40 protein-coding genes and 1 pseudogene (1 of these 41 only partly in view) are annotated in these 42623 nt (G+C 37.3%); 1 reads left to right on the forward strand and 40 read right to left on the reverse strand.

Going from position 1 to position 42623, the window contains the following annotated elements; translation table 11 throughout:
* From ABNX05_RS10520 to ABNX05_RS10610, 19 genes are all read right to left on the reverse strand, one after another.
* A protein-coding gene (locus ABNX05_RS10520) for a rhodanese-like domain-containing protein (protein WP_349659682.1) crosses the window boundary here: on the reverse strand, positions 1–83 show its start. 220 nt of this gene lie to the left of the window's left edge; only the first 83 of its 303 coding nucleotides appear in the window; it begins with the start codon at positions 81–83; the stop codon falls past the left edge of the window.
* Positions 84–173: 90 nt separating this feature from the next.
* The gene (gene hfq, locus ABNX05_RS10525) at positions 174–404 is read right to left on the reverse strand and encodes an RNA chaperone Hfq (RefSeq protein ID WP_349659683.1); all 231 of its coding nucleotides are present in this window, start codon (positions 402–404) and stop codon (positions 174–176) included.
* A 91-nt stretch (positions 405–495) separates the two neighbouring features.
* Complete coding sequence (gene miaA, locus ABNX05_RS10530) at positions 496–1398, reverse strand: tRNA (adenosine(37)-N6)-dimethylallyltransferase MiaA (protein ID WP_349659684.1); 903 nt, start codon at positions 1396–1398, stop codon at positions 496–498.
* On the reverse strand, positions 1385–2302 hold the full coding sequence (locus ABNX05_RS10535; protein WP_349659685.1) for an alpha/beta fold hydrolase: 918 nt from the start codon (positions 2300–2302) through the stop codon (positions 1385–1387). The genes miaA and ABNX05_RS10535 overlap by 14 nt, the downstream gene beginning before the upstream one ends.
* 3 nt (positions 2303–2305) lie before the next feature.
* A complete protein-coding gene (locus ABNX05_RS10540) occupies positions 2306–3952 on the reverse strand; it encodes a glycerol-3-phosphate dehydrogenase/oxidase (protein ID WP_349659686.1) in 1647 nt (548 codons plus the stop codon).
* Positions 3953–4063: 111 nt separating this feature from the next.
* A complete protein-coding gene (gene mutL / locus ABNX05_RS10545; protein ID WP_349659687.1) occupies positions 4064–5935 on the reverse strand; it encodes a DNA mismatch repair endonuclease MutL in 1872 nt (623 codons plus the stop codon).
* Positions 5936–5949: 14 nt separating this feature from the next.
* Positions 5950–8541, reverse strand: coding sequence for a DNA mismatch repair protein MutS (gene mutS / locus ABNX05_RS10550; RefSeq protein WP_349659688.1), 2592 nt, complete (start codon positions 8539–8541; stop codon positions 5950–5952).
* 119 nt (positions 8542–8660) lie between these two features.
* On the reverse strand, positions 8661–9275 hold the full coding sequence (gene cotE / locus ABNX05_RS10555; RefSeq protein ID WP_349659689.1) for an outer spore coat protein CotE: 615 nt from the start codon (positions 9273–9275) through the stop codon (positions 8661–8663).
* Positions 9276–9582: 307 nt separating this feature from the next.
* Entirely contained in the window at positions 9583–10020 is a 438-nt protein-coding gene (locus ABNX05_RS10560; protein ID WP_349659690.1) for a YlbF/YmcA family competence regulator, read from the reverse strand.
* Positions 10021–11565: a tRNA (N6-isopentenyl adenosine(37)-C2)-methylthiotransferase MiaB gene (gene miaB, locus ABNX05_RS10565; RefSeq protein ID WP_349659691.1), complete on the reverse strand. Its 1545-nt coding sequence runs from the start codon at positions 11563–11565 to the stop codon at positions 10021–10023.
* A gap of 219 nt (positions 11566–11784) precedes the next feature.
* The gene (locus tag ABNX05_RS10570; RefSeq protein WP_349659692.1) at positions 11785–13041 is read right to left on the reverse strand and encodes a carboxylate--amine ligase; all 1257 of its coding nucleotides are present in this window, start codon (positions 13039–13041) and stop codon (positions 11785–11787) included.
* Positions 13042–13227: 186 nt separating this feature from the next.
* Positions 13228–14235 (reverse strand): histidinol phosphate phosphatase domain-containing protein, encoded by a 1008-nt coding sequence (locus ABNX05_RS10575; RefSeq protein WP_349659693.1) that lies wholly within the window; start codon positions 14233–14235, stop codon positions 13228–13230.
* On the reverse strand, positions 14232–14507 hold the full coding sequence (locus ABNX05_RS10580; protein ID WP_349659694.1) for a DeoR/GlpR family DNA-binding transcription regulator: 276 nt from the start codon (positions 14505–14507) through the stop codon (positions 14232–14234). Before ABNX05_RS10580 ends, ABNX05_RS10575 begins: the two co-directional genes overlap by 4 nt.
* Before the next feature lie 184 nt (positions 14508–14691).
* Positions 14692–15063 carry an ELKS/Rab6-interacting/CAST family protein gene (locus ABNX05_RS10585; RefSeq protein WP_240518225.1) on the reverse strand — a complete coding sequence of 124 codons (372 nt, stop codon included), beginning with the start codon at positions 15061–15063 and terminating at the stop codon, positions 14692–14694.
* 227 nt (positions 15064–15290) lie between these two features.
* A complete protein-coding gene (locus tag ABNX05_RS10590; RefSeq protein WP_349659695.1) occupies positions 15291–16676 on the reverse strand; it encodes a sensor histidine kinase in 1386 nt (461 codons plus the stop codon).
* Positions 16664–17326, reverse strand: a complete 663-nt coding sequence (locus tag ABNX05_RS10595) for a response regulator transcription factor (RefSeq protein ID WP_349659696.1) — start codon at positions 17324–17326, stop codon at positions 16664–16666. Before ABNX05_RS10595 ends, ABNX05_RS10590 begins: the two co-directional genes overlap by 13 nt.
* Positions 17327–17354: 28 nt before the next feature.
* The gene (locus tag ABNX05_RS10600; RefSeq protein ID WP_349659697.1) at positions 17355–18110 is read right to left on the reverse strand and encodes a lantibiotic immunity ABC transporter MutG family permease subunit; all 756 of its coding nucleotides are present in this window, start codon (positions 18108–18110) and stop codon (positions 17355–17357) included.
* A 3-nt stretch (positions 18111–18113) separates the two neighbouring features.
* Positions 18114–18842 (reverse strand): lantibiotic immunity ABC transporter MutE/EpiE family permease subunit, encoded by a 729-nt coding sequence (locus ABNX05_RS10605; RefSeq protein WP_349659698.1) that lies wholly within the window; start codon positions 18840–18842, stop codon positions 18114–18116.
* A gap of 1 nt (position 18843) precedes the next feature.
* Positions 18844–19551, reverse strand: a complete 708-nt coding sequence (locus ABNX05_RS10610) for a lantibiotic protection ABC transporter ATP-binding protein (protein WP_349659699.1) — start codon at positions 19549–19551, stop codon at positions 18844–18846.
* 298 nt (positions 19552–19849) lie between these two features.
* Here ABNX05_RS10610 and ABNX05_RS10615 point away from each other — a divergent pair, with 298 nt between their 5' ends.
* A complete protein-coding gene (locus ABNX05_RS10615) occupies positions 19850–19990 on the forward strand; it encodes a hypothetical protein (protein ID WP_349659700.1) in 141 nt (46 codons plus the stop codon).
* An 89-nt stretch (positions 19991–20079) separates the two neighbouring features.
* On the opposite strand, the gene ABNX05_RS10620 is transcribed toward ABNX05_RS10615, so the two are convergent.
* From ABNX05_RS10620 to ABNX05_RS10720, 21 genes and pseudogenes are all read right to left on the reverse strand, one after another.
* Positions 20080–20946 carry a 2-oxoacid:ferredoxin oxidoreductase subunit beta gene (locus ABNX05_RS10620; protein WP_079560540.1) on the reverse strand — a complete coding sequence of 289 codons (867 nt, stop codon included), beginning with the start codon at positions 20944–20946 and terminating at the stop codon, positions 20080–20082.
* Positions 20946–22685, reverse strand: a complete 1740-nt coding sequence (locus ABNX05_RS10625; RefSeq protein ID WP_349659701.1) for a 2-oxoacid:acceptor oxidoreductase subunit alpha — start codon at positions 22683–22685, stop codon at positions 20946–20948. The genes ABNX05_RS10620 and ABNX05_RS10625 overlap by 1 nt, the downstream gene beginning before the upstream one ends.
* Positions 22686–22998: 313 nt before the next feature.
* Complete coding sequence (locus ABNX05_RS10630) at positions 22999–23265, reverse strand: stage V sporulation protein S (RefSeq protein WP_004224903.1); 267 nt, start codon at positions 23263–23265, stop codon at positions 22999–23001.
* A gap of 883 nt (positions 23266–24148) precedes the next feature.
* Positions 24149–24946, reverse strand: coding sequence for a TIGR00282 family metallophosphoesterase (locus ABNX05_RS10635; protein WP_349659722.1), 798 nt, complete (start codon positions 24944–24946; stop codon positions 24149–24151).
* A gap of 210 nt (positions 24947–25156) precedes the next feature.
* Positions 25157–25870 carry a CpsD/CapB family tyrosine-protein kinase gene (locus ABNX05_RS10640; RefSeq protein ID WP_349659702.1) on the reverse strand — a complete coding sequence of 238 codons (714 nt, stop codon included), beginning with the start codon at positions 25868–25870 and terminating at the stop codon, positions 25157–25159.
* A complete protein-coding gene (locus tag ABNX05_RS10645) occupies positions 25870–26595 on the reverse strand; it encodes a YveK family protein (protein ID WP_349659703.1) in 726 nt (241 codons plus the stop codon). The genes ABNX05_RS10640 and ABNX05_RS10645 overlap by 1 nt, the downstream gene beginning before the upstream one ends.
* A 153-nt stretch (positions 26596–26748) precedes the next feature.
* Complete coding sequence (locus ABNX05_RS10650) at positions 26749–27765, reverse strand: glycosyltransferase family 2 protein (RefSeq protein WP_349659704.1); 1017 nt, start codon at positions 27763–27765, stop codon at positions 26749–26751.
* Positions 27744–29288, reverse strand: a complete 1545-nt coding sequence (locus ABNX05_RS10655; protein WP_349659705.1) for an oligosaccharide flippase family protein — start codon at positions 29286–29288, stop codon at positions 27744–27746. Before ABNX05_RS10655 ends, ABNX05_RS10650 begins: the two co-directional genes overlap by 22 nt.
* 42 nt (positions 29289–29330) lie before the next feature.
* Complete coding sequence (locus ABNX05_RS10660; RefSeq protein WP_349659706.1) at positions 29331–30083, reverse strand: glycosyltransferase family 32 protein; 753 nt, start codon at positions 30081–30083, stop codon at positions 29331–29333.
* A gap of 54 nt (positions 30084–30137) precedes the next feature.
* Positions 30138–31046 (reverse strand): hypothetical protein, encoded by a 909-nt coding sequence (locus tag ABNX05_RS10665; RefSeq protein ID WP_349659707.1) that lies wholly within the window; start codon positions 31044–31046, stop codon positions 30138–30140.
* Positions 31047–31107: 61 nt separating this feature from the next.
* The gene (locus ABNX05_RS10670; RefSeq protein WP_349659708.1) at positions 31108–32040 is read right to left on the reverse strand and encodes an O-antigen ligase family protein; all 933 of its coding nucleotides are present in this window, start codon (positions 32038–32040) and stop codon (positions 31108–31110) included.
* Positions 32041–32311: 271 nt separating this feature from the next.
* A complete protein-coding gene (locus ABNX05_RS10675; RefSeq protein ID WP_349659709.1) occupies positions 32312–33082 on the reverse strand; it encodes a tyrosine-protein phosphatase in 771 nt (256 codons plus the stop codon).
* Positions 33083–33454: 372 nt separating this feature from the next.
* Positions 33455–35014: a ribonuclease Y gene (rny, locus tag ABNX05_RS10680; protein WP_349659710.1), complete on the reverse strand. Its 1560-nt coding sequence runs from the start codon at positions 35012–35014 to the stop codon at positions 33455–33457.
* Positions 35015–36001: 987 nt separating this feature from the next.
* On the reverse strand, positions 36002–37066 hold the full coding sequence (gene recA, locus ABNX05_RS10685) for a recombinase RecA (protein WP_349659711.1): 1065 nt from the start codon (positions 37064–37066) through the stop codon (positions 36002–36004).
* Between the two features lie 317 nt (positions 37067–37383).
* Positions 37384–38640 (reverse strand): competence/damage-inducible protein A, encoded by a 1257-nt coding sequence (locus tag ABNX05_RS10690; protein ID WP_349659712.1) that lies wholly within the window; start codon positions 38638–38640, stop codon positions 37384–37386.
* Between the two features lie 17 nt (positions 38641–38657).
* Positions 38658–39236, reverse strand: a complete 579-nt coding sequence (gene pgsA / locus ABNX05_RS10695; RefSeq protein WP_197141993.1) for a CDP-diacylglycerol--glycerol-3-phosphate 3-phosphatidyltransferase — start codon at positions 39234–39236, stop codon at positions 38658–38660.
* A gap of 50 nt (positions 39237–39286) precedes the next feature.
* On the reverse strand, positions 39287–40186 hold the full coding sequence (locus ABNX05_RS10700) for a helix-turn-helix domain-containing protein (protein WP_349659713.1): 900 nt from the start codon (positions 40184–40186) through the stop codon (positions 39287–39289).
* A 39-nt stretch (positions 40187–40225) separates the two neighbouring features.
* Complete coding sequence (locus ABNX05_RS10705; RefSeq protein WP_197141989.1) at positions 40226–41008, reverse strand: DUF3388 domain-containing protein; 783 nt, start codon at positions 41006–41008, stop codon at positions 40226–40228.
* Positions 41009–41234: 226 nt separating this feature from the next.
* A complete protein-coding gene (locus ABNX05_RS10710; protein ID WP_079560524.1) occupies positions 41235–41492 on the reverse strand; it encodes a DUF3243 domain-containing protein in 258 nt (85 codons plus the stop codon).
* Between the two features lie 45 nt (positions 41493–41537).
* Positions 41538–41864, reverse strand: coding sequence for an SDR family oxidoreductase (locus ABNX05_RS10715; RefSeq protein WP_349659714.1), 327 nt, complete (start codon positions 41862–41864; stop codon positions 41538–41540).
* Between the two features lie 193 nt (positions 41865–42057).
* A pseudogene (locus ABNX05_RS10720) lies at positions 42058–42453 on the reverse strand (RNA-guided endonuclease InsQ/TnpB family protein); the annotation flags it as partial.
* Between the last annotated feature and the right edge of the window lie 170 nt (positions 42454–42623).

Here is a 42623-nt window from a genome sequence, read left to right on the forward strand (position 1 = left end):
TCCTCTTCACGAACATCAATAATGTATAGGTCTTCGTTCGCATCTAATAGTTCTAATACTTCTGTTGTATCCATAGATTTCATCTGTGTAGTCCTCCAATATGTCAATTTCCTCTTACATTATAGCCTGAAGGCAAAAAAACAGCTAGTGTCAAGAACACTAACTGTTTTACTCTAGTTATCTGTCTCTAAAAAATCCACTTGCTTCGCTGGAACAAATGTAGAAATAGCGTGTTTGTAAATAAGGTGTTGTTTGTTATCAGCATCTAGTAACATTACTGTAAAATTATCATAGGATTTCACAGTTCCTTTTAACTGAAATCCATTTAACAAAAACACAGTTACAAAAACATTATTTTTACGTAAATGGTTTAAGAATGTATCTTGCAAGTTAATTGATTTCATCAAATATGCCTCCCTATACTCTCTTTCTACCTATTCATTCCTATAGTAGCATGTTCTACCAATTTATCAATTAGTAATTTTTAGAAATTAATTAAAGTCTTTCGTTATTTTTAACAAAATAGACATCCATTTTGTTTCGGAAGTATGTTAGCTGTCTTTTCGCATAGCGGCGAGAATTTTGCTTTAAGCTGTCAATCGCCTCTTCTAAAGAGCATTTACCATCTAAGTAATCGTATAATTCTTTGTAGCCGATTGCTTGGATTGATTGCACACCACGAATATCTTTCTGCCATAAGCCCTTTACTTCTTCTAAAAGCCCTTTTTCCATCATTATATCAACACGACGGTTAATACGATCATAGAGCACTTCACGTGACATATTTTGCCCGAGCCCTAAAATCACATGATTGTACAGCGGAACCTCCCCACGATTGTGTTCTTCGGATGCCTTTGAGACGCCACTAAGCTCAATCATCTCTAACGCACGTATGACACGGCGAGTATTATTTGGATGAATTGTCTCCGCTGTTTGTGGATCAAGTTTTTTCAGCCTAGCATGCATCACCTCTGGACCTAATTTCTCCAGCTCATCATAATAGGCTTTTCGTGCCACCTCATCTACCTGCTCCTCTGTAAATTGAAAATCAAAGAGTACTGCCTGCACATATAAACCTGAGCCCCCTACAATAATCGGTAGCTTGCCACGCATTTGAATTTCTGCAATTTTAGCTCGTACTAATTTTTGATAGTCAGCTACTGAAAAGGGTTCTGTTGGCTCTTTGAAACTTAGTAAATGATGGGGTACACCCTCCATCTCTTCTTCCGTAATTTTAGCTGTACCAATATCTAAATCTCGATAGATTTGCATGGAGTCACCGTTGATGATTTCTCCATTATATTTTTTCGCTAACTCAATGCTTAGTGCTGTTTTCCCAGATGCTGTAGGTCCTACGATTGCTACGACCTCTGCCTGTTGTATTTTATTTTGTATCATATTTTTCTAACCACCGTAATAAAACTTGATAGACTGCCTCTCGATTATCCTCATTTAGGATTTCATGGCGCTTATCCTCAAATAAGTAGACCGTCACGTCCTGTATGCCTGCTTCTGTAAATTGTTCTGCAACAGCGTACACACCTTGACCTTGTTCTCCTACTGGATCTTTGCTACCACTTATCAATAATATCGGTAAGTCCTTCTTTACCTTTGCTATTTCACTTTTTCGATTTAACGACCTGAAACCTGTTGTTAAATCGACAAAAAATTGATTTGTTGGGATAAAGCCGCAATACGGATCATCTATATATTTTTCCACTTCGTCCTCTACTGAACATATCCAATCATAAGCAGTCTTCGAATTCGGGAACTGTTTATTAAAGCTACCAAAGCTCAGCTTATTTAATAACTTGCTCTCTGTCTCTTTACCAAGCTGTTTGGCTAATACTTTCGCTACTAAATTCCCCATCGTATGCAATGCTGTAACATTCCCTGTTCCACATAGAATCACATGATCCACTTGATCGCTGTACAATTGTATATATCTTCTAGTAATGAACGATCCCATACTATGACCAAATATAATTAATGGTACATCAGCAAATTGTTCATGCAAAAATGTTACTACTTCATGCGCATCCTCTACGACACGATCAAACCCATTTTGTTCAGCAAAAAAACCTAATGTGCCATTATAAGCAGCTGTTTCTCCATGCCCTCGATGATCATGCATTGTCACTGCGTAGCCCGCTTCGTTTAGGCTATTGGCAAATGTCACATAACGTCCACTATGCTCCGCCATCCCATGCAATATATGAATATGACCAATACATGGATTTGATGGCTTTAATGTTCGTGTAAACAGAAAATGACCATCTGACATTTCAATATAACGCTCCATTGCTTACACTCCTTCCTCTGCAAAATTTGTTGCATCTAAAATAGCTTGCTCTAGTTGAGCTACATAAGTATTTCTTTGTGACTCTGTATAGTGAAAATGTTGTTGCATAACTTGAATGACCTGCTGTTTATAACGTTTTACTGCATCAATATCGAAGTATAATAAGCCTGTTCGACGAATAAAGAAATCACTTGGCGTATACACCATTTCTGCTTCTATGCCATAAAGTAACATGGCATGTAAAACTAAAGGCATCGTACTTCCATGCTCATGTAAATATTTCACCTGGTTATATAATGCGTCAACATTTGTCCCATATTTTTGTACAAGCTGTTTTGCTTCATCATAATTAAGGCCATACTGAACGCCCTCTTTAGCTTTATAAGAACTATAATCAGGGAAATTAATGGCATTAATGCCCTTTGCACCGGAAAGTGATAACTCACGTGTCACACATGGACTTGCGTGCTTATATTTATGGATTTTCACAATTTTATCAACGATTGTTTCTGCCATTTGACGGTAACCCGTTAATTTTCCACCAGCAATTGTTATTAGCCCACTTGGAGCCGTCCATATCTCATCTTTGCGTGAAATTTCGGATGGATTCTTGCCTTTTTCATAAATAAGTGGACGCACACCTGCCCACGACGATTCAACCGTATCTCTTGAAATATTTGCAGTTGGAAACACTGTTTTTGCAGCTACAATTAAATAATCAACGTCCTCCTGGGTAGCGACCGGATGTGTAGGGTCTCCCTCGTAAACTGTATCTGTTGTTCCTACATACGTTTTACCATCACGTGGAATTGCAAAGGCCATACGCCCATCCACTATATCAAAGTACACGGCTTGCTGTAATGGAAAATCCTTTTGATCAAGGACAATATGAACTCCTTTTGTGAGACGTAATTGTTTTTTGTCTGCTACTTTATCCTTTTGGCGAACCTCGTCCACCCAAGGTCCAGTTGCATTGACGATTTGCGCAGCATGCACTTCCATTGTTTTCCCTGTAACATGATCCGTCACTTGTGCTCCAACAAGCTTTTTCTTCTCATATAAAAACCCTGTCATTTCCGCATAATTTAAACAAAGTGCCCCGTATTCCACAGCTTTTTTCAACACTTCAATTGTTAGACGGGCATCATCTGTACGATATTCAACGTAATAGCCACCACCAATAAGCTCATCTTGATTGAGTAAAGGCTCTAGCTCTGCCGTTTCTTGAGCGTTTAACATTGTTCTGCGTTCATGCTTTTTAACACCTGCTAATCGATCATATACCTTCAGTGCCATTGATGTTGTAAAAGGTCCAAGTGAGCCTTTCTTATATAATGGTAGTAACATCTTTTCAGGCGTTGTCACGTGAACAGCATTGTCATAAACAATTTCACGCTCACGCCCAACCTCGGCTACTACACCTACTTCAAGTTGCTTTAAATAACGAAGTCCACCATGAATAAGCTTTGTTGAACGGCTTGATGTGCCAGCAGAAAAATCCTGCTTCTCAATCAAAGCGACTGATAACCCCCTCGAGGCTGCATCAAGTGCTATGCCAGCACCAGTAATGCCTCCACCAATGACTAAAACGTCAAAGCTATATTGCTCTAAAAAATGCATAATTTTAGGACGATGCTCAAATGAAAACATACCTTTCTCCCCCATTTGCTATAAATTGAAAATACGTGTAACTTCTACTAAATATGCCATCCTATATAACTAACAATAATGTTAAGCATAGAAATTCTAATTCCACTTCAATTACATTACCCGTTTAAACATTTTTTCCACTTCATAAGATGTAAAATGAATAAGTACTGGACGTCCGTGCGGACATGTAAATGGATTGTCGGCATTGCGTAAATCTCGCAATAACACTTCCATTTGCTCTTTCGTTAAATAATAATTGGCCTTTATCGACTTTTTACAGCTCATCATAATCGCTGCCGCTTCACGTAGTTTTTTGACGTCCGCTTTTTTAGTTGTCAACACTTGTTCAATTAAGTCCTCAATAATTTCCTGTTCTTCCCCTTTAGGGAACCAGCTCGGATGCTCTCTCACGACAAATGATGCCTGCCCAAATTCCTCTAAAAATACGCCTACAGCTTCTAACTCCTGTCGATTTTCTCTTAAAATAAGAGCCTCGTCAGCAGCATAATGGAAAGTCAATGGCAGCAATAAAGCCTGACGCTCATTTGGGTTCACCTGACCGACCTTTTCACGGAAAAATTCATATTTAATACGTTCCTGAGCTGCGTGCTGATCAATTAAATAAAAGCCATCCTCCATTTGCGCAACAATATATGTGCCGTGAATTTGCCCTACCACTTCAAGTGCAGGGAATGGTTCCTTCGTAGGCTCATCCTCCAAAACTTCCATTGGCTCTTCTAGCGTCACTTCTTCTTCAGGACGATTCACTTCCATCACTGGTGTCGGTTGCCAGCTATCTTCAATAGCAGTAGGGACGGATTCAGATTGTGGCACTATCGGATCTAATGTGTTGGATTCCTGAACAGTTTGTACATCATAAAGCTTTTCTACAATAGCATTCATTTTCTCCACATTAAGCTTCGGTGCAGGTTTCCAAATATTTAACTGCTCCGTCTCAGACTTTGCCACTTTCTCCTTCTTCTCCATTTGCGGTACTCGAATAACATGGCGGATTTCCTCTCGTATCGTTTCCTCAATTAGCTTAAGAAGCTCAGGCTCCTTACTTAAACGTATTTGATGCTTGGCAGGATGAACATTGACATCTGTTAAATAAGGATCTCCCTCTATAAAGAGCGCTACAATCGGAAAACGTTCAATGGGCAAATACGTATGATAAGCATCTACAATCGCTTTTTGTATTAAATAATGCTTCACCCAGCGACCATTCACAAATAACGACATATAGTTTTTCGAGGCACGAGTCACCTCAGGTAGTGATACAAAGCCAGAAATTTTATAATCCTGTGATTCTCCACTGAATGCCACCATTTTCTTAGCATTATGCACACCGTAAATGGCCGCTAATACTTGCTGAACATCCCCTCGTCCATTTGTTTGTAACAATTGCTGGCCGTTATGCAGCAATCTAAACGCAATTTGTGGATTTCCGAGCGCAAGGCGGTTCATTAGATCAATTGTATGTCCAAGCTCGGTTTGTATTGTTTTCATATATTTTAATCGAGCGGGTGTATTGAAAAATAGCTGGGCTATTGTAAGATCTGTTCCCTTACGCAAAGGGCCAGGTTTATGTGTGGCGATATGCCCACCCTCAAGCTCTAAATACGTTCCTGATTCACCATTTGATGTAATCAGTGTCATTTTTGACACTGATGCAATGGAAGCTAATGCCTCACCCCGGAAGCCAAGTGTACGAATTCGAAATAAATCATGCTCCTGATGAATTTTACTTGTCGCATGACGAGAGAATGATATTAATGCATCCTCTTCGTCCATACCACTACCATTATCAATGACCTGAATTGAAGTGAGGCCCGCTTCTAGTAAAAAAACATCAATGGACGTACTTCCTGCATCAATGGCATTTTCAACAAGCTCTTTAACTACAGAGGCCGGTCTTTCTACTACTTCCCCTGCCGCGATTTTATTGGACAGCCACTCGTCCATAATTTGTATTTTTCCCATAGCGCATCACTCCTTTACTTTTTTGCATTTACTAGTTGTTGCTGTAATTCATATAAAATATTCATCGCTTGCATTGGTGAAGTGCCTAGAATATTTACTTTTTCTAGGTTTTTAAGCACCTCAGATTCTGCAGGAGAAATTGGTTCTTCCTCTGTAAATAGGGACATTTGCATTGTCTTTTCATCAACTTCCTGTACTACTGCTGCTTCGTTTTCGGCTTCGTGTCCTGCCTCGCGTCCCGCCTCGAAGTTTTCAAGCAGTACTTGTGCTCTTGTTAAAATTTCCTCTGGTAATTGGGCAAGCTGTGCTACATGAATCCCGTAAGATTTATCAGCAGCCCCCTTTTTCACCTTATGCAAAAAGACAACCGTGCCATTTTTTTCAGTAGCAGATACATGTACATTTTGCAGTCGAGGAAGCTCCTTTTCAAGTGCCGTTAATTCATGATAGTGAGTTGAGAACAGTGTGTTTGCTCCAATTTTATCATGGATGTATTCCATCATAGATTGAGCAAGACTCATCCCATCATAAGTAGATGTCCCGCGACCAATTTCATCAAATAGCATTAAACTATTTTTTGTAGCATGCGTAATAGCATGCTGAGATTCTAACATCTCCACCATAAAGGTTGATTGTCCCGCTGCTAAATCATCTGCGGCACCAATGCGTGTAAAAATCTGATCTGTAATTGGTAATCTAGCTTTTTCAGCAGGCACATAACAGCCCATTTGTGCCATCACAACAATTAGTGCAACTTGACGCATATACGTACTTTTACCGGACATATTCGGACCTGTAATCAGCATCATATTGTTATTATCCTCAAGAACACAATCGTTTGGTACATACATTTGCTTATTGAGCATTTTCTCAACAACTGGATGGCGCCCTTCAATAATTTCTAGCGCACGCCCTTCATGAAACTCAGGCTTCGTAAAACGATACTTCTCTGAAACACTCGCAAAACTTACTAGTACATCCAGCTCACTAATGCTTGCCGCTAATGCTTGTACACGTGGAATAAACGCCTTTAATTCATCACGTATTTCCACAAACAAATTATATTCTAACGTTAAACTTTCTTCCTCCGCATTTAAAATTAATGCTTCTTTTTCCTTAAGCTCTTGCGTAATATAACGTTCAGCATTTGCCAAAGTTTGCTTACGTTCATAGCGAGTTAAATCAGCTAAATGGATATTAGATTTCGTAATTTCAATATAATAACCGAAAATTCGATTGTAGCCGATTTTCAAGTTTTTAATGCCTGTTTTCGCCCGTTCCTCTTGCTCTAGCTGTGCAATCCAATCTTTCCCATTCCGCGAGGCATAGCGTAGCTCGTCTAAACGCTCATTATAGCCATCGCGAATGACGTCACCCTCTTTAATCGTAATTGGTGGGTTGTCCGTAATTGCACGGGCTAAAAGTGCCTCTACATCCTCACACGTATCAAGTGCTACACCTAGCTTTTGCAATGTTTCCTTATTAGCACCACGTAATTGCTGCTGAATTACAGGTACTTGACGCAATGAATCACGTAGCTGTGCTAAATCACGTCCACCTACATTACCAAAAGCTACACGTCCAGCTAAACGCTCTAAATCGTATACTTGTTTTAAAGAGGCTTGAAGCTCTGTTCTTACAAAATACTCCTCTAACAAATCCGTGACATTCGCTAGTCTCGCTTCAATGGCAGAACGTGAAGCAAGAGGTTGGTGTAACCATTGCTTTAATTTTCGCCCGCCCATTGCAGTCACGGTGTCATCTAACAACCATAAAAGCGTGCCCTTTTGATCGCCGCCGCGAATAGATTGAATTAGCTCTAAATTACGCTTAGAGCTAGAGTCAATTCGTAAATAATTTTTCATTTCATTATACGTAAATGTTTGAATATGTGATAATGAACGCATTTGTGTTTTATCGATATAATGAAGTAAACGAAGGCAAGCAATTTGTAAATCATTCGGCACCGCTTCTACATAATGTGCAGCTTTAGCCAACGTCATTTCATCTGTTTCAATAGAAAGGACGATACCGACATTGACTGCATGCTCTGCTAATAGCAGTTGCAAATTTTCTGTGACAATTAATTCGCGAATTCCGTATGCCTGCATTTGCATTAAAAGCGCTTTACCGTCGCCCTCAATAGAGGAGGCTACTGCTTCACCTGTAGATAAGTCTAAATAAGCGTAGCCAAATGTCGTATCATCAAATTGCTCCGCTGCGCCAATAAAATGATTAGATTTACCATCGAGCGACTTACCTTCCATAATCGTACCCGGTGTAATAAGTTGTACGACTTCACGCTTCACTACACCTTTTGCTTGCTTCGGATCTTCTGTTTGCTCACAAACTGCAACCTTATAGCCCTTTTGCACAAGTGTTTCAATATAATTTTTTGCCGAATGATGTGGAACACCACACATTGGAATTCGCTCTTTTGCACCAGCATCTCGGCTCGTTAATGTAATTTCTAACAGTTGTGAGGCATTAATAGCATCCTCAAAAAACATCTCGTAAAAGTCGCCTAATCTAAAAAATAAAAAGGCATCCTTGTAATCTTCCTTTACCTGCAAATACTGTTGCATCATTGGTGTATATGTTGTCATTTTAATAATTCCCTCGCTCTAACCATATAGATATTTTTATTATAACAAAAGATACATGCGAAACGCTTAATTCACCTTTTTTAAGATTCTAGCGCTTCGCATGTATTAAATCTTCAATATTATCTTGGTCGTTCATCAGGAAACGATGAGGACTCTAAAACAAACCTACCTTCTTCACTAGAGCTAGACGATGAGCTGGAACTGGAGCTAGATGAAGACGAAGATGAGCTCTCTTCAAAGTTCCATTCTTCTTCGAAATCTAGTGGATGTACACTAATACAAATCGTCGTTTCTCCCATTACCTCTACAACGACTTCACGTTCTACTAAGATTTCAAATTTCGTACCGCATGGAGAAATGATTGCCTCTATGCAGTTTGGCTCTTGAATGACACGTACACGTACATCATCACCAACACTTACTTCGCCTTCTCTAAATGAAAGCTTCACTTTGTCTTTATAGTGCACCGTTTCAGAAAACACTGCTGTTTTCGAATGATTACTATAGGCATACCATACATTGACATCAAACTTCCCTGATACTTCTACAAATTTACCGACTTTTTTCGCGGAGCAAGTATGATTAATAACCCAGCAACCGAGAATGCTTGTCGGCTTATTTGATGGACATAATGTTACACGTTCTTCTGTTCTCTTCTTCCCCTTGGCAACTACTGCTCTCGTCACGATTTGTCGTAAACGTTTCAGCGCAATTCCTCCTTCGACTCTTTTCACTCCATCATATGCAGGTAGCGCCTATTGGGTGAACATATATTTTTATAGAATCGAATTAAGAATTAAATTCATTTTACATAGTATGTTGTCAGAAACACGCTAATATCTATGAATATTGAAGCTTTGCCCTGTGCGAAAGCGTAGCGACAGCAACAACAAAGCGCCCAGTCGGAACGGAAATCAACCCCTCGTTTTGCTGAAGAGACATACTATTGAACAAGCATCTTCATTTCATTGACACAATAACTTTTTAACAATAGTAAAGCTCGAATGAAAGCATTCATTCGAGCTATTTCTTCTATTATTTTTATGAGCAGCTGCCTGGTGTTGTATTTGCTACGTATGAGCCAGTTTCACCACGAAGTAAATCCCCACCCGTTGATCGAACAATCTCATTTGTAACATTGTTCGCAATTGTGTTTGACACTAGTTGTAATAAATCATTTACATCCCCCTGAGATTCTTTAAATTGTTGAACTACTGGGATGGCGTTGATTTCTTCTTCGATTTTTTCGATTTTATCTTCAATTAATTTAAGCGCTTTTTCTTTTCCTAAGTGTTGGAAATTAACAGCTTGCTTTTGTAGGCTTTTTAAACTTGCAATACGCTCACGTACTTGTTGGTTTTCATTAATTTGTGCTTCTGCCTTTTTGAAAAATTCAACTTCTGGCGTATTGGCAATCATATGCGCAATTTCATGTGACTTCTTGATTAAATCTTCTTTTGTATATAATACTTGTGTCATTTACGCTTCCACCTTTTCATTTTTTACTACTTCTACAAATTCACCACTTAGTGAATATGAAGTAGCTTCAACTATTTTTACTTTCACTAATTGACCAATTAGATCTGCTGGGGCTTTAAAGTTTACAAGACGGTTTTTACGCGTGTATCCAGCTAACACATCATCACGTTTTTTACTCGTTCCTTCGACTAATACTTCTACTATTTCACCCTTCAAGCTCTCTAATGCTTTGCGAGAGTATTCCCCTACAACCGCATTTAATCGGTGAAGACGTTCTTTTTTCACTTCTTCAGGTACATTATCCACCATTTTGGCAGCAGGTGTACCCTCACGAGGAGAATAAATATAAGTAAAGGCCATTTCAAAACCTACTTCACGGTACAAGGATAATGTCTCCTCAAATTGTTCTTCAGTTTCGTTAGGATAACCTACGATAATATCAGTCGTTAGTGTTACTTCCGGAATAGCCGCTTTAATTTTCGCTACTAATCCAAGGAAATGCTCACGTGTATATTTACGCGCCATAATTTTTAGCACATCATTTGAACCAGATTGTACTGGTAAGTGAATATGCTCAACTAAGTTACCACGTTTTGCAAGTACTTCGATTAAATGATCATCGAAGTCACGTGGATGACTCGTTGTAAATCGAATACGCGGGATATCGATTTTTCGTAATTCATCCATCAAATCACCAAGTCGATATTCAATATCCTCAAAATCCTTACCGTAAGCGTTGACATTTTGTCCTAAAAGCATAATTTCTTTATAACCTGCAGCCGCTAGTTCACGAACTTCAGCAATGATTTCTTCTGGACGGCGACTACGTTCCTTACCACGCGTATAAGGTACAATACAATACGTACAGAATTTATCACAGCCGTACATAATATTTACCCAAGCTTTAATGGAGCCAAGACGTTTTTTCGGCAGATTTTCAATTACATCGCCTTCTTTAGACCAAACCTCAATGACCATTTCCTTAGACATATATGCTTCTTTTAAAATGTTCGGTAAACGGTGAATATTATGTGTACCAAACACCATATCGACATGCGGATAACTTCTTAAAATTTTATTGACGACGGATTCTTCCTGTGACATACAGCCACAAACCCCGATCAACATTTCTGGATTTTTACGTTTATATTTTAACAGAAAGCCAAGTTCTCCAAATACTTTATTTTCTGCATTTTCACGGATGGCACACGTATTCAATAATACGACGTCAGCTTCGTCAATTATATCTGTAGGCGTATATCCTAGCTGCATAAAAATCCCAGCCATAACTTCCGTATCATGCTCATTCATTTGGCAGCCATACGTACGAATATAGAAAGTACGCCCTGTCCCCATACCTGCAAACTCTTCTGCAATGTTAAAGTCTTTATGGTACTTAACATCTTCTTTCCCACGTTTTTTAGCATCTTTTAATGAAGGTGCCGTAAAGACCGTTTCAAAATATTTACTATAATCCTTTTCAGGCTTGTCTTCTTTTTTTGGTTGATTGACTTGTTGATTAGCTAAGCGTTGTTCTTCATTCATTGCAATCAGGTAACTCCTTTCAAACGAATTCCATACATTTGAAATCCCGTTTTACTATTATACTGAATAATTGCAACATCCTACAAGGCTTGTGTACTAAATGTCGCGGTTTAGACTTAATTACACGTAGTTTGCTGAGTTTTCCCAACACCGCTTTGCTTCTTTTAGAACTCCACAATAATAGGAATCCACATTAAATGTTCGGTCCTTATCTTGAGCTTATTTGTAGTACTTTTTATATTTTAGATTTAAATAAAAATTATATAGTTTAAGCTTTACCCAACGCTTTACATTCATATCCTCTTTAAAATATAGAGCATTCGAATACTTGTCCTGTTTTATTAATTGCTTAGCTTCTATTTTCAGTTTTACATTTTTCAAGCCTTTAAATAACAATCTTTTTGGAACGAGTGACCACAAATGCCTCGTCTGTACATACGTTAGCTCTTGATGCACATTGAATACATAATCATTAGCAACACACTGCATTAAGTTATGACCACTTGCTGTCACGTAATAGCTTGAGGCACCGGATCGTAAGTTCATTTCAAATATTTTAAATTCCCCGTCACGAACATCTAGTTTCATATCAAAATTCGCAAAACCACTATAGCCAATGCCCTCCAAAAAATAGCGCAAGTTGTCCATAAGCTGTTTATCGAAATCTGTCATAATCGCCAAGGAGATTCCAATATTTTGTGGTGATGGATCTTCAAGGAGCTTGTTCCCTAAACACATCAGTTTAACCTTCTTGTCCTTCCCTACGTAAACGTCTAATACCCGAATATAAGAATCATCACCTGGAATAAACTCTTGAAGAATTAAAGAATCTTTATAGGAAGAGCGATAAATGCTTTTAATAATATGCCGCTTCTCTTCTTCATTTTTTACAAGAAATACTTTTTTCTTCTCAGGGAAGGAACAACGCGTATATTCAACGAAATTCGAAGGCTTGATGATTATCGGATAATCGAAGGGTATTTCACTTGTTACACGATGTGCCTTTGTCAATACAATCGTTTTGGGATATTTTAAATTGTATAAATCACATTGCTTATAAAATTCTTCCTTTGTTTGAACCCGCTTCATTACATCCTCATCTAAATAAGGCAAAATAAAATAATGTTGTAGTGTCTGTTTATTAATAATGATCAGCTCCGCATAAGTACAATCACATACAAGAAGGATTAATTTTTTATGTTTGAACTGCATCGCCACTTCTATTAAAGCTTGTACAAAATAATCTGGTTCATCTAAACGGTCCACATATTGAAAATCCAGAATATCACTATTTTGAGTCGCTATTCCTAGCGCCCCACCTAGTAAGAGCGTTCGAATATCTTTTGTTTTCATAGCTGGCTCTAATACAAGACTTTTCATACGATACGCCTCATAAAAGGAACGGGCTACCCCATATGCATATTGACCTGATTGTATAATAACTGGTAAAAAGGGTTGATCAACTGTTTTTGACAATTTTACTCGCCTCTCATGATAAAAATGAATTTATTCACTTTTATATGCGGCTTGTCCTGTACTTAATACTACAAGTCTGTAATTTTCTTAAAGTATTCGAAAAACACTGAAACAAAAATGAAGCTCCTATTAAATAAGAAAACTCATTTTTGTTTCAGTGCCTCTATGCTTATGAACTACTGAATGCTATATGTCAATTAATTTTTTCACACGCTGTTCAAAGCCGACAATAGATTGAACACCTAAGCTCTTAAGCAAATCTGCATTGGCAAATGTAAATTTACCTAAATCGTCCGGGAAATGCGCATCTGAGGAAACTGTAAAGGCTACTCCCTGTTCCATTAATATTTGAAGGAAGCGAGGGCCAGGGCATATCTCGTTTACTGGATAACGATAATACAGGCCCGCATTCAATTCAGTGGCAGTATTTGTTGTAACGAGCGCTTTGGCTATACTTTCATACCAAGAATCGAGAAAAATAGCGTCCTCCACTTTATAATTAAATACTTTAAAGTTATCCAAGTGTGCTACAAAATCAAACATACTTGAGTGAATCATTTTTTCGACTGTAGCAAAGAAACGCTCATAGTTCTGCTGTAATGTAGTAGCATCCATGTCCTCAAATATGTATTGCGTTTGAGGGTTATCAAATCCCCAACCATCTACAAAATGGACGGATCCGATAACGTAATCCCACGGATATCCTTCCAGTAATGTTGCTAATTCCTCCTCGCCGCCGACAAAATAATCCGCCTCGATGCCTAGCTTTAAGGAAATACCGTGCAGACTCCACTTTTCCTTTGCACGATTAATAGCTGACACAAAATCATCCATGCTTTCTGTCATCACACTATCAAGCCAGTAACGCTGAGCTCTACCAACTTCATTGTCATCTAACTGCATATAACGCTCAAAATATGCTCGCGTCTCCTTGAAACGATAGAGATGATCGACAATGCCAACCTCTCGCAAACCGAGCTGCTTTGCCTGTTGTAAATATAAATCTAACCATTCCTCGCTATAGCAGCCACTTTGTAATCGCTCTGATAACTGCTTCATTTGCAACTCTATAAATGCTTTAGAACCTTTTGCCGCTCCTCCTTCTTCATTAAAAAATCTAATTGCCTGAGAAGTACGTTCCAGCCAACGAAATGAATATGGGCCTTCCTCTAAATGTACATGATAATCAATCATTCGCTTTTCCCTCCATTGCATACTGTCCACTTTTCCTCATACGCTTGCCATTCCAACGGACAAGCTATATCACAAAGAATTTCTGAGCACTCTTCTATGTGACATATTTGATAAAAGGACTTCCCATTTATTTTTGTTGCATCCAATAGTAAAAAGTTCATCTTACTGTGATTAAGCATTTTTTTAGAAATTAACGATTCATCCAAATCATAATCGTATACGATACCTTCACTTATACCACCACACGATATAAAACCTATATTAAGAAACAAACATTAAGCAAGTATGGAGGACAGTAAAATATTTAGTAAAAATTATGAAGGGATTATGAAAATCTATGAACAATAATTAATTTATGGGGAAAGTAAAAGTTTTTAGAGGAAATAAGAAGGAATCTAGTTTTGTATGCGCACGTTAATGTAGCTTTGCAAGACGTGCACACACTCTAGATTATTTTTATAAACCAAGAAAATCTGCATATGTATGTGGCTCGTTTTCCTTTAAAATTGTTAAAAATGTAAATGCAAGCTGCACGACTGACCACCATCTCATATTGTAGGACATTTCAAAGCGGGAAGGTTCTAATGTAAATACGTCTTGAAAAATATCAAGTGGATCAATTTTTTCATCTTTTAATATTGAGAGAAAACCTAAAAACAACGTATGATCTTTGACTTCAATCATTTTCCCTTCAACAAGTGCATCAATATTTTCTGGTTGATGGAAATTACATTGTGTCGCAACATACTTTTCTAAATCCTGCGCGCGCTGCCTTTCTTCGCGCTCTCTTTTCTTTGCAATAAAATCAATGACGTTATCCACGTGCATCATCGCCTCTTCTTTTTTCTTTTATTGTAGCATTTTTTAGAATATTATTGCCCGAACACGCCCCCCATTTTTTCCTTTTTTCCAAAAACAAAAAGAATGATATTAGCACATTTGCCAAAATCATTCTTTTCACATGTTATTTTATCAATAGTGTTAACTAACTATTTTATTAAACTCATCCCTTAACGTGAGGTTTACTTTCCGAAAGCAAAGTGACAGTAAAGCAATTACTTCAAGGTGAAATTGATTGGGATTGTAATGGTCACTTTTCCTCCACCTGCTGCTAAATCATTATCAATTTGCAGTGTTCCACTATGACTCTGAACAATTGATTGGGCAATATATAGCCCCATCCCATGGTGATTTCCTGCATTTCTACTTGGGTCTCCGCGATAAAACTGTTTGGTAGCTTCTTTTAAATCCTTCGGAGAAAATCCACAGCCGCTGTCGGTAACGTTAAATTGAATCACATCAGCAGCACCTTGCACAGTTAATGTTACCTTGCCTTTTTCAGGTGTGTGCTCTACCGCATTAGCAATAACATTTATCAAAGCTCGATAGAACTGCTCTTCTTCGATCCATATAAGTACGGGCAGCATTTCCTTTTGGACAACTACTTGAAGTTTTTTTTCCAACGAAAGAGCTCTCATTTGATGCTCTACTTCTGTCATAAATACATCCGTTTTAACATTCGTTTTTTCACGGGCAATATTATTTTTCATTTTCGATAAATCAATCAGCTCTTTCGTGAATTTTTCTATTTCCATTGTATTTTTCAGAATATAGTCATTATATTCTCTTTGTATTTCATCTTGTTCAGTATCCTGTAAAAGTTCTGCATTCCCCCGAATAATTGTAAGAGGTGTTTTCAGATCATGGGCTAGAGCAGAAATTTGTTCTCGACGGGTATGTTCTGATTCCCATTGCTGTTTTAAAGAGCTATTTAAAGCTTCCCTCATATGCTCAAGAGAAATGGATATTTCATCTATTTCACGAATTCCTGAAGTATTTATTTTAAAATCCAAATTTTGATTTTGTATTTTTTCAATCGCTTCCTGCAAGCCAAACATTTTTTTCTTTAGATTTCTTCCAAAATGGATTGCAAGGACAGTTGCTAGAGTTACAACCCCTACAATAAATAGCAGAATATCTAAAAGCTGTGGGTTAGGCAAATATTTTCTCAAAATTTCTGAACGATACTGAGGTACTAAATAATATCGTAATATACAAACCTCATTTTCTCGCTCTATAAACGAGTAAAATTGGTTGATACTTTGAGCTTTCTCTTTTTTCATTGCAACCCAAGCTTTAAAAGCTTCCTTTTCTGAAAGATTCCCTGAAAGAAATTGTCCATCTTTAGAAAAAACAGCGTAGTCCACGAGGTCTGGAATAATTTCATCTGTAACCGAACTACTAGACGCAATACGATCCCTAGATAATGAAATTTGAGTTTCTGCATAATTTGCTGGTAATACGATGTTAGTAGAAAGAGCAAACAACGTTAAACCGATTAACAGTACTACTAACAGAATGGTGCCTAAACTTAGGAAAAGGAGATATCGAAGAAAAAAAGTATGTAGCCTTGTCCCTTTAGCGGGCTTTACTGTCTCCATTTATATCCGATCCCCCAAACAGTATCAATGACGTCAATATTAAAGGCATGTAGCTTTGAACGGATATTTTTAATATGCTCAGTAATGGCAGTACTGTCACTCTTCCCATCAAACCCAAAAATAGCTTCATAAATCTTTTCCTTCGAAAACACCTGTCCTCGATTCCGAGCTAGAAATTCGCATATTTCATATTCGCTTTTTGTCAGCATTACCTTCTCCTCATTTACAAACAGTTCTTTACCAGATAAATTGAAGTGAATGTTATCTACTAAAAGGATACTACGTTTTTCTCTTTTTTCGCGTCTCAAATGCGCATTCACTCTTGCACGTAGCTCCCCAATTCCAAACGGCTTGATAATATAATCATCAGCTCCAAGACCTAGACCATACATTAGATCTTCCTCCAATGATTTAGCCGTTAAAAAAAGGATGGGACAATCTACAGCATGACGTATTTGACCACATAGAGTAAATCCATCTATTTCAGGCATCATCACATCCAGTAAAATTAAATCGAAGGCTCCAAGATCCATTTTACTAACTTCTGTCGCATCAGAAATTGCCGTTACTAAATGCTCGTCTTTTAGTAATGCATTTTTTATCAATATTAAAATATCTTTTTCATCATCTACTGCTAATATTTTTGCCATATTTCTACCCTCATCATTTCTTCATACCCTAATTATCAGATTTTCTTCCTTCCCATTTCCAAAACCAAAAACAAGAAAGGACTAATGCGAACAATGTTCCGCATACTGAAGCAATAATACCTTCCTGTAGTCCTACTTCCACTATTGATAAGTCAACCCCTGACGCTTTCATTGTCCATAATGAAACAAAGTGACCACCCCAACCATAAGGTATAAATGACCAAATGCCATCACCTAATCCAGTGAGTAATAAGGCTACTATTAGTGATCCCACAATACCTAATCCGATTGAGGCACCTTTACCAAAATGAAGACTAACAAAAAAATGTAAAATATATAAAAATGCAAAGCTTACAAATAGAATACATCCAGCTATAAAATAAAATCGATAACCAAAAGTATCTTCATGCAAAAGTTCAATAAAGCCAACACTAAAAATACCAAAAGACAGTAATATTGCTCCAAAACTAAATAACAATAACAGTAGCAACTTGCTTAAATAGGACACTATTTTTGTTTTAGTAGCTGTTAGCGTCCCCTGAAAATGTCCTGCATTTGCTTCTTGCTCCGCTGCCATTGCACAAACTAATCCAATAATAATTGGAAACCCGCATGCTACTGCTTGAAGATAAGCCGTTACCCTATCATTAAAACCCCACGGTGAATAAGTATAGTATGCTAAAAAAATCCCTGAGATAATAATAGGTACAATTAGATGTGTGAACAAAAATGGCGTTCTTTTTGTTTTAAGAAACTCTGCTCTCAGTAATCTTAACATTACCATGAACTATTTCGCCTCCCTTTTCTGAAACCAACGTGCAGTAAAGAAGCTAATTAATGCAAACCATGTTAAAGCAATTAATATACCTGGAACTATAACCGACATGCTTAATAACGGGCTACCTTCAGGCACTGGCAGACCATTTGGTAAAATCTCTAATGTTGGACATATTAGTCTTGCTGTAATGGCGTAAGGAACACTATACCAAAAATCCCCATTTGAAAACGCAATCATACCAGCAATATTGCCGACTAAATTTATAAAAATAGCCGTATAAGTCCCTAATCTTGCTGCAAGGAATAAACAAAGTGGAATTTGCCATAAAAACGTTACGAAAATTAACAAACTACCTGTAAGACTATTTATGAAAGAAAAGCTCTTGCCAAAAAGTATTCCACCAACAGTAATTCCTGAAAAGAAAATAAGTGAAATTAATAACAACCAGGCACTAGATGCAAGTATTTTGCCAAACCAAATCTTCTTCAGATCAATCGGCATTGCGAGAATACTATGGTATTTTAATTTAGCATCTTTTTCCACCACTACTGCACAACATATCGTCAGAGCACCTGGTAAGAGCATTGTATACCACCAATTATAAGCACCCTTTTGAAAAAAACTGCCTCCCATTAAAAATGCAGTTAGTACTATCGCCACAATGGGTGCTAGCCAAACTAATTTAACAATAAAAGTCTTTTTCCACTTTAATCTTTCGGCCTTCATAATTGATATCATGTTACATGCCTGCCTTTCTATTAGCAGTCACTACTTGCATAAATAATGATTCTAATTCCTGACCTTGTGGGGCAACTCCCTGATAACCTAATTTTCCTCCTGCAATGATCCCAATTTCATCAACGACCTGTTCTACCTCTGACAGGATATGGCTAGATAAAATGACCGTAATCCCTTGCTCTGGAAAAGATCGAATTAGTTTACGAAGCTCTTGAATGCCGATCGGATCGAGACCATTTGTCGGCTCATCAAGAATTAAAAGCTTCGGGTAGTTTAATAGAGCAATAGCGATTCCAAGGCGCTGTTTCATTCCTAAGGAAAACTGTCCTGCTCGTTTTTTTCCCGTATTAGTCAAATCAACAATTTTTAATACTTCATCTATACGTGACTGTGGCAACCCGAGGGCGATCGTTCGAACCTTGAGGTTTTCTCTTGCCGTTAAGTTTTCATAAAGAGGTGGTGTTTCAATTAATACACCCATGTCTTTTAAATCATTACGATTCCATTCACGTCCATTAAAAAGTATTTTTCCTGCATTCGGACGCAGCATCCCCGAAATCATTTTTAACGTTGTTGATTTCCCAGCACCATTAGGACCGAGTAAACCATAAACAGTATTACGTCGTATCGTTAACGACAGATCCTCTACAATTTTTTGCCCCTTAAAGCCTTTACTAAGATTTTCTGTTTGTAAAATAATATCTTCCATCTATAATCATCTTCCTTTCGATGATTATAGTGTAAAAAATGATTATAAGGATTTTATAAGGATAGCGAACTTTTTTTGTAGATCTCACTATGAAAATTTATTTTGTCGGCAAAACGAGGGGTTGATTTCCGTTCCGGCTGGGCGCTTTGTTGTTGTTGTTGTTGTTGTTGCTGTCGCTACGCTTTCACACAGATAAAACATTTGCTGTCGCTACGCTTTCGCACAGAGCAAAGCTTCCTGGGGGCGTCCGATGAGCCGCTTCACTCGCGGTGCTCGCTCCAGGGTCTCAGGCCAACAGATGTCTTTTGCGCGAAAGCGTGAGTGCAACGTAGCGGCAGCAGCAGGTTTTGTTTGTGCGAAAGCAAAGCGACAGCAACAGCAGGTTTTGGTTTTGTTTGTGCGAAAGCAAAGCGACAGCAACAATGTTTTAACACATTAATTTTATTGACATAATTGTCTTTCAAAAATAAAAAGCATTTGGAATGAGGACATCCCAAATGCTTTTTATCATGTTGTATAATATTTGATTTACATAAATTCTTTCACTAATTTATTAAAATCATTTTCGCTCATATTAATATCAATATCTGTTAATGGTAGCTCTGAGTAGCCTGGTACTTTTTCTTGATATGAAGCTGTTTCCGTATCTTGATAAATAATACCTGTTACTAAACCTTCATGCTCCATCACTGTACGCATTGCCATAGCACGGTCAGCATTGTCATAGCCTTCGATATCAGCAAGCTTCGTTAAGTTTTCTTTAAACCAATCATACGTATTCACTTTGTTATACGTAACACAAGGTGAGAATACGTTGATGAATGAGAAGCCTTTATGATTAATGCCCGCTTCAATTAAAGCTGTTAACTCTTTAATATCTGTTGAGAAGCCTTGTGCCACAAATGTAGCTCCACTAGTTAAAGCGACTTCTAATGGTTTTAGTGAAGGTTCAATCGCACCACCTGGCGTAGATTTTGTAATAAATCCTGCAGCAGAACGTGGAGATGTTTGCCCCTTTGTTAAACCATAAATTTGGTTATCCATAACAACGTATGTGATGTCAATATTGCGACGGATGGAATGGATTGTATGACCCATACCAATCGCAAAGCCATCTCCGTCACCGCCAGAAGCAATAACGTTTAAATCACGGTTAGCCATTTTCAAACCTTGTGCAATTGGTAATGCACGGCCATGAATACCATGGAAACCGTAAGAATTAATGTAACCTGAAATACGACCAGAACAGCCGATCCCAGAGATAACTGCTAATTCGTTTGGTTCGATACCAACGTTAGCCGCGGCGCGCTGAATCGCTGCTTGTACAGAGAAGTCACCACAGCCTGGGCACCAGTTTGGTTTCACTGTATTACGAAAATCCTTAAATGTTGCCATTAGCGAGTCAACTCCTTCACACGATTTTCTAATTCACCTGGCAAGAATGGTGTACCATTGTATTTTGTGATCGTCTCGATTTTATCGTGACCACCAATATTCATCTTCATAATATTTGCTAATTGACCTGTGTAGTTATTTTCTACAACGATTACTTTTTTCGCTTTTGCTACAAGTGGTGCCACTTCAGCAGATGGGAATGGATGAATTAAACGAATATGTGCATGATTCACCTTCATACCTTGAGCATTTAATCGTTCTTGTACTTCTTCAATAGCTCCACGTGTTGAGTTAAAGCCGACTAATAAAATATCCGCTTCTTCGTGTGGCGTATTTGAAAATACTGGATTATCAAATTTCAATGCCTCTAGCTTACGGAAACGTTTATCCATTTGTACTTGACGGTTACCAGTTGCTTCAGATGGCTTACCTGTTTCATCATGCTCAACCCCTGTTACATGGTGAATACCATTTAATGTACCAGGTAGCACACGTGGTGAAATACCGTCTTCTGTATTCTCATAACGTTTGAAGTATGCTTTATCAGCTGCTTCTTCAATGTCGTCAGTAACAATTTTACCGCGGCGAATTTCTATTTTATTGTAATCGAATGGCTCTACAGATTGTTTCCCTAGAGATAGTTGCAAGTCAGTCATTAAAATAACTGGTAATTGTAATTCTTCCGCAATGTTAAACGCTTGGATTGTGTCAAAAAATGCTTCTTCCATTGTAGAAGGTGCAATCACAACTTTAGGAATTTCACCATGCGTACCATATAACATCGCCATTAAATCTGATTGCTCTTGTTTTGTTGGTAACCCTGTTGATGGACCACCACGTTGTGTGTCAACAACTACTAGTGGCTGCTCTGTCATACCTGAAAGACCAATTGCTTCCATCATTAATGAAAGACCAGGACCAGCTGAAGCTGTAAAGGCACGAACACCACCAAAGTTTGCCCCAATTGCCATTGTCGCTGCAGCAATTTCGTCTTCTGTTTGAATAACCGTACCACCGAAATTCGGTAATTTTTTAATAAGGTATTCCATAATCTCAGAAGCTGGTGTAATTGGGTAAGCTGCCATTAAGCGTGTCCCAGCTGCAAGTGCACCAAGTGCTATTGCATCGTTCCCAATCATGAACATACGGCGTTTACCATCTGCTGGTGCTAAAGCCCATTCACCTACACGATCGCCTAAAAGCTCATTCATTAATTCATGGCCGCGTGTAATTGCCTCCATGTTTTTCTGAACAACTTCTTCACCTTTTCTGCCAAAAATATCATCTACAACATTTTGGAACACTTCGTCTTCTAGATTTAGCAGAGAAGCTGTTGCCCCGATTGCCACCATATTTTTCATCAACGAAGTACCCAACTCTGCCGCTACCTCTGTAAAAGGTACCGCAAATAATGGCGCTTTTGAATCTTCTGGCTTCACTGGATCAAATTTTGCATCCGCTAAAATAATTCCTTTTTCTGTTAACTCTTTATAATTGACGTCGATTGTTTCTTGGTCGAACGCTACTAAAATATCTAAATCATCCGCAATTGAACGTACTTCTGTTGGACGAACTGTAATTTTATTATTCGTATGGCCACCTTTAATTCGAGAAGAGAAATGACGATAACCGTATAGGAAGTAACCTAAACGATTCATTGCCATTGAGAAAATTTCCCCTGTACTTTCAATCCCTTCACCTTGTTGCCCACCGACTTTCCATGAAAGCTGATGTAACATGTCAACAACTCCTTAGATCCAATGTATATACTATTATTTTTCCTTCATAAGTTTAACACGAAGAAACGGTCTGCACTATTGTTATTACGCGATTTCAGCGAAATTCAGACCTTTGACTGAAAATGGCGTTCATAAAGTTGTAATTTTCAAATCAATTTAGTTTAAAAAAATAATGTGCTGATTTCAAGTGACATTTAACATGTTAGTATGTAGAGCATGAGGAATTCTCTTCCTGATATCCTTATTGTCTATATAAACGCAAAAATGCCTTGCATCTTATTATGTGCAAGGCATTTTACTTCAATTACTTTTTTTATCGAATACGTTTTTCCACAAGAAGCTTTAAGGCTGTACGTTCCTCACCAGCAATTAAAATATCGGCAAACGCCGGTGCGCAAATTAAATCTGTGCCACTTGGCGCTACAAATCCGCGTGCAATGGCCACTGCTTTTACGGCTTGGTTAAGTGCACCTGCCCCAACTGCCTGCATTTCTGCTTGCCCTTTTTCTCTGATTACCGCGACTAATGCACCTGCAACTGAATTTGGATTAGAGCGTGATGATACTTTTAATGAATCCACAATTATTCCTCCCCGTTTCGCGAATAGTGTTTACGCTCAACAACTCATGTCCCCCTTTTGGACCTCAAGTTATTGTCGATAGGTCATTTTATGCTCGACGAGTACGAAATAGACTATTTTCATTTCTTATATATCAAAACAATCTAAAAAGACTGATAATTAATGAAAAAAAATTACTTTGTCATTGAAATAAAGGCGCCATAATAATTAACTTAGGGCTCCTTAGTAAAACATAAAATGATTTCCGTTCCAGGCTACTCGCTTTGTCGCTGACGCTTCGCTTTCGCACGGAAAACATTCGCTCCGTGCAGGGTCTCGCCTGTCTCGCTATCCCACGGGTGTCGAGTAGCCTTCCACTGCAATCAACAATAGTATAGAACTTTTATAAAATTTAAGTATTTTAAAAGTGAACCTTAATGGTTACTCTCTTCAGAATAGAAACTTAAAACAGTTAAGGTGATTGTATATCTGTCGTTGCTGTCGCTTCGCTTTCGCACAAATAACACATCTTGTTGAAGCTTGATTTTATCCCTATAAATTAGATTAACATGCCAGAAAATACATGCTAAATGAAGAGGTTGATTGTAGCGGAGACTGGGCGACTCCTTGTGGATTAGCGATAGTGGAACGAAGGCTAAGAGCATCACATCCTGTGATAACGCCTTCGTGACCAACATCCTGTTGGCCCGAGACCCTGGAGCGAGCATCGCGAGTGAAGCGGCTCATCGGACGCCCCCAGGAAAGCGCCTAGTCGGAGCGGAAATCAACCCCTCGTTTTTCCGAAGAGTCATATTTTATTATGATGCTTTAATTTCATTGAATTAACAAATTTTCAAAACAAAAAACTATTGTGCATTTTTTACATACACAATAGTTTCTCTTCTTATGCTTGGAACGGATAATCTTCGTTTATATACACTCGCTCACAATGACGAGCTTTTCCTGTTTTATCATCAATGTCTACAAAGAAACCACTTAACACATCGCGTCCTTTTTTAGGCACTTCAAAACGAGATGGCATGTTTGTTTGGAATCTATAAATGACACTTTCCTTCGTCATCCCTAAAATTTCATCGTATGGACCTGTCATACCAACGTCCGTAATATAGGCTGTTCCATTTGGATAAATTCGTGCATCAGCTGTTTGAACATGTGTATGTGTACCAACTACTGCCGAAGCCTTTCCATCTAAATGCCATCCAAGTGCAATTTTTTCACTTGTCGCTTCTGCATGAAAATCCACGAATACAAGCGGTGACGTTTTATGCGCTTCTTCGATTAATTTCTCTGCCATCGCAAATGGATCCTCATGAGGAGGTAAAAACACTCGACCGTGTAAATTAATAACAGATAGTGTTACACCGTTTTTTGAAATTTGCACCATACCTTTACCTGGTGCATCACTTGAAAAGTTTGCAGGGCGTATTAAATAATCTGCATCATCTATAAAATCAAAAATATCTTTATTATCCCAAGTGTGATTGCCCATCGTAATAACATCTACACCCATTTGCAATAGGTCATTATAAATATTACGCGTAATTCCACGTCCTGCCGCTGCGTTTTCACCATTGGCAATAACAACGTCTGTGTTATATTTTTTCTTTAAGCGTGGTAAATACTTTTCCACTGCATCTCGGCCGATTGAACCTACAATATCCCCAATAAATAAAACTTTCATTTTCATAACCACACTTTCATTAATTAGCACCTTATATTTTACCACCAATTCAAAGACAAACGCAAAATTATGTCCGTCTAGCGTATTTAACAGATGAATGCTTTTTATAATAGGCTTGAAGATGTAGGCGCTGATACTCTTTCTGATTGTCTATAAAAAACTGACAAGCTATTAGGTACTTGTCAGACGGACGTTGCTGTTTTCTGTTTTCTATTTTCTTGTATGATAATACTGGCTCTTATATTGTTCTTTGGGCAGAGCATAGTTATTCATAACAACGCCTAATATTTTCGCTTGTGCTACTAGTAAGGAATTTTTTGCTTTGACAACACTAGATTTCTCTACTACTCCTGTATTAACAATAAGTAGTGCACCATCTGTTTTATTCGCCAAAATTTGTGCATCGGTCACAGAATTAACAGGCGGCGTATCAAAGATAATTACATCATAATAAGCTATCATTTTTTCTATTAACGTATCCATCATTTCTGAAGCAAGAAGCTCTACAGGATTAGGTGGGATTGGTCCACTAGTGAGGACAAATAATCCTTCTATAAACGTTTCTTGTATCGCTTCGCTCAACGTGTCATTTTGTATCAATACACTTGATAGACCTGAAATATTAAGCAATTCAAATGTATAGTGGATAGCAGGTCTTCGCATATCAGCATCCACTAATAAAACTTTTTTACCTTCTTGAGCAAAAACGATTGCAATATTTGCTGCATTCGTTGTCTTTCCTTCACCAGGGATAGATGATGTCACTAAAATTGTTTTACACGATAAATTAGGGAGTGCAAATTTTAAATTTGTTCTAATTGTTCGAAACTGCTCAGAAATGATAGAAGTTGTGTGTACGTTAGTCAATAGTTTCCGTTGCATCATCGCTAATGCTTTCTTTTTTTTATTTTTCATTTTAAACATTATGTGACTCGTCTCCCTCTTCTAGTAGAGATAGATCCTCTGCCTTCTTTTATTGAACTTACAAAACCTAATATCGGTAAATTTAATAGCTCTTCAATTTCTTGCTCTGTCTTTATTGTTGAATCGAAAAATTCTACACTAAATGCAATACCTGTTCCTAAAAGTAGTCCAAGAAAACCAGAAATCGCAATATTTAGAATTTTTTTCGGTTTCACTGGTTGTGGATCATCAGCTAATTTAGCTACTGAAAGGACATTGATATTATCTACGTTCATCAGTTTTTGAATATCTTCTTTAAAGACATCTATTATCGTATTGGCAATCTCCACCGCACGTGCTGGTTTTTCATCAAGAATCTTTATAGAAACTACTTGTGATTGGCTTTCATTATTGACTGTAATTTTTTCTGCTAATTGTTCGGGAGATAATTCTAATTTCAACTCTTCAATTACTTTTGATAGAATAGCTGGGCTTTTTATAATGACATTATACGTATTTATTAATTGTAAATCTGTCTCAATTGAATACGCACCCGTATACATTTGTTGTTGATCAGTATTTTTTTGATTGATTAATATTTGAGTTTCAGCCTGATATACGGGTGTGATGACATAGTAGCTAACATAAGCAGCCAATGCCATCGCGATTACGATTATCGAAAGAATAAGAAGTATACGTTTTCGTAAGATTTTTACTATCGCCTTTACTTGAATAGAATTCTCCATCGAATATATCTCCTTCCCCTAAACTATCTAAATTTGTGTAATGGAGTGTGATATTCATAGTTTATTGTTATAGTAGCTAGTAAAATGAAATACTCAATTATATATTTATTATATAAATTTATGTCCTATGTTATTCCTAATACAACAAGTAATTCATTTTTTCCTCATCGATAAAAAAATGATAAATGCTAGCGTAGATACAGCATTTTTTTTCAACAGCTGATAATAGAGCTTCTTTTTCAATGAAAATTTTATTGGATTTAACTCGAGAACATGAGGGTAGTCATCAACAAAACTGACTATTTCTTCTTTAATCTCTTTTAATAAATGGAGCCCCTTATATGGGGAACCCTGCAAATGAAGTGTTAAATTTACTAAACCTGAAAATACATATCCATTAAAGCTAGTTTCAATGGATGTAAAAATATTTTCAGCTACTAATGTCTCACGAATACGTTCATAGATTACATCATATTTTTCTCGCTCATTCTTACGGTAGCTTCTCGTTAATGATTGCTGTGGCAACACATTGTAATGATAAAGCTGCTGAGGCACATAACAAATTGTCGTACTCTTTGTGATCGCTTTTGTAATGAATAAAACATCTTCAGAAAAATTCATATCCTCTTCAAATCGAATTCCAAATTGATCAAGAAAGGCTTTAGAATACAATTTGCAGCAAGCAAAACCGAAATGTTTTTCATGAAATTCAGTAAATAATAAATGCAAACATTTCTGAGGGTCAAAAAGTGCATTTGCTGTCGACGGATAGTTCAGACGATTGCCATCATTTTTCCCATCTACAAAAACGTCACATTTAACTATTTCAGTTTCTGTTTCTTGAATAGCGTTATATAATCGTTCCAACATAGATGGCTCTATCCAATCATCCGCATCGACAAACGTAACGTATTGACCTCTAGCCTTGTTAATCCCTATATTTCTTGCATGACTAACCCCACCATTTGATTTATTATGAATGATTATTCGCTGATCTTGTAAGGCAAATTGATGTAAAATAGAAAGAGAATCGTCAGTACTGCCGTCATTAATCGCAATAATTTCGATTGGCTTTAACGTTTGTTGGCAAATACTTGCTAGACATTTCTTTAAATACGATGCTGCGTTATATACCGGTATAATAACAGTTACGAGGATTTCTGACCCCAAAATTTCACCCCTCCAGCTAGGCTGAGCATTTTCATTTTTCCAATTAAATATTTTCGATCAGAAGTAGAAATTCCAAATATGAACAAAGATATACCAAAAATCATACTGTATAAGGCAATATACAGTCCTAGAATGTACCAAGTATTCGAAAGTGGGAAAACAATTAGTATAACTTGCATTAAAAGGGACGCAATAACAATAGATACGAAAAGCTTACTAATGCGTAACCAAAATCTTTTAATATTCAGTTGTATTTTTTTTGCATAGTAAACATTCATAATACATACATTCCCAATAAATAACGATACCGCAGTTATGATTGCTGTTCCAATAACCCCGAAAAAATAGATGGCAGGAATAGATAGAATAAAATTTGTGCTAGCAAGTGTAATTAACAATACCGTTCGAAACTTAAACATGTTTTTTGCCTTTAACACACTCAAACCTATATTTTGAATTAAATCGACTGAGAAAGGCAACATGATGATCAGTACGATCGGATAGACGATTAAATATTCATCACCTATCCATAATGAGATAAAAGTTTTACCAAATAAAAAAAAGCCACTTAGTACATATCCAAGAATCATTAGCTGAATGGCGCCAACATTGACAAATAACCGATTAATCTCCATTAGACCATCTGCTTGTGTCACCAACATTGAAATCTTTGGCAAATACAAATCACTTATGGCAAGTGCTAGTGCCATAAAAATCATAATAAATTGTATAGCAATTGCATAAATGGCTACATCTTCTGTTCCTTTCATAATCCCTAGTAATACTTGGTCAGTTTGCCAATAAATTTTATCCACTATGACTGTCACAAACAAAAAAAATGAATAGACGAATATTTCTTTTATAAGGCCTGGATTATAACCAGAAAAGATAAATCGTACTTTTAAAGTTTTCAAACAAATAATAGAATTTATTATTAATACACATACATTTAAGCTAGCTACAATATAAACCATCCCCACTGCATCAGCATCTTGTAACAAGAAAAACAGCATCAGTAACGGTTGTACTATTACTTTTATAAATGAAGTTAACTTAATTAGTATGAATTTTTCATAGGCTTGAAGTATTGAAGAGAAAACACTTAATGGAAATTGTAAGGCAAAGCTTACGGTCATCACCATTACCATTACTTTCGCCTTTTCGATTTGCAATGAAGATAAGCTTTGTCCAAAAATTGTCTCGACTTGGAAATATACAAAACAACCGATGGCAAGTGTAAACACACCTATAATCGAAAAAAGTCGCAGAAAAAAGCCATTTAATCTAGCTTCCATCTCCTTATCCCCGACTACTCGATTATTAGAAATATAACGAATAATTGCATTCCCTAAACCAAAATCTAATATTGTTAAATATCCAACAAAAACTGTAATTAATGTGTATAATCCGTATTCTTCTTGACCAAGAATTCGAATCATAATAGGGGTAAACACAATTGCTACTATAAACGTACAAACAATAGATAAGTAAGAGAGAATAGCACCCATCCGAATTTCCTTCATTACTCCACCTTGCCTCCACTTGTCCTTTTATGGATTACATTTTTACTCGAAAATCTTGATACCATTTAATTTTTTTCGTGTTTTATTTAACTGATCAAAAGCATTCGGTCCAAATAATTTGTTGATAGCATATTTATAACGCATTACTTTTTTATGTCGTTTTTTTTGTTGCTCTGACAACCATGAACCATTAAAGTGATGGATCGTAAAAGTATTAACAGTTTGGTTAATCGTTCCTGATTCGAAGTCCTTTGCACAGAAATATTCAAATGGATATATGTGTAGGTCGTCATCCAATCGCCTATGTTGGTTGGACTCTGTAAATCCATACCTTTGTCTCGTTAGATCTGTAATGATAACAGTATTTGTTTGTTGACCTTGTTCCGTATAGAAGCTTTTATCTTCATAATAATCTAGCAGTAACTTAATCCATGGATGCCCCTTTACAGCCCCCATTGTACCGGTTACACATGTATCACTATTTTCTCCGCCAGTAAATGCTTGATGAGATAAAAAAGGGTTTAACGATTGCACAACTTCTACATCTGAATCCAAGTAAATGCCACCTTGTGTATATAGGGCATATAACCTTACATAATCAGCTACATAAGCATATTTTTTAGATTCGTAGGCTTCTTGTACAAATTGATTGGATTGAATATCAAATGATTTTTCATTCCATTCAATTAGTTCATAGTCAGGCATTAATTTTTGCCAGGAGGCAATACACGCTTCAACTACCTGCGGATAAAGATTTTCGCCAAACCAACAGAAGTGAATTTTTTTAGGAATCATTATACAATTTCCTTTCTGTTATCCAAATAAATTAACGGCATATCACATATCAAACTATTTCATTACTAACTTAATAAACTCCATCAGTTTTACCCTATCTAACAATAGGCTCCACTCTAAATAACTAACATCTGGTGTCACAAATTCAAAGCTATTTAAGTTTGCCATCGTAAAATTTGATAAATTTCGGTGTAATTTAAAAAAGTGTCCCTGTGTTTTCCGTTCAAAATTGTTGACCCAAGGATAATCGGTCGTAACAATTTTCAAATCTAATGCGCAGTACTCAAGGAGTTTAGTTGAAGCTTGTAAATTGAAAGGGTACACATCAGGCATGTAATTCAGGCCGTATTCAGCCTTTGACGCTAGAAGAGGAACTTCATGGTAAGGAAGTGATCCTGAAAAGATAATATTATTATAGTCTTTGAAAGATTTATATAATTCATTTGTTGGATTTCCTATTAATAAAATCGTTCTATCCTTTAAAGTTGTCGTAAAGGGATTTAGCGCATCAGCGGTACCTCTTTCAGTTCCCATTGCGCCGACATATACAAAGTCGTACTCTTTTTTTGATGTTTTGATGAAAAAGTCTTTTGATATTCCCATATCTCGATGAATTTTGGGAACATTGTCCTTCATCTTAAAATCCTTTTCCACAAGTTCATTCAAAAATACGCGACCATGTGGTTTAACATTACAAGTCTTTTTTACAAAATTTTTCAACATCGGAAAATGACCAGTTGATAACGAATTATATTCATGAATAATCTTTGTCTCTCTTGAATGTTTTTTTATATCTAAACCAGGAAATTTCCATATTAAATCTATATTAGTTTTTGGAATTTCATCTATCTCCGCTGTTAAAATGGTGCTGGCTTCTATATTATCCTGCTGATTTAAATATGCTACATAGGCTGAGATTTCTGGTAAAAATGATTTTCCGTTGTTGACAAATCCAATCTTCAAATAGATGATTCCCCCTTCTTACAACTGCTAATTTTCATTTATAATGGTCTGTCTATTAATTTCACGCTTTATTCATATTTGACCTATTGAGTGCGAGTTTATGATGGGTAAATGAATTTCCGGAAAGAACAAATAAAACAATCATTATCGGTGTTGTATAAATAATAATTTCCGTCATTGAAAGTAAAATATAGGTTATAAGTATTAAAAACGGTAATAGTTGTAGCATGTTCGTATACTTAACTTGTTTTTTAGCAAAAGAAAATGCGTTCCATACTAATGCTGCTACGAATAGTAGAAAAAATGTAACGGCCAACCAACCATACTCAGCTAATAAGGCGATAAAGGTATTATGTGCGTCCAATTGTCCAACATGATAATTTTCTCCATGGCCAAATAATGTGGAATCTTTTATGATGTTTTGCCAAATAGCCATTCGTCCATCAGATAGATCAGCCGATTTCTGCTGAAATTTCCCTACAATTTTTTGAACCGCTTCATTTAGTATCGGAATTTTACTTAGACTAAAAATGAATGCCACACTTAGTACAAATAGAACCGTTACGAGTGCGCCCACTTTTCTAATATTTGAAGCGTTTTGAATAGCTAACAAGACCATACTCATTATGACAGCGGTTAGTACGGTGATGGCAGCCGTTCTACTTTGAGTTAGTAAAATAATATAAAAAACAAAAAAGAATAGGCTTACTAGAACTACGATAGGAACCTTGTTCTTTACACCTTGAAAATATTGAATAGTCCCAGCTAGTAATACGACTGCTAATAATGTCATGGCCAATCCCATCATGTTCGGGTTGCTATAAATCCCCGCAAATGCGTTGAAAACAACTCGATTCATGAAAAAAGATAAGAGAAGAATAATGAGATGTGAGAGACAAATACTAATAGCTAGCACATGTAAAGTAGCTGTTTGAAAAGAGTTATATATAATCGATAACCCTATATACATCGTAAGCATACATACAATATTCATAAGTGATTCCATATCAGAATTGGCTAAAGCACTTATTAGCCCACAAATAATAAATAAATAGAAAAATAAATCGCTCACATACATCCTGCGAATATTTGCGCTGCGATTATAAATAAAAAGGATGATCGGAAAGATGGAAAAAAAGACAGTAAAGTAAATTAGTATAGATATTTCATAAGATAATGCACTGGTGAGTAGTAATACACTCATACATATTGTTAGGATAAAAAACCGCACTTTCATCACCCTCACTATAGCTTCATTTCGTATGTTATTTTGTGAAAAGATGCCACCATTTTCTTTCACTTTTTACGATTGGCTCCGCAATTAATAGCTGCTTATTTTCTAAAATACGTTCATTGTTTTCAAGAAAAAGGTCGACCATATCCAGCTGTTTCATTTTCTCCAAGTAATCTAACCCAGCTTCAAAAAGCAATGGTCTTGTAGATATATTATGGACATCTGAACCATACGTATGAACAAGTCTTGCTTCTATTAAATCCATTGCAAATTGTTGAATTTTTTTGCCAAAATGCCCAGCAATGCTACCTGCCGTAATTTGTGCTAATGCCCCATCACGAATGAATTGTTCAAGGAGCGCTACGTTTTGTCGAATAGCTCCATTTCGCTCAGGATGCGCAATAATCGGTGTAATACCCGATGCAACTAATAACCTAATAATTTCCTTGCAATAGAAAGGGATTGTTTCTGAAGGTAATTCCAGTAAAAGGTAGTTTGAGTTTGCTAACGTATGAAGCTGTTTAGTTGTGATTGACTTTAAAATATTTTCATTAATGCGCACTTCATGTCCAGGAAATAGTTTGATTGGCCATGCTCTTTTTTCTATTTCTAGCTGTAAAGTATGTACTTGATGTAATACAATTTCATATGGCACATCGTACATGGGGTGCTTGGCATGAGGGGTCGTAATAATGGCTGTTATACCTTGCATCACAGCATGTTCTAGTAATTGCAATGACTCTGAAAGTTGTTGTGGTCCATCGTCAACTCCGTATAATAAATGACTGTGAGTATCAACCATGCTCTATCATCTCCCCATTCCAATTCATCACCTAACTGTTTTTCACCAATTTAAATTATTATTAGTAGAATTTTTTTTGCTGATAAATAAAGGCACTTATTGTATATATGCCTATTTTCACGGTAAATATGACAGTAGCTTACACACAACCAAGTTAAGAAAAAAGCGCAAAAGCGCTGGAGAGGCCGAAGCAAAAGTAAACGCTCCACCACTTTTGCCCGAGGAAACGAAGCGACCTCGAGGATGTAGCGCTTTAGCCTAGATCCTCGAGGTCGCTTTAGGTATTGTACAGGCAAAAAATCTATAGTTTCCTTAACTATAAAAAAACGTCTTTTACTCTATTTTGAGTAAAAGACGTTTTTTGTATGACAATTATTTTGCGTATTCTACGGCACGTGTTTCACGAATAACCGTTACTTTAATATGGCCTGGGTAATCAAGTTCTTCTTCAATTCGCTTACGGATATCTCTCGCTAAGCGATGTGAAGCCAAGTCATCTATTTTTTCAGGTTGTACGATAATACGGATTTCACGACCAGCTTGAATTGCAAAGGATTTTTCTACACCATCATAGCTTTCGGAAATTTCCTCTAACTTTTCAAGTCTACGGATATAGTTTTCAAGCGTCTCACTTCGAGCACCTGGACGAGCTGCTGATAACGCATCAGCTGCAGCTACTAACACGGCAATAACAGATGTTGCTTCAGTATCACCATGGTGAGAAGCAATACTATTTATAACGACCGGATGTTCTTTGTATTTTGTAGCTAATTCCACACCGATTTCGACGTGGCTACCTTCAACTTCATGGTCAATTGCCTTACCAATATCATGTAATAAGCCTGCACGGCGAGCTAAAGCTACATCTTCACCAAGTTCAGCAGCAAGTAAGCCTGCTAAATATGCGACTTCAATTGAATGTTTTAGGACGTTTTGTCCATAGCTTGTACGGTATTTCATGCGGCCTAAAATCTTCATTAAATCTGGATGTAAGTTATGAATGCCAATTTCAAATGTTGTTTGCTCACCTGTTTCGCGGATTTGTTCATCCACTTCACGACGAGCTTTTTCCACCATTTCCTCAATTCGAGCAGGGTGAATGCGGCCATCCTGTACAAGTTTTTCAAGTGCAAGTCGAGCCGTTTCACGACGAATTGGATCAAAGCCTGATAAAATAACTGCCTCTGGAGTATCATCAATAATTAAATCTATACCTGTTAACGTTTCCAAAGTTCGGATATTACGACCTTCACGACCAATAATACGACCTTTCATTTCATCATTTGGCAAGTTCACGACAGATACTGTTGTTTCTGCAACGTGATCTGCTGCAAAACGCTGTAGTGCCAGTGATAAAATTTCACGCGCTTTTTTATCTGACTCTTCCTTCGCACGTGTCTCAGCTTCCTTCGTCATCACAGCAATATCAGTTGCTAGCTCTTTTTCTACTTCTCCTAAGATAATAGCTTTTGCTTCATCTCTAGTTAAAGCCGAAACTCTTTCTAGCTCTGTTTTTTGCGAGGCAACGAGCTCGTCCACTTTGCTTTCCATCTGTTCAATATGCTGTTGTCTTTCGCTTAGAGCTTGTTCTTTACGCTCTAAACTTGCTTCTCTCTTATTTAGAGCATCATCTTTGCGATCAAGATTCTCTTCTCTTTGCAATAAACGGTTCTCTTGTTTCTGAAGCTCAGAACGACGTTCACGAATGTCATTTTCTGCTTCAGTACGAAATTTGTGAGTTTCATCTTTGGCTTCAAGTAGTGCTTCTTTCTTCAATGCCTCCGCTTCTCGTTTTCCTTCTTCAACGATTGTTTCAGCGACATGTTTAGCACCAGTGATTTTTGAGTCATTCACTTTTTTCATGTAGATATAGCTAACAGCGGCACCAACGATGAGTCCAAGCAAAGCGGAGATGATAGTAATTGCATCCATATGAACACCTCCTCTTGCTATTTGGGTAATACAGTTTCAGTCGGCGCATACATTCATTTCACCTTGGCATAATTATGTCCCGGATTTTGAATTGTGTTCAAGTATGCACGAGGACCGAAACGATGTCGGTCATTCGGTAAAGTCACTGGACGTGGTGTTTTACCTATGCAAATTAGTTAGCCGTTTTCGCAGGATGCGAAGCTTTAAGGCGAACGTTCTTATGCATCATTGTCTGTTCAAAATCTTGCCATTTGCCAGAGGCTTCAACTTCATTTACGAGATCTTTAAAAGCCTTTCCAAAATGAAGTCAAAATGTAATGTACTGCCTATTTAAAGTCATAATTCAGAAATTATACATATTTAATTGTATAGCTAGCCTCAAGCTCTGTCAAGGATAGTCGGGCATCTGTTCGCCTTTCAAAAGAAAAAAAGTCAGTCATATCCATTAGGAGAATTAATTACCTATTACTTTTACACTAACGTTAAATTTACCTTTTCATATTCATACGTAGAAGCAGTACTTAGGAAGTATTATTTTCTTTTGGTGGAAGCTATTTATTCCCGATGCTATATCAAATTTACGGTGAGGAAAATATGATCCCCACTTCCCTTTATGACGTTCAATCTATCACTTCTTTGATTCTATCCTTCGGTACCTCTTCCTATTGCCGACTCATTGCTCAATTGCCTTCATCACTAAATATATGGATATCCTAACAAATATTATACAACCACATTCCCCAGTATGTGTAAAGAACAAATGCGCAAATGCGCTCGTTTACATCCGACAAGCGCTGGAGAGGCCGAAGCAAAAGTAAACGCTCCATCACTTTTGCCCGAGGAATCGAAGCGACCTCGAGGATGTAGCGTTTTAGCCTAGACGCCGACTATGCTTTAGTTTATCCACAGGCAAAAAATCTATAGTTTCCTTAAAAAATAAAAAAATGCATTGCTCTCACTATAAAGAGTGGGAACAATGCATTTATATTATTCATCTTCAAGAAGAAGCTTTAATTCATCATCCATATCTTCCTCTTCATCATGCGCAGCAATTGTATAAGATGAAGATGCAATACCGTAAGAAGCACGGATTTTATTTGCGATGTCGTCAAGCACTGCTGGATTTTCTTTTAAATACTGTTTAGCATTTTCACGACCTTGACCTAGGCGCTCATCACCGTAAGCGTACCAAGAACCGCTTTTTTGAACAATGTCTAGTTCAACACCTAAATCGACTGTTTCGCCCTCTTTTGAAATTCCTTCACCGTACATAATGTCAACTTCAGCTGTACGGAATGGTGGTGCTACTTTGTTTTTCACAATTTTAATTTTTGTACGGTTACCCATAATGTCATTGCCTTGTTTAATAGCTTCTGCACGACGTACTTCTAAGCGAACGGAGCTATAGAATTTAAGTGCACGTCCACCAGGTGTTGTTTCTGGGTTTCCGAACATAACACCAATTTTTTCACGTATTTGGTTAATGAAAATAGCAATTGTTTTTGATTTATTGATAGCACCTGAAAGTTTACGTAAGGCCTGAGACATTAAACGCGCTTGTAAACCAACATGCGAATCACCCATATCTCCTTCGATTTCCGCTTTCGGAACTAATGCTGCTACTGAGTCAATAACGATGATATCGATAGCACCACTACGTACTAATGCTTCTGCGATTTCAAGCGCCTGTTCTCCTGTATCTGGTTGAGATAATAAAAGCTCATCAATATTGACACCCAATTTTTGTGCATATATTGGATCTAATGCATGCTCAGCATCGATAAACGCTGCTTGTCCACCATTTGCCTGAACCTCTGCAATGGCATGAAGTGCAACCGTTGTTTTACCTGATGATTCAGGGCCGTATACTTCAATAATACGTCCACGTGGATAACCACCTACACCTAATGCAGCATCAAGTGCTAGCGAACCACTTGAAGATGTAGCAATTTCTAAATCCGTCTTTTCGCCAAGTTTCATGATAGAACCTTTACCAAAGTTCTTTTCAATTTGTTTTAACGCCTGTTCTAAGGCTGCTTTACGATCACTCATTCATTTTCCTCCTTCGAAAACTGTTCACTGTTTTTCTCTATCTCTACTATACTTGTTTTTAAGAGAAGACGCAAGAAAAAAGCGAACGTTTATTCGTTTTTATTCAAAATAAAAATTTGGGTAACTTTCCATTACCCAAATTTCTATTTTCAACTATATTATGGACCATCACTAAAACGTGTGGTTGATTTTCGTTCTGGCTGGGCGCTCTCCTAGGGGCGTCCAGTCTCCCAACTTATTTACATAGTAGACGTCGTTTTACCAAAAGTCATCTGCAACTTTTGGTGATGAACCTATATTATGCCGGGGCAAATTAATTAACGTTTTTTAAAGCCTCTTTCTTCTAAAAGCTGCATTAAATAATGACAAGTAAATTTCGCAGCCCGCAGTCGATTTGTATTACGCATGCCCGATAAATGAAGTAAGTACGTGATCGGTTTCTCATCACCAATTGCGATACCAATCCAAACCGTCCCTACTGGTTGATGATCATGGGCTGTAGGACCTGCTGCACCTGTTAATCCAATACCAATATTAGTATCAAATTTTTCACGTACAGCGCTAGCCATAGCTGCTGCACATTCACTGCTTACAATCCCATGTGTAGTTAATAATTTTTTAGAAATACCGAGCTGCTTTATTTTAGCCTCTTCTGTATACGTAACAACGCCACCAACTAGGGCATCCCCAACACCTGGTATTTCTGCAAGCTCAGACTGAAATAATCCCGCTGTTAAACTTTCTGCCGCAGAAATTGTTAACTGATTATCTAGTAACATTTCTACTGTTTTAGAGGCTAGAGAATCATCATCTATACCGTATTGATAGTCACCTACAAGCGCTTGGATCTCTGCTACCTTTGCAGCAATAAGCTGCTGTGCTTCTTGCTCCGTTTCTGCCTTGGCAGTCACACGCAGTGTAACTTCGCCGTCAGAAGCAAGTGGCGCAACAGTTGGGTTTGTTTGCGAATCTAAAATGGCTTGGACACGTACTTCAAGCTCTGCCTCTCCAATGCCATAAAAACGCATAACATGCGATAGTATAACCCCTCCAGTATTTAACATCGCACTAAGCTTTGGCTTTGCTTCAAACTGGAACATCGGCTCAAGCTCTTTAGGTGGCCCCGGAAGCAAAATATAAGTACGCTCATCTTTAGTTAGTATCATACCAGGTGCCATACCATGATGGTTTGCAAGCACCTCACTACCTGCTAATATTAAAGCCTGCTTACGATTATTGTCCGTCATTGGACGTCCTCGCTTTGCAAAAAATTGCTCAATATATGTCAGCGCGATATCGTCAAATTCAAGAGTAACGCCAAGATGACGAGCAATCGTTTCCTTTGTTAAATCATCCTTAGTAGGTCCAAGCCCACCAGAAAAAATGATTAAATCAGCACGAGACTCTGCAATGGAAATAGCTTCTTCTAAACGTTGTGCATTATCTCCAACTACAGTGTGATAATACACATTTATCCCTAATTCGGACAACTGACTAGAAATAAACTTTGCATTTGTGTTCGAAATCTGACCAAGCAATAACTCTGAGCCAACTGCAAGAATTTCAGCATTCATGATCCTCAAGACCTCTCTTATTTAGAATCGAGTAAGGCACGTCGATTTAGATAGAAATAATCCCATCCAGACCATAGTGTAAAGAACAATGCAATATATAACATAATTGTATCAAACGGAATACCAATAAGTGTAAATATTGTATTGTGTAAAAGTGCTGCTCCGATGGCGACAATTTGGGCCCACGTTTTAATTTTACCAAGCTGGTTTGCCGCAACAACTTCTCCTTCACCTGCCAATATTAAACGAAGACCAGTTACTGCAAACTCACGGCTAATAATTATAATTATTATCCATGCAGGCGCCATATTAAGCTCTACCATTAAAATAAAAGCTGCTGAAACTAGTAATTTGTCAGCAAGCGGGTCTAAAAATTTACCAAATGTTGTCACAAGATTATACTTACGTGCGTAATAACCATCCACCCAATCAGTCGCTGAAGCAAAAATAAAAATAAGTGCACCTACAAAATGATGAACAGGCATATCCGCACCGAATAGTGACATTGTTCCCCAGCCAAAATCAAACATCATAACAATGACAAAGAACGGAATAAGTAAGATTCGAGAGATGGTAATTTTATTTGGAATGTTCATTTTTCTAACACCTTTCATGATGAAAGAAAGTAGTCATCACTAGATGACTACTATTCTTTATTGAAATTGATGACGATGTTTTGCGTTACAGCTTGCTGTGCATACGTTAAAGGCTCGTCATTAATGTATACCTTGGCTTGCGTTGAATTACCTAAACGGATACGAGCATAATTTTGAGATGTTGCGTCAAATTCTACTACTTCTCCTGCATTATATACACGAGTATCTGTTAGTATTTCTTGTTGCTGTTGGTCTCGAATACCGATAAATGTAGGACCTGATACTTCGATACGTATTTTAAATGTATCTGCACCTGTTAACGTATATGAAGTTGTAGCACCATCCGCTTCAACAGTCCCTGCTGAAATCGATTGCTTAACCTCTTCAGTTTCGTCAGGTGTATCCTTTGCTGAATCTGTTGACTCTTGTTTGTCATTTGATTGAGCTTTTTTATTTTCTTTTTCTTTATCTTTTTCTGTATCTATAGGTTTTGCTTTTGTATCGTATTGCATTTCTGGAGGCGTCTCATCTCCAGCATTCGGTACTGCACTATTTTTAGACTGCATGAGTACCCAAATTACTACAATAATGACAATGATAAATAAACCAACGATTATTTTCGGCATTGCCTCCATCACTTTAGTAGAAGGGCCTTTTGAAATTTTTCTTCTACTTGGACTATTCGTCATCGATTGACTTACTTGATTGTTTGGAGTACCTGGTAGCTCACTTTTATACGTTTCTAAAATTTCCTCTGCGTTCAAATCAACGGCGTCAGCATATTGTTTGATAAAAGCTCGTACATAAAATGAACCAGGCATGATCGAATAATTGCCCTCTTCAATACCTATTAAATAACGCTTTTGTATTTTCGTTATTTCTTGTAAATCGTCTAAACTGTAGCCTTTAGACAGTCTCGCCTCTTTCAGTCGAGTCCCTAATTCTGCCACTCAAAACACCTACTTTAACATCAATTTAAAAATTAAATCCTAAAATCCTCCAAATGAATTGGATTCGGACATCATATGGTTTTTTTCCATTATCTCATACGTAATTTCTTCATCTGGGTGATGACGTAATTCAATGATATAATCAAAATCCTCTATCCTATAATCTGAATGCTGAACAAACATGTCTGGATGCTCGACGACCTTTATGGAAGGCATATTCATCATTTCACGCACTAGTTGTAAATGCCGCTCATCAGATGAACGACGTGTTACAATGCCATCTAATATAAAAATATTATTGTCACTGAATTCATCACCAGCGAGTTTATTGCGAACAGTCTGCTTAATCATTGTAGATGATAAAAAAATCCATTTTTTATTGGCACATACACTAGCCGCTACAATCGATTCAGTTTTTCCAACTCGAGGCATTCCACGTATTCCTATGAGCTTATGCCCTTCTTTTTTAAATAGCTCAGCCATAAAGTCAACTAAAATACCAAGTTCATCTCGGACGAAGCGGAAGGTATTTTTTTCATCTGCATCTCGAGGAATATAATGACCGTGCCTTATGGCTAAACGATCACGGAGTTTTGGTTGTCGAAATTTGGTTACGTTAATATGTTCCATTGTCGAAACAATTGTACGAAAACGCTCAATTGTCTCATCGTTGTCTGTATGCACTAACATACCACGTCGATCCTCATCGACACCATTTATTGAAATAATATTGACACGAAGCATCCCTAAAAGTGAAGCAATATCTCCTAATAATCCAGGGCGATTCACCTGAATTTCATATTCAAAGTACCAATCGCTCAAACACACTCGTTCCCTTCCTATTAGTTAACGTAAAAAATCCCTTATAAGTTCCATCATAGCTGATTTTTTATGTAATGGAAAGTTAGAATACATGGAATTATAGCGTTATTTTTAAAAACTTACTATTTTTTTTTTGAACATCCTAAATAGGCTTACATACGTTCCCTTTTCTATACAGAAATTGCTTTATTAAATAGAAAAAAGAGGAGATCACTCTCCTCTTTTTTTACTGTACAGGTTTATTTTGCACAAGTTTAACGACACAATTCGCCAGTGCGTGTTTTTCTTCTTCAGAGGCAACGCCCCATAAATCCGACAGCACTCGTTCTTGTTCATTTTTAGGATCGACATTTGTCGCCAAATATTCTCCAATTTGTACAGCAGCTTGTTGAATCATTTGCGATGGCACACCGCTAGATTCTGCTCGCATAACATTTTGACCTAAAAACGATGTCCATTTATGCCAGTTCTCTAAGATAGTCATACTGTTCCTCCTCCTTTACACATGTAGTATGTGCAAAAAAGAACATTATATGTACCAACCACCGTTTAATCGAATTACTTGTCCCGTTACATAATCTGCATTTCCAGAAAGGTAGAAGCGCACCATTTTAGCAACATCCGTTGTTTGTCCAGCTATCCCTAGCGGAATGTCCTCTAAAATATAGTCAAGCTCCTCTTCACTTAAATGACTGTTCATCGAGGTATTTATAAAGCCAGGTGCAATGGCATTAACTCGAATACGTGACAGTGCCGCTTCTTTCGCATATGACTTTACAAAAGCATGTTGGGCGCCCTTCACAGTTGCGTATAGAGCTTCACCAGCCGATCCAGCCTCTCCCGATACGAAAAACATATACATTTCTTCAAAAAATGTAAACATCTCTACTGTGACACAACTTATTTCTTTCGAATTTCGTTTTGTGTCTTCCTTATTCTCCGAGTCTGGTTTCGCAAAAAGCTACTGCCATTTTGTATGACTCTCCAAAGGCTTAAATTCTGCAGTATCGTAGCGTACACACCTAAGGGTTAGTTTTTAGTTAAGCTCCTTAGATTGAATAATTTGCTAAGTTAATGCTTGCGTTCAAATCTCTATACAACTTTAATCCGCAAGAGCAGATAAATAATCTGTCTTTCAGTTTCAAATCGAATTTGATTTGTCCACAACTAGAACAAGTTTTGGATGATGGATACCATCTGTCGGCTTCAATAAATTCAATTCTGTATTTTTGACATTTGTATTGAATTTGCCGTTTGAATTCATATAGCTTTTGCCCGGCTACCGCCTTCGCCAGATGTTTATTTTTCATCAACCCTTTTACATGTAAATGTTCCATTACAATACGAGATGGCTTGGTTTTCACAATCTCATTAGAACATTGATATAAATGATTTGTTCGGATGTCATTAAGTCACTTATATAAATTGCGGATTTCAGAGTTTAGCAAATTTCCCAATGGACATTCATTCCATGCGTATCACCTCTCTTTCACTCGGATAAAATCACATTACCCTATTTAGAGAGGTTGTTAACATTCTTATAGTTGTATATGTCTTTCTTGTTCACATGAAGGCGCAACCCTTCATGCAGTCTTTCTCTCACGAGTAGACCTCT

The sequence above is a fragment of the Lysinibacillus zambalensis genome, assembly GCF_040183165.1.
GTDB classification, from domain to species: Bacteria; Bacillota; Bacilli; order Bacillales_A; family Planococcaceae; genus Lysinibacillus; species Lysinibacillus zambalensis.

Excerpts from the sequence above, each read along its gene's own strand:
- hfq (WP_349659683.1), bottom strand. The coding sequence starts at position 404 with ATGAAATCAATTAACTTGCAAGATACATTCTTAAACCATTTACGTAAA.
- miaA (WP_349659684.1), bottom strand. The coding sequence starts at position 1,398 with ATGATACAAAATAAAATACAACAGGCAGAGGTCGTAGCAATCGTAGGA.
- ABNX05_RS10535 (WP_349659685.1), bottom strand. The coding sequence starts at position 2,302 with ATGGAGCGTTATATTGAAATGTCAGATGGTCATTTTCTGTTTACACGA.
- ABNX05_RS10540 (WP_349659686.1), bottom strand. The coding sequence starts at position 3,952 with ATGTTTTCATTTGAGCATCGTCCTAAAATTATGCATTTTTTAGAGCAA.
- mutL (WP_349659687.1), bottom strand. The coding sequence starts at position 5,935 with ATGGGAAAAATACAAATTATGGACGAGTGGCTGTCCAATAAAATCGCG.
- mutS (WP_349659688.1), bottom strand. The coding sequence starts at position 8,541 with ATGACAACATATACACCAATGATGCAACAGTATTTGCAGGTAAAGGAA.
- ABNX05_RS10560 (WP_349659690.1), bottom strand. The coding sequence starts at position 10,020 with ATGACACAAGTATTATATACAAAAGAAGATTTAATCAAGAAGTCACAT.
- miaB (WP_349659691.1), bottom strand. The coding sequence starts at position 11,565 with ATGAATGAAGAACAACGCTTAGCTAATCAACAAGTCAATCAACCAAAA.
- ABNX05_RS10575 (WP_349659693.1), bottom strand. The coding sequence starts at position 14,235 with ATGATTGATTATCATGTACATTTAGAGGAAGGCCCATATTCATTTCGT.
- ABNX05_RS10585 (WP_240518225.1), bottom strand. The coding sequence starts at position 15,063 with ATGCACGTGGATAACGTCATTGATTTTATTGCAAAGAAAAGAGAGCGC.
- ABNX05_RS10590 (WP_349659695.1), bottom strand. The coding sequence starts at position 16,676 with ATGGAGACAGTAAAGCCCGCTAAAGGGACAAGGCTACATACTTTTTTT.
- ABNX05_RS10595 (WP_349659696.1), bottom strand. The coding sequence starts at position 17,326 with ATGGCAAAAATATTAGCAGTAGATGATGAAAAAGATATTTTAATATTG.
- ABNX05_RS10600 (WP_349659697.1), bottom strand. The coding sequence starts at position 18,110 with ATGGTAATGTTAAGATTACTGAGAGCAGAGTTTCTTAAAACAAAAAGA.
- ABNX05_RS10605 (WP_349659698.1), bottom strand. The coding sequence starts at position 18,842 with ATGATATCAATTATGAAGGCCGAAAGATTAAAGTGGAAAAAGACTTTT.
- ABNX05_RS10610 (WP_349659699.1), bottom strand. The coding sequence starts at position 19,551 with ATGGAAGATATTATTTTACAAACAGAAAATCTTAGTAAAGGCTTTAAG.
- ABNX05_RS10615 (WP_349659700.1), top strand. The coding sequence starts at position 19,850 with ATGTCTTTTGCGCGAAAGCGTGAGTGCAACGTAGCGGCAGCAGCAGGT.
- ABNX05_RS10620 (WP_079560540.1), bottom strand. The coding sequence starts at position 20,946 with ATGGCAACATTTAAGGATTTTCGTAATACAGTGAAACCAAACTGGTGC.
- ABNX05_RS10625 (WP_349659701.1), bottom strand. The coding sequence starts at position 22,685 with ATGTTACATCAGCTTTCATGGAAAGTCGGTGGGCAACAAGGTGAAGGG.
- ABNX05_RS10635 (WP_349659722.1), bottom strand. The coding sequence starts at position 24,946 with ATGAAAGTTTTATTTATTGGGGATATTGTAGGTTCAATCGGCCGAGAT.
- ABNX05_RS10640 (WP_349659702.1), bottom strand. The coding sequence starts at position 25,870 with ATGTTTAAAATGAAAAATAAAAAAAAGAAAGCATTAGCGATGATGCAA.
- ABNX05_RS10645 (WP_349659703.1), bottom strand. The coding sequence starts at position 26,595 with ATGGAGAATTCTATTCAAGTAAAGGCGATAGTAAAAATCTTACGAAAA.
- ABNX05_RS10655 (WP_349659705.1), bottom strand. The coding sequence starts at position 29,288 with ATGAAGGAAATTCGGATGGGTGCTATTCTCTCTTACTTATCTATTGTT.
- ABNX05_RS10660 (WP_349659706.1), bottom strand. The coding sequence starts at position 30,083 with ATGATTCCTAAAAAAATTCACTTCTGTTGGTTTGGCGAAAATCTTTAT.
- ABNX05_RS10670 (WP_349659708.1), bottom strand. The coding sequence starts at position 32,040 with ATGAATATTGTATGTATGCTTACGATGTATATAGGGTTATCGATTATA.
- ABNX05_RS10675 (WP_349659709.1), bottom strand. The coding sequence starts at position 33,082 with ATGGTTGATACTCACAGTCATTTATTATACGGAGTTGACGATGGACCA.
- rny (WP_349659710.1), bottom strand. The coding sequence starts at position 35,014 with ATGGATGCAATTACTATCATCTCCGCTTTGCTTGGACTCATCGTTGGT.
- recA (WP_349659711.1), bottom strand. The coding sequence starts at position 37,066 with ATGAGTGATCGTAAAGCAGCCTTAGAACAGGCGTTAAAACAAATTGAA.
- ABNX05_RS10690 (WP_349659712.1), bottom strand. The coding sequence starts at position 38,640 with ATGAATGCTGAAATTCTTGCAGTTGGCTCAGAGTTATTGCTTGGTCAG.
- pgsA (WP_197141993.1), bottom strand. The coding sequence starts at position 39,236 with ATGAACATTCCAAATAAAATTACCATCTCTCGAATCTTACTTATTCCG.
- ABNX05_RS10710 (WP_079560524.1), bottom strand. The coding sequence starts at position 41,492 with ATGACTATCTTAGAGAACTGGCATAAATGGACATCGTTTTTAGGTCAA.
- ABNX05_RS10715 (WP_349659714.1), bottom strand. The coding sequence starts at position 41,864 with ATGTTTTTCGTATCGGGAGAGGCTGGATCGGCTGGTGAAGCTCTATAC.